Consider the following 57,671-nt stretch of genomic DNA (forward strand, 5'->3'; position numbering starts at 1 on the left):
AATGCCGTTAGAAACAAAATAGCATTGAGAATTGCTGCAGTTATTAAAAATCAAGTCAGCTATAAAAATAACTATAATATAGCTGCGTAAAATTTGTTTTTATCATAACAATCATTTCGAGCGGAGTTAAACGAAGTCGAGAAATCTGTCTCAAGATAGATCTCTCCGCTCCACTGCGTTTCGGTCGAGATGACGACGCTTTTTATCTAAATCTTCGTGAAAAACGCAGAAAAACAAACCTCCGGAAACACAAAAAAGGTTCCATAAAATGAAACCTTTTTGTAAAACTTAGTTCGACTCGATTAAACTGAGAAACTTTCGCCGCAACCGCAGGTACGACTGGCGTTAGGGTTTACAAAGTTGAAACCTTTTCCGTTTAAACCGTCGGTGAAATCTAATTCAGTGCCGGCTAGATAAAGGAATGATTTCATATCTAAAGCAATTTTGATTCCCTTATCTTCAAAAAACTGATCGCCCTTTTGCTCTTCATTATCAAAATCCAAGTTGTATGATAAACCCGAACAACCGCCACCTTTTACTGAAACGCGTAAAAAGTATTCAGATCCCATTTCCGAATCCTGCATTAAGTGAGCGATTTTTTCTTTTGCTTTATCTGTTATCGTAATCATAGTATTAAGATTTGAAATATGAGAAGTTAGATTTGAGGCATATTTGAGTACCCGAAGGGCATGGTCTTACATCTCCAATATATTGTCTCACATCTATTCTAGTGGTGCGATTTTTCTAATGCAATAGCTTCTAAGCCATTTTTAACACGGTAATCGTTAATCGCCGATTTAATTGCATCTTCAGCCAATACAGAACAGTGGATTTTAACCGGAGGTAAAGCCAGTTCTTCAACAATATCCATGTTATCGATAGCCAAAGCTTCATCAATTGTTTTTCCTTTTAACCATTCTGTAGCTAAAGAAGAAGAAGCAATAGCTGAACCGCAACCAAATGTTTTAAATTTGGCATCGGTAATTACATTGTCTTCTCCAACCTCAATCTGTAAGCGCATTACGTCGCCGCACTCAGGTGCACCAACTAATCCTGTACCCACAAATTTGCTGTCTTTATTTAAAGTACCTACGTTACGTGGGTTATTGTAATGATCGATTACTTTTTCTGAATATGCCATGATTTTATTTTTTTAATCTCCTTACGGAGCAAATTTTTAATTAGTTTTCAATTTTCAGTTATCAACTTTCAGTTCGTAATTACAAACTGCCAACTCCAAACTGGCTTAGTGTTCTGCCCACTCAATTTTGCTCAGGTCGATTCCTTCTTTAAACATTTCCCAAAGCGGAGAAAGTTCTCTTAAGTGGTTAACTGCTTTTTTTGTCACTTCGATTGCCTGATCGATTTCTGCTTCTGTAGTAAATCTTCCCAAACCATAACGGATAGAAGAATGTGCTAAATCATCAGATAAGCCTAAACTTTTTAATACATACGATGGCTCTAATGAAGCAGATGTACAGGCAGAACCTGATGAAACTGCCAAATCGCTCATTGCCATCATTAAACCTTCACCCTCAACATATTTGAAAGAGATATTGGCTACATGCGGTAAACGGTGTTGTGTATTACCATTTACATAACTCTCTTCCATTTCACTCAGGCTGGATTCTAATTTATCGCGTAAAGCAGCTAAACGGATCGATTCGCTTTCCATTTCTAAACGGCAGAGCTCGCAGGCTTTACCTAAACCAACAATACCAGGAACGTTTAAGGTACCAGAACGCATTCCACGCTCATGACCACCACCATCCATTTGTGCGGTAACTTTAACCCTTGGGTTTTTACGGCGAACGTAAAGTACACCAACACCTTTCGGTCCATACATTTTATGTGCCGAAAATGCCATTAGATCAATACCGTCAGCATTAACATCAACAGGGATTTTTCCGACCGCCTGTGTAGCATCGGTCATAAATAAAGCACCATGTTTGTGTGCAATGGCAGCAATTTCTTTAACCGGTTGGATTACACCGATTTCGTTATTGCCATACATAATCGAAACCAAAATGGTTTCAGGAGTCATGGCAGCTTCTAATTCAGCTAAATCAATTAAACCGTCTTCTTTAACGCCTAAATACGTTACACGTGCACCATTTTTCTCTAAGTGTTTGCAAGTATCTAAAACCGCTTTATGTTCAGTAACCGCGGTAATGATGTGGTTACCTTTATCTTTGTACATTTCAAATACACCTTTAATGGCCAGGTTATCGGCTTCGGTTGCACCTGATGTAAAAATAATTTCTTTTTCAGTACAGCCGATCAATTTGGCTACCTGCTCGCGTGCATAATCCACACCTTCTTCGGCCACCCATCCAAAGGCATGGTTACGGCTTGCGGCGTTTCCAAATTTTTCAGTAAAGTAAGGTAGCATTGCTTCCAGCACACGTGGATCTAACGGTGTTGTCGCATTATTATCTAAATATATCGGCTGTTTCATCTCTATTCTGTTAATTATATCACAAAGATACGAAAAAACTTATTTAACAATTATAAATAATAGCTATGAGCTTATAGATAAAAGCCGCATTTTTACATTCACATAACCTTATAATCTATGAATAAGATAGAACACATCGGCATCGCGGTAAAAGACCTTAACCGTTCTATAGCGATTTATCAGAAATTACTCAATACCGATTGTTATAAAACGGAGCAGGTTGCATCCGAATCTGTCAATACCGCTTTTTTTAAAACAGGCGAAAATAAGGTAGAGCTGCTCCAGGCTACTGCTCCTGATAGTGCTATTGCTAAATTTATCGAGAAAAAAGGAGAGGGGATTCATCATATCGCTTTTCTGGTTGATGATATCCTGGCCGAAATGGAAAGGCTTCACCAGGAAGGGTTTGTATTGCTTAGCGAGTCGCCCAAAAAAGGAGCCGATAATAAAATGGTGTGTTTCGTGCATCCAAAAGATACCAATAGTGTGCTGATCGAAATCTGCCAGGAGATTAAATGGCTGTAAGGGGATGGAAGATGGAAGAGGGTATAATGCGTTTATCTATTCCCCTCTTTTAGAGGGAGGCTGAAAGGTGGGGTGCCAATCAAAATTATTTTTTTGCAAACGAATGGTTCCATATTCCATCGTACGCTGCAGTCCTGCTAACCGCTATAGTCTCGATGAAGAATCGGGAGCTGCCGCTTTTATCAGGTTTATTTAACTTCAGACTGTGGTTCTTAGGGAAATGCAAATTACCTAAATCCAGTATTAATTAATCATTATTCTAATAACCCTGATCTTAAAATCTAATAATCAGAAAAATCCTATTCTATGTCATTAATCAATATCATCAGTAAAGATTTCGATATAGCCGAAAACATTTCCGAGAGCCAGTTGCGGGAGGTAATGGTTGATGCATTTGCCTACCTCATTGATAACGATTTCCCTAAACTGATCCAGATTTTATATAAAGCCGATGTAGATCAGTATAAATTAAAGGAGTTGCTGGAAACAGTAGGGGGCTCAAGTTCTGCAGAAGTAATCGCCGATGCATACATTGCCCGACAGAAAGCTAAAATAGAAACCTGGGCAAAATATAGTCCGAAGAAAGATTAGTTTAATCTATTTATTCCTGCGAAGGATTAAAGCGGTTATACATATCCATATCAAAAAATGAAACAGAATTGATTTTATCAGCCTTTAATACGAGATCTGTTTTCAGTTCATCGGTATTCGCTACCGAACCATCTTCTATATAACTGGCATAAACCGTTAAATACTGGGTGGTAAAAACCAGTTCTTTATCGTCGGCCTTGCGGTAACCGCTAAAGGCAGGCGTAATGCGGATATAACTTGTGGTAAATGGTTTAGGCAGTTCTTTTACCCAGCCGATATAGAATTTCCCGCTATCCATGGTAAACTGTAAAAGATGGGCATCAAAAAAAGATGAACTTAATAATAACTCAAATTCATTTCCCGAAGTAGATATGGCTCTTTTAATGGCTTTTAGTCGGTCGATAAACAGATTGGCGACTTCTGTTGCAATTACGGCAACAAATAACGACATGCTGGTGGTGCCGAAATAAGGCGCATGTATGGGAAGTAATTTGCTGAGGTGTACCATGGTTTCAGGCCAGATAGCAATCAGTATTGCCCTTAACAAAAAACATGCACCTAGTAAAAGAATGCCTGCAAAAGCTGAATTTAATAATATACGCTGGCTTTCGAGCCGGTATTGTACATACCGCAGGTACCTGAACCTGATTAGAATATAGTAGCCGCCTACAAGAGGGAACAAAAGTAGGTTAAAAGGCATCTATAAGGCTATTTCTTGTTTTTATCCTTCTCTATTTTTTTGAAAATACTCGATTCCATTAATGAGCTAACCATTTGGATAATCCTTGGCTGTGCAAAAAAATCGGGACTTTTAATATAGAGTTTTCCACTACTATTGGCGTGGATAATGCCGTCTAATTCGCCATGTTTTCTCATACCTCAAATTTACATATATTTTTTAAATATCTGAAAAACAATATTAAGTTCAAAAAAGTTTGATTTTGCAGGCGGATGTTTTCAATGCCTTTTGACTGTTGAAGGGATAAAAGCCATATAATTTAAAAAACTTTATTTAGGCTTGTAAATCAAAAATAAAATTAAGATATTTGCATCCTCTAAAATAAGAGGTAGAAAAGACTAATAGGAAATGTCATAAGCGTTGTTGCCAGCAAATTGCAAAAACGTTCTTGATGCTTTCACACAAATAACTAAAAATAATATTCAAATGAAAAAAGATTTGCACCCAACAAGCTACAGACCAGTTGTTTTCAAAGATATGTCTAACGAGTATGCTTTCTTAACAAAATCTTGCGTAGATACTAAAGAAACAATTAAATGGGAAGATGGTAATGAGTATCCTCTTTATAAATTAGAGATTTCTCACACTTCACATCCTTTCTATACTGGTAAAATGAAATTGGTTGATACTGCAGGACGTATCGATAAATTTAAAAACCGTTACGCTAAGAAATAATTTAAGCTGTAAAAAGCATTTTTTGAAGTCCCTTTGCCAAAAGCATCGGGACTTTTTTTATTTTTGCTACTTATGACAATCAATCTTTTTGATGATGCCAGCTGGACATCGCTCCGTCCGCTTACTTTTACCAGGCCAGTGGCCGATCTGCGTGTAGGTATTTTAACCATTGCCGAAAAATGGGGCAAATATTTAAATGCCGATTTTGGTTTTTGTACACAGGATTACCTTTCCATAAAATTTGCGCCAAAACCCAACGCCGATTTATTTATAAATGGTTCTGTTTGCCCGGATGAAGCTTTGCTTAATGCTGTTTCTAACCTTAAAACCGGCGAAGCACTTTATAAAAAAGAGGTTGTTATAGCTTATATTGCCGATCAGCACGATCTTGAAGCGGTTAAATCGCTAAAACCAATTCAATATCCCGGCGATTTTGTACAAATCGTTTATCCTGAAAATATCTTCGGACATAACCCTGCTGAAATCAGAAAAGATTTTAAATTGTTGACCCAGGGGCGTACTTCTGCTAATATCAGTAGCACCAACCAATTGCTCGGCGAAGATATTTTTTTAGAAGAAGGTGCTAAAGTAGAATGCAGTGTGCTCAATAGTGGTTATGGGCCGATTTACATCGGTAAAAATGCCGAAGTATGGGAAGGATCTTTAATCAGGGGATCTTTTGCACTTTGCGAAAATTCATCGGTAAAAATGGGCGCCAAAATATATTCTGGCACTACCATTGGACCAAATAGCCGTGCCGGCGGCGAAATTAATAACGCTGTAATCTGGGGAAACTCAGCTAAAGGCCACGAAGGTTATTTGGGTAATTCGGTAATGGGTGAGTGGTGCAATATCGGTGCCGATACCAACAATTCGAATTTAAAAAACAACTATGCTGAAGTAAAGCTTTACGATTACAAAAGCGAAAAAATGCGAAATACCAATCTGCAATTTTGCGGCTTAATTATGGCCGATCATGCTAAAAGTGGTATCAATACCATGTTTAACACTGGTAGCGTAGTAGGGGTTGGAGCCAATGTTTTTGGTGGCGGTTTCCCGCCACACCACATCGCCGATTTTAGTTGGGGCGGTGCTGCTGGTTTCGATACCTATAAGTTGCACAAAATGTTCGAAACAACCGAAAAGGTTTTTGCAAGAAAGGATGTAGCTTTTAATGAGGTTGAAAAAAACATCCTGACCAAAGTATTTGAATTAACCGAATCGTATAGGCGATTTTAATATAAAACCTGATCTTGAAAAGATCAACCAAGCATTAAATAATACAAAATGAGAAAAAAGATTGTTGCCGGTAACTGGAAAATGAACTTAGATTACAACGAGGGTGTTTCGTTGTTCAGCGAAATCGTAAATATGGTTAAAGATGAGCGTAAAGGCGATCAGTTGGCTATTATTTGCTCGCCATTTATTCATTTAAACAGCTTGGCAAAATTGGGGGGTAACGATGTTAAAATTGGCGCTCAAAACATCAGCGATAAAGAAAGTGGTGCTTACACGGGCGAAACTTCTGCTAAAATGGTGAAATCTGTTGGTGCAGAATATGTGATTTTGGGGCACTCGGAGCGCCGGCAGTATTTTGCAGAAAGTGATGAATTATTGGCTGTAAAAACTAAAACCGCTCTGGCACATGGATTAACTCCAATTTTCTGCATCGGCGAAACTTTGGATGAACGTAACAATGGTAGCTATTACGAAGTGTTGAAAAAACAATTAGTAGAAGGTCTTTTCGGTTTAACAGAAGAAGATTTCAGAAAAATCGTAATCGCTTACGAGCCGGTTTGGGCTATCGGAACAGGTTTAACCGCTACACCAGAGCAGGCACAGGATATTCACGCTTTCATTCGCAGTGAAATCGAAGCAAACTATGGTTTCAATGTAGCTGATGATACTACTATTTTATATGGCGGTAGTTGTAACCCGGGCAATGCGGCAAGTTTATTCTCTCAAAAAGATATTGATGGTGGCCTGATTGGTGGCGCATCGTTAAAATCACGCGATTTTACAGATATTATCAAAGCATTAAACAGCTAAATGCAATACATTAAAGCAATATTTACCTTCAAAGGTATCGAAGATTATCAGCAAGACCTGCTTATCAGTGATCTTGCTGATTTGGGCTTCGATACTTTCGAAGATAGTGAGAGCGGTTTTACGGCTTTCGTAATCAAGGATAATTTTAACGAACAGGAATTAAAAGAACTACTGGCCAATTACAGCGAAGAATTTGCAACAGATTATACTTTAGAAGATGTTGCCGACGAAAACTGGAATGCCGAATGGGAAAAAAACTTTAGTCCGCTGATTATTGATGATGTGTGTTATGTAAGGGCAACCTTTCATGAACCACAGCCATCATATCCCTATGAGATCGTGATCGATCCGAAAATGGCCTTTGGCACCGGTCACCACCAAACCACCACAATGGTGATACAGTATATTTTAGCAGCCGACCTAAAAGATAAAAATATTCTCGACATGGGCTGTGGAACCGGAATCTTAGCGATTCTGGCGGCAAAACTGGGCGCTAAAAGTTTAATGGCCATCGATTATGACGATATCTGTTACGAAAGTACGGTAGAAAATGCTGCGCTTAACCATGTAGATAATTTAAAAGCCCTTTGTGGGAGTAAAGAGGTAATTCCTGATGATGAATACGATGTTATTTTCGCCAATATCAACAGGAATATCCTTTTAGATCAGATTCACCGTTACGCCGAAGTTTTAAAAGGCGGAGGCAAAATTTTCTTCAGTGGCTTTTATTTGGATCCTGATCTGGGGATGATTACGGCCGAATGTGCTAAATATGGTATCAAATACGTTGATCATAAACAGAATGGTGATTGGGTAGCTGCACAGTTTGAGAAAAAGGTGTAAGGTTAAAAGGTAGATGGTTGAGGGGGAAAGGCAAAGAGGCTAAAGAACTTAGGTGTTTGTTCTTCGGTCTTGTGTCTCAAATCTTACATCTCATATCTAAAACAAAAAAATATGCGTATACATTTTATAGCAATCGGTGGGAGTGCCATGCATAACCTGGCCATTGCCTTACATAAAAAAGGTTACCAGATTTCAGGTTCCGACGATGTAATTTTCGAACCTGCAAAATCGCGTTTAGATAAGTATGGTTTATTGCCGGCTGAAATGGGCTGGGATGAAAACCGTATATCCAAAGATTTAGATGCCGTAATATTAGGCATGCATGCCCGGATTGATAATCCTGAATTACTGAAAGCACAGGAATTAGGTGTTAAAATCTATTCCTACCCTGAATATATTTACGAGCAGAGCAAAAATAAACTTCGTGTAGTGATTGGCGGTAGTCATGGTAAAACAACCATTACCAGTATGATTTTGCATGTGCTGAATTATTACAAACGTGATTTCGATTATCTTGTTGGTGCACAACTGGCTGGTTTTGAAACCATGGTAAAAGTTACAGAAGAAGCGCCTGTAATGATTATAGAAGGCGATGAGTATTTGTCTTCGCCGATTGATAGAAGGCCTAAATTTCATCTGTATAAAGCCAATGTCGCAGTAATCAGCGGTATTGCGTGGGATCACATCAATGTGTTTCCAACTTATGCAGATTATACCCTGCAGTTCGATAAGTTTATTGATACCATTGAAGCTAATGGGACTTTAATTTATTGTAAGGCGGATGCCGATTTAGATCAGATTGTAGAATCATCAAAAGCCAATATTACCAAAATCGGTTATACCATCCCTGAACACGAAATCAGGAACGGGATCACTTACCTGATGCCAGAACAAACTGCATTAAAGATTTTTGGCGATCATAACCTGATGAACCTGAATGCGGCAAAATTGGTATGTGCCCAGTTGAACATTTCAGAAAATGAATTTAATGTGGCCATTGCTTCTTTTACCGGGGCTGCTAAACGTTTAGAAGTCATTGCTGCCGATGAATCGACCAATGTATACAAGGATTTTGCGCATTCACCTTCAAAATTGAAGGCAACTATCGGTGCGGTTAAAGCACAGTTTACCCACCGTAAACTGGTTGCCTGTATCGAATTGCATACTTTTAGCAGTTTGAATAAAGATTTTCTGAAAGAATATGCAGGTGCAATGGATAAAGCAGATGAAGCTATTGTATTTATCGATATTAAATCCTTCGAACAGAAACGTATGGAACCTTTTTCAGAGGATGATGTGCAACAGGCTTTTGCTAATCCAAAACTGAAATTTTTTAATGATGCGGCAAAATTGAAAAGTTACCTGCTCAGCTTAAATTATAAAGATACCAACCTTTTAATGATGAGTTCTGGTAATTATGCAGGTTTTGATTTGCCTGAACTGGCCGCGGCTTTAAAAAAATAGATATGAGACGTGAGATATCAGATATGAGATACTGAACTTCTTCCAAATCTCACATCTGGTATCTCAAATCTAAAAATTATGAAAAGCATCGGAGATCGCATTAAACAAAGTAGGGTTGCCTTAGGTTTAAGTCAGGCTGATGCTGCCAAAAAATTGAATATTTCTACTCCGGCTTTCTGTAAGATTGAGACAGGACAAACTGATCTCAATATCTCCCGTTTACTCCAGATTTCCAAAATATTTAAAGTTCCGGTTGTGCAATTGATCGATGATAAAACTGTGGCGACTGATCCATCAGCAGAATTGGCTGCACTTAAAAAAGAACTGATCGAAAAAGAAGAGGAAATTAATAAGCTACGTAAAAAAGTAATTGACCTCTACGATAAGCTTGGTATGTAAAATTTGGTATATAGTGGGTTGTTCCGATTAATTATCATATATAAATAATAAAAAAGAATAAAATTCATTTTTATATAAATTATATTGAATTTTATTCGAAATAATTTTATTTTTATAGAATGGTAATCGAAAACAATTTTAGTCTGGATCAGGTTGATCTGGCTATACTCAGATTAATGCAGGATAATGCCCGGATCTCTAACGTAGATTTAGCGAAGGCATTAGACCTCGTTCCGTCAGCTGTGCTCGAAAGGGTGAAAAAACTCGAAAGAAAAAATGTAATTACAGGATATAGTGCCAAGGTAAATCCTCTTGCATTAGATTTAAAGTTGCTGGCTTTTATTTCAATGAAATCATCGCAAAGCTTCAGCTGCAATGATACAGCGAGTGAGCTGGCGAAAATTCCCGATGTGCAGGAAGTACATGTAATCGCTGGCGATGATTGTTTCCTGGTTAAGGTAAGAACAACAGATTCAGCCTCTTTAATGGCTTTGATACGCGATGAGTTTAGCAAGGTGCCTAACATTTTATCGATGAAAACAACCATTGTGCTAGAAACAGTGAAAGAACAACAACAACTGGTAATCCCTCAAAAATAAGATCATGACAAATTTAAATAAAACAGCATCTCCAATAATGGTTTACTTTGCATTTGCCATTGTATATATTGTATGGGGCTCTACCTATTTTTTTATCCAGAAAGCATTGGCCGGGTTCCCGCCATTTATTTTGGGAACAGTCCGGTTTACCATTGCAGGTATTCTGATGTTAGGTTGGTGTAAAATAAAAGGGGAAGATATTTTTAATAAAAAAACGATAAAAATTGCTGCTATAAGCGGGGTTTTAATGCTGGGGTTAGGCAATGGCATCGTAATCTGGGTAGAACAGTTTATCCCTAGTGGCCTTGTGGCGATAATGGTAGCCTCAGCCGCAATATGGTTTGTAATATTGGATAAATCGCACTGGAAAGAAAATTTGAGTAATAAATACATTGTATCGGGTTTAATTATTGGCTTTTTGGGCGTTGTACTCCTATTTGGTGATCAGATTATGCAGGCGCTTGATAAACCACAAAGTAACCTGCAGATTATAGGTATGGTATTGCTGGTTTTTGGACCTGTGGCCTGGGCCGGTGGATCGCTTTATTCGAAATATCATCCCACTACCGAGAGTTCGGTTTCGGTAAATACAGGCTGGCAGATGTTAATGGCCAGTTTGGTTTTCCTGCCTGGAGCAGTAATAAAATCGGAGTTTAAACAACTTGATTGGAGCAGTATACCGCTTGATGCATGGCTGTCTATCATCTATCTGATCCTGTTTGGTTCAATCGCTGCATTTAGCGCTTATGTATGGCTATTAAAAGTGCGCCCGGCTACACAAGTGAGTACTTATGCTTATGTAAACCCGGTTGTAGCTGTATTGTTAAGCCTGACCTTCACCAACGAGGTAATTGGCCTTACTCAGGTGATTGGGCTCGTAATTATTTTGGGAAGTGTACTGTTGATCAATTTGCCGAAATATAAAAGTGCATAAATTTTCCTTGAAAAATAATCCTGGTTTGTAATGAGGATTCGGGAGGTTCGTATTTATAATGCAAAAGAATAGTTTTTGGTATGAGTACGATATAATCGCCATTCTCGTTTGCATGATGGGAATAAAAAGGTCCGTGGAGACACGGACCTTGGCATAAAGAATAGTTTGATGTTTAACACGATACAATCGCCATTCTCCTTCACATGATGGGAATAAAAAAATCTGTGGAGGCACGGATCTTTTACAGATTGAAATCTACAGTCGAAATGATGAAAGAACTAAAATACCTTACGCATGGTCAGGTGCTTTTTACCAAAGGTTGCACCAGTGGCTTTGTGGATGGCAATCATCTGTTCGTTAAAATCGCCCACCCAGCTTAATTCGAGTTCTTTATACTGGTTTTTAGGTAGTACATACTCGCCCAGGCGAATAAATAGGACCGATTCTAAACCGTGTTTCTGATATTTCGGTTTTGTACCCATAACAATGGCCCGCATGCGGGTTACACCCACCCAGCGGCGATAAGCAAATTTTAATTTTTCAATTAAACCCAATTTTCCATTAAAACCTTTTATCATCTGGTTGGCATCGGGAATTAATACCACAAAAGATGCCGGTTCGCCATTAAAATAGGCAAACTGGATTAAATGTTCGTCCATAATCGGCTCCATACTTTTGAAGCTTTCTTCGAGCGTTTCTCTTTTAATTGGCACAAAGTTTTCAAAATTCTGCCAGCCATCGTTATAGATTTCCATCAAATCGTTAATGTATTTGCCGGCATTGGCCTTGCTAAAATATTCGAAAGTGTAACCCGGTTTGTTTCTTACCCAATTGGCAATTTTGGTAAAACGCTCGGGGAAGGGGATGGTAATATCAATATGGTTGGTTAATTGCTCGTATTGGGTAACGAAGCCATATTTGTCGAAAAATTTATGGTAGTAAGGGAAATTGTAATTCATGCCAAAGGAAGGAGGGGTGAAGCCCTCAACCAATAAGCCCCAAAAACTATCATTTTCACCGAAATTGATAGGGCCTTCCATTGCTTTCATGCCATTTTCGGTTAACCATGCTTTGGCAGTATCAAATAAGAGAAATGCTGCCTTTTCATTATCGATACATTCAAAAAAACCCATTCCGCCGGTAGGCAGGTCATAATGATAAGCCTTTTTTTCGTTAATAAAAGCTGCCACGCGACCGATAAGCTTGCCTGCATCGTCTTTTAAGACCCATCGATTGCATTTGCCGTGAGCAAAAAATGTATTTTTTTCTGGATTAAAAACGTTTTCAACTTCGCTGTCTAATGGACAGATCCAGTTTTTGTCGTTTTTATATAAAAGCTTAGGCGTATTTAGAAAATCTTTTTTTAATGATGGATTATTAACCTGTATAACTTGCATGGGCACATTTTAAAATTAAAAAGCATCCTACCAAGCGGGCGGATGCTTCTTCAAATATATGTTTTTTAAATATTAATAATCGTCGTCGTCGTCGTCGAAATTGTCGAAGTTGTCAATATCATCTAATGGAATATCAAAATCATCGTCGTCGTCATCCAGTTGCTTTTTTTTCGTTGTTTGAATGTCGTCATCTTCAAGATCATCATTTTCGTCTACCTGTTTCTTGGTAGTCGGCTTGGTTGGGAGTTTCTTTGGCGCTTTCATAACACAAAAATAAAAATTGCTTTTATAGTTTAAAAATACAAAAAAACTTTTTTTAATAACAAGCTGGAAGCAAAGAAATTAAATTATTTATTCCACATTTTTTCCAACAGTATTTTCCTCTTTTACAATGTCTTTTAACTGAGGGAGTTGGTTTAAGTTGTTCAGTCCGAAATAATCCATAAACAGTGAGCTGGTGCTGTAGAGAATAGGCCTGCCTGGTGTGTCTGCCTTTCCATCAATACTGATGAGCTCTTTTTCAAGCAGGCGCTGTACAGAATAATCTGAATTTACACCTCTTATCTGTTCAATTTCCAATTTGGTAATGGGCTGACGATAGGCAATAATGGCCAGTGTTTCCATGGCGGCCTGGCTTAATTTTTTTTTAGACCGGTGTAACTGGAGCTGGTTAACGGTTTCGTGATAGTCTTTTTTCGTAAGAAATTGATATCCATTGTTTAAATAAACCAGTTCTATGGCAAAGTCTTCGTGACTGTATTTTTCTTTAATCTGTTCGATACTTTCGAATACCTGTGTTTCGATAAATTCTTCATTAAAAATAGCGTTGAGGGCAAGTATAATTTCCTGCACGCCTATACTTTGACTGGAAGAAAATACAAGGGCTTCGATGTGCCTGGTGATATTGTGATTGGGCATATACAAAAATAGAATTTTTGGGCATAAAAAAAGCGGTCTCGCTTTTAAAAACAAGACCGCTTTCAACACACAAATGAAACCTGAATTAAGATATAGTTTTAGGTTAGGTTATTAAATCTCTATATCAATTCTATAAGAACGTCTTTGATAAACATTATCGTTTATTTCTAACACAAGTTTAAGGCTAAAGAAGGTTCGATCATTGTTCTATTTAGTGAGTGGTATTAATAATTGAGTAAACGGTAAAATTTCTATTTTAACGGTATAGAAATGGATACAGTGGTACCGCTTGTTGTGTTCTGTCTTACGTTTAAGTGTATAGGTTTTGCTCCAATCTGCCCTAAAAGATGTAACCTTTCTTTGGTTAACTGCATGCCTTTACTAATGTGGGTACCTTTTTTCTCTTTTAGGGAGTTATCAATTCCAATCCCATCGTCAATAACTTCGATATTCAAATAAAATTGATCCTGCAGTTTAATATTGATCTGAATTTCACCGCCGGTTTCTTTTGGCATAATTCCATGCCATATTGCGTTTTCTACGTAAGGTTGCAACAACATGGATGGTATAAAGGTTTCTTCCTTATCAATGTCTTCTTCAATATTAATAATGTATTGCAGTTTATCGCCGAAACGGTTTTTCTCCAATTTTAAATAAAGGTTTAAATATTCAAGTTCTTCCTCTAAAGAGATGTAGCTTTTTGTGCAAATCTCTAAGTTTTTTCTGATTAATCTGGCAAAACCTGTTAAAACCTTATTTGCCGAAGCTGTATTTTGCGTATTGATATAATGTTGAATGGAATTCATCACATTAAATACGAAATGCGGATTCATCATGGCCTGGAGGGCTTGTTGCTCCAGCATTAAAACTTTGTTTTTTAGCAGCAGTTGTTTCTGTTCTTTATCTTTTTGCTCGCGGGTAATATAAACAGCTACCTTGTAAAAAATATAGGCCACGAGCAGTATTAAAATGGACAAGAACCATAAGCTTTGCCAGAAATGCTTTTTAATGGTAAAAGAAATTTTTGCCGATTCGCCCCAATTCCCGTTTTGGCTTTTGGCACTTACTTCAAAAACGTAATCGCCAGGTTGCAGGGAAGAAAAATCTAACCGTCTTGTCCTGGTTTCTATCCAGTCTGAATTTTCGTTTAAACGGTAACGGTAGGTAATATCGCTGGTCGTAAAATCAACTGCACTAAAGGTAAATAATATGGTGTTATTGCCTGTTTCAAAGGTGAAATTGCCCTGATCTACCGGTAAGCGCTCGTTATTCTTAATAATGGAAGTTACATAAACCTTTGGCAGGTTTTTAATAATGTTCTTGTTGTTGTATTTGAAGAGGATAAGTCCTTTGTTTGTGGCAAAATAAGCCGTGCTGTCATCAATAAATAAATTGTTGATATCATCACTCAAGAGGTCTTTTCCATAATCGAAATTGACTACGCTGGGCTGATTGGGATAATCTGTAATTTTATTGACGCCTTTATTGGTCAGAACCCAAATTTCGTTGTTTTTTACAAAAATTTTAGTACAGATATTGTTGGTTAAACCATCTTTCTGGGTAATTTGAGTAGTAATGCGGTTATTTTTATAAAAAATTAATCCATAGCCATCTGTTGCCAGAACAAGTGTACCATCAGGCAGTTCTTGTATATCATTTATCCTTTTGGTAAGCAATGGATTATTTTCGTAATGTTTGATGAGCTTACCTTTTGCAAACTGCGATAAACCGTTTACGTTCGAAAACCATAAGCTGCCCTCGCGATCGTAAAAAACATGGTAGGAACGATCTTTAAAAAAATCTTCCTTTTCCCGGTATTTTGCAGCGTTAAACTCAAATTTATTTCGCTTATCGGACAAGAAAACCACACCTGATGATAGTGCAAGGGCTAAATGATCATTATTTTGGCCAAGACTAAAATGTTTGATCACAAACATGGAGTTGTTCGATTCCTTTAAGTAACTTACCTCATCCTTACCGTTGTAAATATTTTTAAAAACACCCATGCCGTAATCGGATGCAAAATAGATCGATTGATCTTTTGGATCGAATGTAATCTGTTTGATGGTTTTATACTTTTTAAAATCATCAAGGCCAACTTCATTAACCTGGTAGTTATTAATGCTTAGTATATCAATAACGGCATCGTCAGTACCCAACCACAAGCGGTTTTTACCATCTTTGGTAATGCTTTTGATGACGTTACTGCTGAGGCCCGATTCTGCATCAATAATCGATAAACGGTTATTCGCATTCGGGAGCATGTAAATCCCCTGGTTGGTGGCAAACCAAATATTCTGGTTATTGTCTTTTATCACCTGGTTAACGGCAATGTCCTGTAAATATTGAACGGTTTTGCCATTTTTATCGAGTGCAAAAGCACCATTAGCATTCGATAGCCATACTTCTTTGCTGGTAACATCGTAATAAAAATACCCCGACATATTTTTGATCAGGTTCTGCGGAATCGGGATCAGATCGTTGATGATGCCATGCCTGTATTGCTTTAATCCGCCACTGTCTAAATAAAATAACGACCGGTGCGAACTGTTTGCAGCAGTCATATAAGAAAGTGGCTGGACTTTCGATTTCACCAGCGAAAAAGTTTTTCCATTAAACTGCTGTACACTTAAATCGCTATATGCAAAAATATTTCCCTGTTCATCTTCATGAATAAAAGCATTGATAAACTTGTCGTTCTGGTTGGGGGAGATGTACTTTTTGATTGTTTTTCCATCCCAGCAAACAATCAGGTTGGCATTGGTACCGAGCCAGATCCTCCCGCTTTTATCAACCAGGAAGGAGACGATTACGGTATTAAAATTTAGTTTTTTAAGTAATTCATCGTTATCCTGGTTGTAAAACTTTCCTTCCTTTAAGTAACTCAGCTGGCCGTTTAATGCAAAGAACCATAACCGCCCGTCTTTATCTTCCCTCATCTGGAGAATCTGGGTATCCGGAAGCCCATCTTCGATCGTAAAGTTCTGAAAATTTGTTCCATCAAAACGGCTCAATCCATTGTCGGTAGCAATCCATATAAAACCTTTTTTATCCTGTAAAATGTAATAACAGTTATTGCTGGCCAAGCCGTTTTTGGTATTGTAATGGGGAAGATAAGTGGTTTGAGCAAAAAGATTCTCAGGAGTGATAAATCCGAGGGTCAAAAATAAAAAAACAATAAAAGTGCGGCTGAAGCTAAACTTCAGGATAGCTTTTTGAGCTAATGGCCTCACTTTTAGCTGCTGATTAATGATCACTGTTTGCTTTGGTAAATAATTTTATTTTTTCAAAAAAATCGCTCGCTCTTCTTCTCGAAATATTAATGCTTTCGCCATTTTTCAGGAAAACCTGTAGTCCGTTCTTAGAATTATATTCCTTTAAGTGGTTAAGATTGATGATGCTTGATTTATGGATCCTCACGAACTGATCGGTTGGCAGCAGTTCTTCAAATTCCCTTAAAACCTTAGAAACGGTAATTTTATCGTGGTTGTTTAAGTGCACGATAGAATAATTACTATCGGCTTCGATGTAAATAATATCGTCAATATCGATCATTTTAAACCCTTGTCCGTAGGGTAAAGTCAGTTTCCTGATTTCGGTCCTGGAGCTCAAACTGGAGACTAAATTATTGATCCTTTCGTCGTTTTCATTTTGAACTTTAAACAGTTTAATGTGCTGAAAAACCTTTTCTACAGCAGTTTTAAGCTCATCGATATCAATTGGTTTTAAAAGATAATCGAGCGCATTGGCCTTAATTGCTTTTAACGCATACTGGTCATAAGCTGTCGTAAATATTACGGCTGCATTATGCTTTTGCGCATCGGGAATCAATTCAAAGCCATTGCCTCCGGGCATGGCAATATCTAGAAAAATCAAGTCAATAGGGTGATGAGCCAAAATATCTTTTGCCTCGCTTACAGATCTCGCTATACCGGTAATTTCTACCTGCGGACAGTTCTGTTGCAGTAAAAAAAATAACGATGAGCGGGCAAATTCCTCATCATCAACAATAATGGCTTTTAATATGGTCATAGCTATAGGTTGGTGAATGTATTAAAATGGTCTTATAAAAAAAAATGCAAATCAAAAAAACCGGTGTTCAAATTGTCACGTATGTATCATCAAACGAATTCAAAACCACTAAACATTAGATGAGTATGAAAAACAATGAACTAGAAACAAAAAGTGAACTTCAGGATGAAAGTTTATTTGACAAAACTGTAGGCAGAAGATCTTTTCTTCAGTATGCAGGCGCAAGCGCTGCCGGTATTGCCTTGGTAGCTGCGGGTTGTAGAAAAGATCGCGGTTATGACAATCCTGTAATGGGAGGTGCTACATTAGATTTTAAAGATGATTTCGGGGTGTTAAACTATGCGTACGCTCTGGAGCAATTGGAAGCCGCATTTTATGTAAAAGTTGCTTCTGCTCCGCCTGCAAGCTTCACTGCTGCTCAAAAAGCATATTTTCAGGATATTCAGTTTCATGAGATTGCACACAGAGAGTTTTTTAAAGCAGCCTTGGGTACAGCTGCAATAGGAAGCTTAGAGGTAAATTTCGAATCAATTGATTTTACAAGCTCTGCCAGTGTTTTAGCAACTGCAATGGCTTTTGAAGATTTGGGTGTTGCGGCCTATAATGGTGCAGGACCAAGACTTAAAAACGGAACCTTTTTATTATTAGCAGGTAAAATTGTTTCAGTTGAAGCCCGTCATGCTGCCTATGTTCGTGATTTGATTTCGAACGGATCATTTGCAGATCTTAATAGTCTAGCTTCACTAGGTGCCAATAATTCAGCCGGATTAGATGCTGCTTTAACACCAGATAAAGTTTTAAACATTGCTAAGACTTATATCAAAACCAAAATTAATGTAACCAATCTTTAATTTTTAAAATCAGAAAATCATGAATATCGTAAATATATTAGAAGAAATTGAAAAAGTTGATGGTGAAATCTATGAGAGATTAAATCCAAGAAGAGCCGCAATGAAAAGCTTTTTCAACATAGGAAAGAAAATTTCATTAGCAGCTATGCCTTTAGCTTTAGGTTCAATGTTCCAGAAGGCTTATGGCCAAACTACTTTACCTTCTGGCGTTGTTGATGTATTAAACTTTGCGCTGTCGTTAGAATATTTAGAATATCACTTTTATAATCATTGTATTGTAGGTAAAACTCCCGGATCTGCAGTAATTGACGTTACTTTTAATTTTCCTAATGCTGCCAGCCAGGCCGCCATTACCACCATTCGCGACCACGAAAAAGCACACGTTGATTTGTTAGTTGGTGCTTTGGGTAGTTCTGCCCGTGCACCTATTGCCTACGCAGATACCGATTTTAGGGCAGGAGGAGCATTTGCTACTGTTTATTCTGATTATAATACCTTTTTGGCTGTAGCACAAGGTTTTGAAGATACCGGAGTTAGGGCATACAAGGGCCAGGCAGGAAATTTATTGGTTAGCCCTGGTGTACTGCAAACCGCACTTCAAATTCATTCTGTTGAGGCACGTCATGCTTCACACATCCGTCAAATGCGTACTGCTGCAGGTTCTGCCGTTTATAAACCATGGGTTAGCCTTGGTGCTTCTGGACAGGCAAATGATTCAGGGGTTGCAGCTGTTGATGCTGTTTACGCAGGTGAAGATTTAACTGTACAGGCCGGAGCAAATATTGTAGGCATTGGCGGTAATGCAGGCATTACCAAAGCAGCTGCTGTAGAAAGTTTTGATGAACCTTTAGATAAAGCTAGCGTAGTTACCATTGCCAACTTATTTTTAAGAGACGGTAAAAAACTATAACAGTACACACTATAATATTGACATTATTGATTAGGTAATGTTTAGTTTAAGGTAGGGAAGTAGAGCTTTGGTTCTGCTTCCCTTTTTTATGAAAATTTTATTAGGATCTAAGATTTGTACATCTTACATGGGCTCTGTTTACCTGATTAATAGGTAATCACCTGCTCTTCCAAGTGTTCTGGTAAATCCCTGTAATTGTATTTCTGTCCGCGCAACTGGGGCTCGAAACCAGCAGCCCTTATCGATTCCTGTATACCTTTTGCGGTAAAACGGTGTGGGGCGCCTGCTGCCGAAACTACATTTTCTTCGATCATAATTGATCCAAAGTCATTTGCACCTGCGTGTAAGCAAAGCTGTGCAGTTGTTTTTCCAACGGTTAACCAGCTGGCCTGGATATTTTTGATGTTTGGTAACATGATCCGGCTCAAGGCAATCATACGGATATATTCATCAGCGGTTACGGTATTGCTGATCCCGCGAAGTCTTTTTAACAAAGTACCATCATCCTGGAAAGGCCAGGGAATAAAAGCCAAAAATCCATTTGCATCAGCAGGTTTTTCACTTTGCACCTGGCGGATCCATACCAAATGTTCAAAACGTTCTTCGATGGTTTCGACATGGCCAAACATCATCGTAGCGGAGGTCGTGATATCCAATTGGTGGCAGGCTCGCATCACATCCAGCCACTCCTGTCCACCGCATTTACCCTTAGAGATTAAACGCCTTACACGGTCGTTTAATATTTCAGCACCAGCACCCGGTAAAGAGTCCATCCCGGCTTCTTTTAATGCTTTTAATACTTCGGTATGAGTTAACCCTTCCAGTTTGGCCACATGTGCGATTTCAGGCGGACCTAAAGCATGGAGTTTTAAATCAGGATATAATTCTTTTAATTTTTTGAACAGATCGGCATAAAAGGCGAGGCCTAAATCGGGGTGGTGGCCGCCCTGTAATAACAATTGATCTCCTCCCAGGCGGAAAGTTTCTTCAATTTTAACCTTATAGGTTTCAATGTCGGTAATATAACTTTCTTCGTGGCCTGGCCTGCGGAAGAAATTACAAAATTTACAATTTGCAATACAAACATTAGTGGTGTTTACATTGCGGTCGATCTGCCAGGTTACTTTGCCGCTGGGTACTTGAATTTTTCTGAGTTCATTGGCTACGAACATCAAGGATGCCGTATCGGCATGATGGTATAAATGTACCCCTTCTTCGAGGCTTAAAAAATCAAAATGTAATGCCCGTTGCAGTAAATCGGCTGTGTTCATAACACAAAGATAAGGAAAAGGGAGGGAAGGTTGAAGGTGGATGGTTTAAGGTTTGTAAAAAAATAACAGTGAGCGGCGAGCAACAGGCGATTGGCGAGGAATTGCCTTCATCCATTTTCCATCTCGCGCTATCCATCTTTTGCTATTTTACAATCTCTGTCATTTTACATCAAGCATTTTCCCTTAAAATAATATCTTTACCGTTCTAAAATTAGATATGGTAGATTTTAATCGTTTTACACTCGCCAATGGATTAAAGGTTTTGGTACATGAAGATGCAACAACCCCAATGGCTGTTTTAAATATTTTATATGATGTGGGAGCCCGCGATGAGGACCCGAACAAAACCGGTTTTGCACATTTATTTGAGCATTTAATGTTCGGCGGATCGGTTAATATTCCAAGTTACGATGAGCCTTTGCAAAGGGTGGGAGGCGAAAACAATGCTTTTACGAGTAATGATATAACCAATTATTACATCACCCTTCCTGCCGAAAATATCGAAACTGCATTTTGGCTGGAAAGTGACCGGATGTTAAGTTTGGCTTTTTCTGAAAAAAGTTTAGACACGCAACGAAATGTAGTAAGCGAAGAATTTAAACAACGTTACCTCAACCAGCCTTATGGTGATGTTTGGTTAAAGCTGCGTCCGCTGGCTTATAAAAAGCATTCGTACCGGTGGGCTACCATCGGAAAAGAACTTTCTCATATCGAAAATGCAACAATGGATGATGTGAAGGCGTTTTTTAAAAAGCATTATACGCCACAAAATGCCATTCTGGTTGTTGGCGGAAATGTAAAGACGGAAGATGTAAAAAAACTGGCCGAAAAGTGGTTCGAACCAATACCCGCAGGTGAAAAATATAACCGCAGTTTAGTTCAGGAAGATCCACAAACGGAAGCGAGGCAGGAAACTGTAAAGGCAAATGTACCGCTCAATGCCATTTATATAGCTTTTAAAATGCCTGGGCGTTTAAATGAAGATTATTACGCTTTCGATCTTTTATCGGATATTCTATCGCGCGGACAATCTTCCCGCTTGTATAACAGTCTGTTAAAAGAACAGCAGCTTTTTAGCGATATTAACGCCTATATTTCGAGTAGTTTAGACCCTGGTTTATTTATTGTTGAAGGTAAATTGGTGGAAGGTGTTGCCATTGAAATGGCAGAAAAGGCCATCTGGGCAGAACTGGAAAAGTTAAAGGCAGAACTGGTTTCTGCAACAGAATTGACCAAAGTAAAGAATAAAGTGGAATCGGTACTCGTTTTTTCAGAAATGAGCTTGCTGGATAAAGCGATGAACCTGGCTTATTATGAATTACTTGGTGATGCTGCTTTGTTAAACCAGGAAACTGAAGCATTTTTAAAGGTTCAGGCCGAAGATATCAAAAGGATATCAAATGAAACTTTTAATCCCAACTCATCATCAACTTTATATTATTTAACCGAAAAAAATGCTTAACAGACAACAGCCACCTGATTTTAAGCAGGTATCGACTATAAATTTTATCCAGCCCGAAAAAAGAGTGTTAGATAACGGTGTGCCCGTTTTTACTATTTACTCCGGGGAGCAGGATCTTGTGCGTATTGAATTCATTTTTGAAAATGTAAACTGGAAACTCGAAAAGCCTCTGCAGGCGATAGCAGTGAATACACTGATCAATAATGGAACAAATAAATTAACCTCAAAGGAAATAGCGGAACAGATTGATTTTTATGGTGCATTTTTTCAAACTGAATATGTGCAGGATCAATCGTTGGTTACCTTGTATACCCTAAATAAGCATTTGCATTCGGTACTTCCTATTGTTAAAGATGTTTTATCTGACAGCCAGTTTCCGCAGCACGAACTTGATATCTATATCCAAAATCAGAAGCAAAAACTGCAGGTAAACCTAAAGAAGAACGATGTTCTTTCGAGAAAAGAATTTGCCCATGCTTTATTTGGTGATACAGCTTATGGGGTGAATATAAAAGCTGAGCATTATGATGCTTTAAAACGCGAAGACCTGATTGAGTATTTTAAAGCTGCTTACGCACCAAACAACTGCACCATTGTAGTTTCAGGAAAATTTAACGATGCCGGTTTTAATCTGCTGAATGATGCTTTTGGAAAGGATTGGGAAAAAAGTAATGCGGTAAAAAACAGTTTTAATTTTAGCACTAAGGATAAAAAGAATATTTATATCGAAAAACCAGAGGCCTTACAATCTGCTATCAGGATTGGACAACTGGCGATTAACCGTAAACACGAAGATTTTTCTGGACTCCAGATTTTAAATACGGTTTTGGGTGGTTACTTTGGATCACGTTTGATGAACAACATTCGTGAAGATAAGGGCTATACTTATGGCATTGGTTCGGGTATTTCATCATTGCAACAGGCAGGTTATCTTTTCATTGCCACCGAAGTTGGTGCTGATGTTTGCCCGGCAGCCCTACAAGAGATTTATAAGGAAATAGATATTCTGAAAAATGAACTGATAGGGGACGAAGAACTTAACCTGGTACGGAACTATATGCTGGGCTCAATGCTAGGCAGTTTGGAAAATGTATTTTCGCATGCCGATAAGTTTAAGAATATTTACTTCTCCGGCCTGGATTATTCTTATTATACCAATTATATTGAAACTGTGAAAAAAATTACTGCCGCAGAATTATTGGCATTGGCCAATAAATATTTTACCACAGAAAACTTTACTGAAGTGGTTATCGGGAGGAAATAAATTTCAATTGTTCTCTAGAATGCGTCATTTCGAGCGGAGTGCAACGAAGTCGAGAAATCTACCGAGATAGATCTCTCCATTTCACTGCGTTCCAGTCGAGATGACGATCCTAACCTAAATCTACCTGTACTGACATAAATATGCCGTTTGTACAGTTGTTTTTACTTTAAATGATGAGTTTGCAGGTACTTCAAAACTATTCCCTGCTTTAATGCTTTGCCAATCCAAAGCACCTGGTAAAAGCGCTGTAAGTTCGCCTTCTATTACATGCATTATTTCTTTCTGAGCTGTTCCAAAGGTATATTCTCCCGGATTTATAACGCCAACAGTCGATTTTCCTTCAGTGGTTTCATAGCCTAACGATTTAACGTCGCCATCAAAATATTGGTTTTGAGTAATCATATCCTAATTATAATGTTTTTGCTAAGACGGCCTTTTGTTTATCAGCCTGGTAAATCTTTTTGTAAAAATCGACGTATTCACCGTATTTTTCAGGTGCATACTTCTTATTGTTCATGGTTTGTGTACGGTTATAAACAATTGTATTGTCTTTAACGCTGAATTTAGCAGTATACGATCCAAATTCGGATGTAATGCTGATATCTTTTGGTAAAAACTCTACATTATAACCCTTAGGCAGAACATAACTGATTTCATCATCATCATTATAGCCAAAAGGAACCGCAAAATAGGTTTTCCGGTTTTCTATTTTCAGCGGTACACTCTCGTGTCGGTTAATCTGGTTTACCACCAAAAACAATTTATCGCCGCCCCTGGTCAGTATTGGATTGGTTTTAAAATTGATTTCTTCTGTAAGCAGCGGCACTGTTTTATCAGGTTGCAGATACTTGTAACTGGTGAGTTCTGCCATCGGAATCGGGCTGTTTTCGATAATTTTTTTCCTGAGTTCTACAGGTTCCATCAGGGTCATTGAAAGATTTTCTTCAAATTGTGCATTGGCATAAGTAGATCTGATTTCAGAATCAGCTGTACCATCTTCGGCCAGTACAATTTTGGTTTTTCTGATCTGGTAGTTTTCCTTCGGATTGTAAACAGGTGTATGTACAATTTTACCACCTTTTTCGGTAACCATCAGAACATTACGGTCAGAATTGCTGTAGCCAATAAAACCCATTGGCGTATATTGGCTGGTACACTCTAAAAAGGTTGTATCCTTTTCAAGTGGGATACATAAAATCATATGATTGGCCTGTCCTACGCTAGAATAATTAGGGTTTAAGCTGGGCATATCATTTCCGATTACTATCAAATTTGAAGGTATACCGGCTTCGTTAAGCAAGGCTTTCATATAGTTAGACAAAGCTTTACAGTCGCCGTAATTTACCTGTGCCACTTTTTCGGCTAAAATTGGTCTAAAACCACCAATCCCCAGCTGAACACTTACATAGCGGGTATTCTGCTGCAAATGGTTGTATAATATCCTGATTTTTTCTTTAGTTGTTTTGGCATCTTTAACCAGATTCTGCACCATCAGTTTGGTGGCTTCAGGAAGTTTATTTCCCCCTTGGTTCAGGTTATATAACCACGAACCGAAATTTTGCCAGTTATCGAAATTTCCCGACGAACCATCAAACTCAAACTGGTTAGGGTCGGCTTTAACCCAGGCAGAAACATTATCGATCCCCGTACTCAGAGGCTCGCTTGAAATGGCAGCAACATTGGCACTTTTCCATTTGTACTGCACCTTTTCGCCTATAATTACCGAGTCGGTTGGTAAATTACGGCTGGTAAGGTAACGCATTTTATAGTTTTTTGCCTTTTGGATGGTATACGCCGATTTTTCTACTGATACGCCAAAACCTTTAATATCGCGCCACGATGGAAAAGAAAGCAAGCCATTATAATCCTGGCTGTAGCTATATTCTATGGTGTAAGGGTAATTTACGCTTGCAAATTTTAAGAGCTTTAACCTGTTATCCTCAAATATTGAGAAATCGGAAATCAGGCTTTGGTCTTTAATGTCGGAACTTTTGTAATCCTTAACTTTTTTGCCGCTGGCATCGTAAAGGGTAGCCTTGATGTTGTAAATACTGCTAAATTTGTCATAAACCTCGGCCATTTCGCTGTATTCATCACCGGCTTTGTTCAAAATGGTGATGGCTACCTTATAATCCATTCGTGCAGCACCCAAGCCTTTTATATCGAAAAAAGATTCTTCATTCCTGATTACCACAGCGGCATCTGTTTTTAGGTTTTCAGGGATTTTGGCTACATCGTAATCTGTTTGTGCAAATGCACTGCCCGTTGCTGCCAGTATTCCAATTGCTAAACTTAAATAGTATTTCATTAGCCTTTCTTTTTAAATACGATTTGTTCCGCCTGTTTTTCTACCACAGTTTTAAACAATTCTTTTAAATCGAAATATTCTTCCGGGGTATAAAATGATTTATTAACGTTAATGGTGCTTTTTACCATTAGGGTTTTACCTTCTGAGATGTAATTGATGGTGAAAGTTCCATTTTCTTCGGGAAGTTTGTAAATACCGCCTTTTGGAAGTTTATCAATTTCGTAATCTTCAGGAAAGTTTACGGTAATGCGGTAGCTTTCCTTAAATGGATAGGCAAAATCAACAGGGAATTTGCGCTGCTCCAGTTTGAAGAGATTTTCTTTTGTTCTTTCGAAAAGGAGGGGGGTAAAATAGACCAGGTTACCGGCTTCTTCTACATTATCTTCAATCACCACATCCATACTTTCGCTTAATAGCTCGTCGAGGTTGTCAAGATTATCTATTTTATAGGCAGAAACTTCAAGACCGGTTTTATCTTTTTTAAAAGCTTTGATAAATTCTGTTTCGTTATTGGTTTTCCGGTATTTACTGCGCAGGTTTAAAGCTGCATAACCTTTCGAATACTGATTGATTTTTCCCGATAGTTTATGCGTTTTATCCAGCACCATATTGTAAACAAAAACCTTTTCGCTTGCAATACTGGGTTCGGTAGAAAGCCATTTTCCGTTTAGGCTTTTAAAATCCATATAAAAACCCTGGTGACTCAGGTTTTCGTAATCCAACATCCCGACAGGCAAATCCTTATCGGTAGCATCAAGGAAATACAGCTGGTTCCCAATCTCGGTAACAGCAATCACATTGTTAAATGCCGATATCAATGGGTAGCCTGGGTGCATTCCATTTTCCCTTGTACTGATCAGCACAGGATAAGCTTCGATTTTTGCTTCTTTTAATAAACTCAACAAAGCCAGGTTGATATCGCCAGATGAACCTGTTTTCTTTTCGAAGAGCGTTTTGGGATTGGTGCCACTCGAATATCTTGAATAGTTTTTATCCCATTTAACATTGTTTTTAACGTGATTCAAAATGAGCTTTACTGTTGCCAGTGTATCTTTTTCCCCCTTTAAAATGCCTGGAAGCACGGATTTGGCATAACTGTTTTTATTGATATAAGCGCCAAAGTTTTCATCCTGTGCCAATTCGTTGATAATTTTAGACCAAGAGCCATTGTAATCGCGATAAATATCGTTAGGGAAGTTGGTTGCCCTCAACTCGAATTCTATTTTCGGATTGTAATCATCCATGGTGGTAACATAGGGTTCATCCTTTAATGCAGGAACATTGGCTACGCAGTATTTATCGTATACCGCATTGGAATTTAAGCCGGATATGTAAGAGGCATTCACATTTTGATGAAGCGGATGATCGATCTGGTAATAGCCACTCATATTGGTCTTATAATTAAAGTATTCAGGTATTCTTACATTATATTCAGACCATAGCGTTGGAACACTCGACTGGAATTTCCATCCGTGCAGTTGAAATATAAAATCTGATTTGATTTTGTATTTAAATTCGATGATCGATCCTTCCTTTACATTAGGAAGGGTAAATTTCTTGATCACGTAGTTTTTGTTAAACTCTTCGGTAAATTTGGCGTCCTTGTTGAGCTTACTTGTAATCATTTTGCCATCAACCATGTTATAGGTTGCAGCGTCCATGTAGTTAAGGTCTTCTTTGGCAGATCCACTGTTTTTGTAAAGTTCTACCCTGAAATTGGCCAGATCATAACCATTTTTGTTCAGGATTTTATAACGGATATGCCTTTCGAAAACATAAATAAAATTGTTTGTGGTAGGGCTGATTTCAAAATAACAATCGCCTACATCGAATAATTTAATAGCCGACGCGGAAGAGTCCGGGCCAGAAATCTTTGTTTCAAATTCTGCCGGGGCAATTTTTCCGAACTTAAATTCTCTTTTAACGTTTTGGTCTGTTTGGGCATAGAGAGTACCAACTCCAATGCAAAGCATTAAAGTCAGAAACCTGAGAGCATTTTTCTGCATGATGTAAATAGTTTGTTTGTTGGTGCAATTATAAAAACAATCTTTTAATTATTTAGAAATAATTGTAGCCCAATACCTAATTAAAAAGGGATATCAAACATCAGGCTTTTGTTATACATTTCTCACTTTAATAATGATACTTAAACATTGGTGATAATCGTTCCATTTAACGCAATTGTCAGACAAGCTCAATATTTAAGCATTTTTATCTTTATGCTTTTATTTTCGCGTTATTTCCGTATCTTTGCCTGGCAAATAATAAATCTTAATTTATTTGCTATGCAACTCGATTCCACAAAATTTATTGCCACAGGTTTAACTTACGACGACGTCCTTTTGGTGCCAGCGTATTCAGAAATTCTGCCGCGTGAAGTAAATACATCTACTTTTTTAACCAAAAAAATCAAACTTAACGTTCCGTTGATCTCTGCAGCAATGGATACCGTAACAGAAGCCGAACTTGCCATTGCCATTGCGCAGAATGGAGGTATCGGGATGTTGCACAAAAACATGACTATCGAAAGACAAGCTGCCGAGGTGCGTAAGGTAAAACGTTCAGAAAGTGGAATGATCCAGGATCCTGTTACCTTATTGGAAACTGCGGTTGTGGCCGATGCTTTCAAAATCATGAAAGAACATAAAATAGGTGGAATCCCGGTAGTGAGCAGCGACAATAAATTGGTTGGTATTATTACCAACAGGGATCTGCGTTTTCAGAAGGATATGAAAAGACCGGTTTCTGAAGTAATGACAAAAGAAAACCTCATCATTGCGCCAGAGGGCACTACATTGATACAGGCCGAAGAAATTCTTCAGAACCATAAAATTGAGAAACTTCCGGTAGTAAGCAAAGATGGCTACCTAAGCGGTTTAATTACTTTTAAGGATATTTCGAAAGTTAAAAATTATCCGGTTGCCTGTAAAGATGAGCGCGGCCGTTTACGCGTAGGTGCTGCGGTTGGGGTAACTGCCGATACCATATTAAGGGTTGATGCTTTGGTTGCCGCTGGTGTTGATGTAATTACCATCGATACTGCACACGGGCATTCGAAAGGGGTGGTTGATAAATTAAAAGAAGTTAAAGCTAAATATCCTGATTTACAGGTTATTGTTGGGAATATTGCTACCGGTGCTGCTGCTAAATTTTTGGCTGATGCAGGTGCTGATGCCGTTAAAGTGGGTATTGGTCCGGGTTCTATCTGCACTACAAGGATTATTGCCGGTGTTGGGGTTCCTCAATTATATGCAGTATATGAATGTGCCAAAGCATTAAAAGGTACCGGCGTGCCGGTTATTGCAGATGGTGGTATTAAACATACCGGCGATATTGCAAAAGCTATTGCATCTGGTGCCAGTACCGTAATGGCAGGTTCGTTATTTGCAGGGGTAGAGGAATCGCCAGGCGAAACCATTATCTACGAAGGGCGTAAATTTAAATCTTACCGTGGAATGGGGTCGATTGAGGCTATGGAGCAAGGATCTAAAGACCGTTATTTCCAGGATGTGGAAGATGATATTAAAAAACTGGTTCCGGAAGGTATTGTAGGCCGTGTGCCGTTTAAAGGTACCCTGGCAGAAGTAATGTACCAGTATATTGGTGGTTTACGTGCAAGTATGGGTTACTGTGGAGCAGCAGATATAGCGGCTTTGCAAGAAGCACAGTTTGTACAGATTACCGCTGCAGGTATGCGCGAAAGCCATCCGCACGATATTACGATCACTAAAGAAGCACCTAATTATACTAGATAGGGTTTAAGGTAAATACCTATCTTATTGATAAATAGAAAAAACGGGGCATCGGTTAAGGATAGCCTCGTTTTTTTGTTTTCAGACAGTCTAGGTTCGTATCGCCACCAACTGAAATTTATATATATGGCTTAGGTGAGCTAAGGTATCTTAACTGGTCAATTTTATTTTGAAAATGAGCGGTTTGGTGTCAATGGAAACATTAGCCCTGCTATCTCTTCAAGTCCTCGTTCGTACCTCACTGTGGTCTTTTCGTTCTATCAGGTTTATATTACCTTGGTCTGGTGCTGCTTGGCTTAGGTTGCTTAATGCAGAAAATACAAATCAATTACCTTGCCTTGTTTCGTGTCGACACGAATCGAAATTTAGTCTAAAAAACCTTGCAGGTTTTAAATCTCGCGATTGCAGTTTTTATTATACATGTATACTCTATGATATAAAACTATGCATCCCGAAAATATCGTTTCAGATAAAATTGTAAAGTAGAAAAATGCTCCAACATTCGATACGGTCTTCTTGTGAATTTTGGGAAAAAATCTCGAGACATCAATCTGTGCTTAAATGAGATCGATAATTTTAGAAAATTTAAATAGAAGATCACTTTTAACGCGTAAAATATTCATAAATTGCAGTACATCTAATACTACAAATGACAATTACGCTCTATCCTGATAACTATCATAGGCTTTTTGCACTATTCGAGACAATTTACCCTATAAGTGATCAACTTAAGGATGACATCATAAAGAACAGTGAGGTTCTTGAGGTAGCAAAGAAAACTAAGCTTTTGAATTCGGGAGACAAAAGCAATGCCATTTATTTTATCATTAGCGGCACAGCTCGGATATATTACCTTGATAAAGAAGGAAAGGAAAGTAATACATGGTTTCTTTTTGAAAACGAGTTATTGATTTCTGTCTATAGTTTTTATACAGGGAACTCATCATTTGAGTACATTGAAACTTTAGATGACTGCAAACTGATCTCACTTAAGCGCGAACGACTAGATTACCTATATAATAAATACATGGAGTTTAACTTTCTTGGAAGAAAACTTACTGAATATTACTATATGAGGAATGAATTGCAGGCGAATGAGTTAAGAATGCTTAGTGCAAAAGAACGCTATGAAAGACTTTTAGAAAGAAGCCCTGCACTTTTTCAAAGAGTTTCATTAAGCCATATAGCATCTTATCTTGGTATATCTCGAGAAACCTTAAGCCGAATAAGAAATCGCTGATTATTTTTCTTTTGTGATTTTAGTCAAAAACTCAAGGAGTTTTTCTCGTTAATTTTGCTCTATCTAAATTTAACTACAGATGAGAAAAATAAGATTACTATTTATCGTAGCTGTATTGGTAGTTACGATCACAAACCTTAAATGCACAAAAGAAGCATTTAATCTACAAAACGTTCCGAAAGAAGTACTCTCAAAAAATGCCAAAGACTATTCCGAACGTTTGGAAATAATCAGAAAAAGCTTTTACGAACAAAAATTAGATGAAAAGTTTATTCCAAAAGTCAAGCAAGATGTTACTTGGACTCCTGACTGGGATCATCCTGCCTCACAAGTTATAAACGATTCGGTTTCCTATGTGTTTTACCCACTGATTGGATTCTATGAAAAAGATCAACTTAAAGGAAAAGTAAAAACCTACGGAGCTAAATTTTATCTTATTGTTAAAAACGAGCATGATTTCTATAAGGGTGTTTACTTAAATGAACAAAAAGAAAATTCTACGAACTTAAAAGTAAAAGTTGAATTAGGAAATTTCACTGGAAAATTACTTCTTACCAATCTGAAAACGAAAGATGCGTTCTTATTAAAATATGTAGACGGTAAAGTTCAGGATAATCTTACAGGTGCTCAAAAAATTGCAAGTGCAAAACTGATGGCAACCAAGGGAACGGTTTCATATTGGGCACAACAATGTCATACTGAGATGAGATATTGTGTATATGCTTCAGATGGTTATAGCTATTGTGGTGGGGCTATTGATATTATTGTTAGTTATTATTGCCAATGGCCTTCCTCTCAATGTGGCGTTAGTTACTATATGATAGATTACGGAGAAGAAACGGTATGTGAGGACATTTGGTTTCCTGACCCTCCAGAAGAACCGTCTGATCCTGGGAATGGTGGCGGGAATGGCGGAAATGAAGGGGACCCAGGTACTCTTACTGAGACACAAATCACCGAAGCTGCCGTTTATGATGATGGCAAGCCAAAGATCGCTGACATCAAGAAATATACAAAATGTTTCAATGATGGCAAGCAAGCACAGAGCTATACAATGACTATTTATGTTGATCAACCCGTTGCAGGCCAGTCGGATTGGTTCAAGGTTGTGACTCCCGGGGTATCAACCAATAATCCGTTTGGAGTTCCCACAGGTTGAAGATGATTTTGAAAATAAAAGATACATTCTAACTAATATAAATAATAATGAATACAACTGCACAGATGCCGCAATTAGCTGGATGAATGCCGGCGGTGCTAATTTTTCAAATACTGCAATGGGGTTATTCAAAAACACACCCGGAAACTTAGGGCAAGTGCTCAGAGCAAAGAGTGGAGTAAATACCAGTCCAGGTTCAGGTATCCAAGGTAAAGGAGAATGTAATTAAATCGCGATGAAAAAGATAATTATTTTATTAATTGTAATGATTGTACTAAGCCTATTTTCAGGTATTTCAATCAATCAAAACTGGGCTTTTGTATTTCAGTTTGAATTTTTTGATTACCCTGAGATCCTTAAAGATGGACTAGAGGATAATGTACGAAACATCATTTTATGGATCATTATATTATTAGCTCATATTGGAATTGTAATGCTCCCTTTCCTTACAAAGAGCCATCATTTTAATAAATTGTTATTATGGTTTCCTTTAGTTTACCTTTTGGGTTATGTTTTTTTAAGCGCAGAATTTGTTTTTCTGCTTATACCTTTTATAATAATATGGGGAATAACATTGAGGTTATCTAAAAAACAAAATATTAAAGGAAAATGTATTTAGTAATTACTAAGTAAGTTTTAATTTGATTGTTGAAAGATCAGCATTATTGAACTAGCCATATATTCTTAGTCATATAGTAAGGTTACTAAATGGATTTGTCGAACATTGCCGAAATTGAACTAACATACAATCGTCATCCCAACACCGGGTGGTATTTTTTGATGTCGGATGTAAAGGAGGATGTAATTAAAATCGCCATGAAAAAGATTGTTATTTTATTAATCGTGGTGATCATACTAAGCCTTTTTGCAGGCATGTCGATTAATAGGAACTGGTTTTTTGTTTTTCAGTTCGAGTTTTCTGATTATCAGGATATTATACGAGCAGGTCACAGTAGCATAAGAGATAACTTACTGTGGGGAATTTTACTCTTAGCTCATTTTGGAATATTTTTGCTGCCTTTTCTCATTAATAGCGTATATTTCAAAAGGCTGCTTCTATGGTTTCCCATTATTTACCTTCTTGCATACCTATTTTTTCAACCTGAATTTATAATCTTATTAATCCCTTTCATAATCACTTGGGGTATAACGTTAAGATTAACAAAAAAAATAATAATCTCTTCTGGCAAGTCAATTTAATTATTATTTCACAGCAGGTAATTTTAAGGGCATTGGGTTGATCATCAATGTCCTTTCTGTGCTATTATGACAATGAAAAGCTACACATTTCGTTGATATATTATTAACGATTTTAGCGGCTCAACATGACTTAACCTGTGATGTTTTAGAAATCGTTACCGTCATAAAACCCAAATTAAGCCGCATTGCACTATATCAATTTAAACCTTAAGGTTTTGAAAACCTGCTAAGTCTTTAAGCAATATAAAAATCACAAAATAAAATTTGGCAGTTGGATTTTTTTAATATATTTGTCGACTAAATCTATAGGATTTATATAATAATTATGAGAACAAATCAAAAATCACGCTTTTATTGTTGTTGTTGCCATGCTAAAACAGTGATCGAATACTTTCGAACGGGACGTTAATCAACAATAAATAAACAAACTATCAACAAATCATGAACAAACTTTTATTCTTTTTCTTTTCATTTTCGCTTTCGGCAAGCATCGCTTTTGCCCAAAGTTCAATAACAGGTATTATAAAAAAATCCAGCGGCGAGCCCGTACCGCGTGCAACGATAAAAGTAAGGGGCACGAACATCACAGTAAGTGCCGATGATAATGGTGCTTTCAAAATTGATGCAAAGCAAGAACTGCCATTTTACCTTCAGGTAAGCTCGGTAGGGTACAAACCCCAGGACTTTCAGATTTTAAGGTATCAGGAAACACCTATAGAACTGGTTTTGGTAGAAAGTGCACTTTTAGATGAAATCGTAGTAACCTCACGCAGACGTTCAGAAGTTCTGCAGGATGTTCCTATTCCAATTACCGTAATTGGAGGCCGCGCAGCAGAAAATGCCGGAGCATTCAATGTTAACCGTTTAAAAGAATTGGTTCCTTCGGTGCAGTTATATGCCTCTAATGCCAGAAATACAACCCTTAATATCAGGGGTTTAGGTTCAACCTTCGGTTTAACCAATGATGGTATTGATCCTGGTGTAGGTTTTTATGTGGATGGTGTTTATCACGCCCGTCCGGCAGCAACCTCAACTGATTTTCTTGATATTGAGCAGATCGAAATTCTTCGCGGCCCGCAGGGAACCTTGTTCGGTAAAAACACTACCGCAGGTGCATTTAACATCACCACTACCAAACCAACGTTAACACCTAGTGCAAAAGTAGAATTAAGTGTAGGTAATTATAATTTTATCCAGGCTAAAACATCTGTTTCAGGAGCTTTGGCAAAAGATCTTGCTGCAAAAATTTCAATTTCGGGTACACAACGCGATGGTACCATCTGGAATACCAGGGAAGAGCGCAGATACAGCGGACAGAACAACCTTGGCTTTAAAGGTCAATTGTATTACACTCCTTCAGAGAAATTACAGGTGCTATTAAGTGGTGATGTAAGTATCCAGCACCCGGCAGGTTATCCGCTGGTAATTGCAGGTGTAACCACTACTGAAAGAAGCGCTTATCGTCAGTATGCCAGAATTATATCTGATTTAGGTTACCAACAGCCTAAGATCGATCCTTTTTCAAGAGAGATCAATACCAATACCCCTTGGCGCCACAACCAGTCAATCGGTGGTATATCGGTAAATGTTGACTATAAAATTGGTAAAGGAACGCTTACTTCAACCACTGCCTGGAGATTCTGGAATTGGGATCCTACCAACGACCGGGATTTCTCTGAGGTAGCGGCTTTAACCAAATCGCAGGGGAATTCGCGCCACGATCAATACTCGCAGGAAGTGAGATATGCTGGTAACCTAACTGATAAATTAAGTGGTGTAATCGGTGTTTATTTGTTGGGGCAAAATCTAAAAGGTTTGTCGCAAACTGAAGAAGTAGGTAAAGATCAATGGCGATTTGTGCAAACCAGTAACACCGGCAGTCAGGCATTATACTCAACCCCTGGTTTGTTAGATGGTTTTGGCATTAAAACCAACTCTACCATCAAATCGTTAAGTGCTGCTGTTTTTGCACAGGTTGACTGGGAAGTTTTAAAGAACTTGCACGTATTACCAGGCTTACGGTATACTTATGATAAAAAAGATGTTGATTATGATAGGGTAACTTATGGTGGTTTACAAACTAACGATGCAACATTATTGGCACTTAAGGCGGCTGTATATGCAAATCAACAGTTTACAACAAAGGTAGATAACAATAATTTATCAGGTAACTTCACCGTATCATTCCGCCCAAATCAAAACTTAAATGTTTATGGAACTTTTTCTACCGCTTACAAGCCGGTTGGTGTTAACGTAGGTGGTTTACCAACTACCTCAACAGGAGCGGCCGATTTATCGGTAGCAGTAGTTAAACCGGAATATGTGCAACATTATGAACTAGGTGCTAAAACAAAGCCATTTAAAGGTGCTATCGTAAACATCAGTTTATTTAACAGCGATATTAAAGATTACCAGACCAATGTTCAATCGCCACAGCTGGGTGTAAACAGGGGGTACTTGGCAAATGCCGAAAAAGTAAGGGTAAAAGGATTGGAAGTAGACGGATCTTATCAGCTGGAAAGATTTTTAACTTTAAATGCTGCTTTGGCTTATCTGGATGGCAAATACGTGAAATTTACCAATGCTCCACTTCCTTTAGAAGAAACAGGACATACCGAACTGGTGAATGGTGTTGCTACACAAGTGGCATTTAAAGATGCTTCGGGAGGTAGATTACCGGGTATTTCAAAATGGAATATTTCTGGTGGTACAGAACTGAGTACTGCTGGTAGCCTGGCCACCAGAGAAGGCAGATATTTTATTGCGGGCGATGCCAGTTACCGTTCTGAATATTCATCAAACCCTACACCATCAAGTGTACTGAATGTTAAAGGTTATGCCTTATTCAATGCAAGGTTGGGGTTCAAATCGGATAAATTCTCCCTATTTGTTTGGAGCAGAAACATTGCAAATAAAAACTATTACGAGCAATTACAGGCTGCTGCCGGTAACTCTGGTTTATATGCTGGCGTATTGGGCGATCCAAGAACGTATGGTGCAACCATCCGTTATGCTTTCTAATAGCTAAATTAACTTTTCTCTCATATATTTGGTTAAAAGGAGCGGTGTAAAATGCCGCTCCTTTTTTTATGTCAAATCTTGGTTTTCAAAACCTTTGAGTTTGAAGAAAAACACTTGAATATGTTAAGTGGTCAATATTATTTTGAAAAACAAAAGCCTGCTGCGCCGCGGACTTTCTCTACACTCAGGTTTATTTAACAAAACCGGTGGTTATTGGCAAGAAAATAATGCGATCATTTATACCTGACGAAGCCTGTAACAGCATTGTGCAGAATTAAAATTTATAGAAAGCCGATAAAATCTTAACTTCGGTAAATTTTAAAAAAAATGAATAAGCTTAATTCTGTTTGTGTATACTGTGGCTCAAACTTTAACGGCGACGTACAATTACGAAATGCGATAAAACAGTTGGCTGAAACATTGGTAAAGCAGCAGATTAAGCTGGTTTATGGTGGGGGTAGTGTAGGCGTTATGGGCGTTTTAGCCAATGATGTACTGGAGCTTGGCGGTTTGGTTACCGGCATTATCCCACAGTTCTTAATGGATAAAGAAGTTGGACATAAAGGAATTACTGAGATGATCGTGACCGAAAATATGCACCAGCGTAAACAGAAAATGGCCGATTTAAGTGACGGATTTGTGATTTTACCTGGCGGTTTTGGTACACTCGAAGAATTTTTTGAAGTGCTTACCTGGTTGCAGCTCGGTCTACATAACAAACCCATCGGTGTATTAAATGTAAATGGTTTTTACGATCCGCTGTTTGCTCAAATGGATATAATGGTGCAAAGTAAATTCTTAAAACCTGCCAACCGCGACCTGGTTTTTAACGAAGCAGATGCTGAAAACCTGATCCATAAAATGGATAATTTTTCTGCCATTCCGGATGAAGTTTGGTTTAGGGAAAGGAATTTAAGTTAATCATGCCCGCTTTATGGTTGATCTTCAAATGACTAATGCCAAGAAGAATATGAGCATAAGCGAAGAGTGTAACCATGATCTATGGACAGTTAGGCCATCAGCTACAAAACAGGAAATTTATAAAACCCGCCATGCGCAAAACGCTTGACACTAATACAAAATAACAATGCAAATTATAACATCACACGCAGAATTTGAACAATACCTTGGCAAGGAATTAGGTGTTTCTTCATGGCACACGATTACTCAGGAACAGATCAATAAATTCGCTGATGCTACTTTAGACCATCAATGGATACATGTTGACGAAGAACGCGCACAGAATGAAGGTCCTTTTAAGGCAACAATTGCACATGGTTATTTAACTTTATCGTTAATTCCCTACTTATGGAAAGAGATTGTTGATATTCAGAATTTAAAAATGGAAATCAATTATGGTATTGAAAGTTTAAGGTTTGCACAGGCTGTTACGGTAAACAGTAAAGTAAGATTAAAGGCTAAACTGGCTTCAATTATTAACCTGCGTGGCGTAACCAAAGTAAATATGGCTATAGAAATGGAAATTGAAGACCAGAAAAAACCAGCGTTTAATGGGGAAGTGGTTTTCTTATATCACTTTAACAATTAGTTATGAAGTTGTAGCGTGTAGCTGATTTTTAACGTTATTAATAAAAACAATTATGCAGATGAAAAAGATCAGCACATCGCTCATTTTAGTTTTAGCAGGTTTATTTATGCTTTCCTGTCAAAAAAACAAGAAACAAAACCTGTCTGCCGATTCATTTTTACCCATGCAGATCGGCAATTTATGGTATATGAACGATCAATCTTATACCGAGATAAAAGATACCGTTAGGATCAATAAAAAACTTTTTTATAAATTTTATTCCCTGGTTGGCGGCGATGCAGGTAGCGTGTTTTACCTGCGGATTGATGAGCAGAATAGGTTAGTGGAAAGTTATCCGGATAGCCCGGATAAAATCTATATCAGGGCAGATTTTAATGCAAAAATAGGAGATAAATTTTTTACCACCGGAGCAAAAGACGAAAACGACAATGAAGTAACTGTGGTTCAAAAATCAGACAATGAGATCACCTTTTCTTTCGACCCTGTTTATCATCCCAATCTAAAAGGGCATCCGTACGAAGTAAAATATATCAAGGGCAAAGGCTGGGCCGAAAAGTATCAAAAAATAAAAATAGACGGGGTAGTTTATAAAGGGTAGTTCAGTGCTATTCGTTTTGCTGCTAGTGTTTAACTTTCTGCGTAAATAAAACTTTGCGCTTTTTTCTGTATATGGTTCCCCGCAGATATAAGAAGATTACCGCAGAGATTTTAAAGTGATAACTCTGTGATCTCTGTGGTTTAAAAAAACAGTGTGAGGTACGCTACGGTTAAACCTTCCTGTAGACCAGAAACCGATTTGGTCAATACCGTTTTTCTAAAATTAAATTTAAATTGCCTCCATGAATATCGAATTCAATAAAAATGAGGATGTGAACAAACAGCTGGTTTACGAGCTGAAAACCAAACTCAAAAAAATCTATCTCGGTGGAGGCGAAAAAAATGCCGCGAAGCAAAAAGAAAAAGGAAAACTTTTAGCCCGCGAGCGTATTGCCTATTTAATTGATAAAGATTCTGACTTTTTGGAGGTCGGTGCCTTTGCCGCTGATGGTATGTATGCAGCGCAGGGTGGGTGTCCGTCTGCAGGAGTAGTATGTGGCATTGGCTATGTGAGCGGCAGGCAGTGTATGATTGTAGCAAACGATGCAACTGTGAAAGCTGGAGCCTGGTTTCCGATGACGGCCAAGAAAAATCTCCGTGCACAGGAAATTGCAATGGAAAACCGTTTGCCCGTAATTTACCTGGTTGACAGTGCAGGGGTATATTTGCCAATGCAGGATGAAATTTTCCCCGATAAGGAACATTTCGGACGGATGTTCCGTAACAATGCCATCATGTCGTCCGAAGGTATTGTACAAATTTCAGCCATTATGGGAGCCTGTGTTGCCGGTGGTGCTTATTTGCCGATTATGAGCGATGAGGCGATGATTGTTGATAAAACGGGTTCGGTATTTTTGGCGGGGTCGTATCTGGTAAAATCAGCTATTGGGGAAGAAGTTGATAACGAAACGCTTGGTGGGGCAACCACACACTGCGAAATATCAGGTGTTACCGATTATAAACACCCTAATGACCAGGCTTGTTTAGATAGTATCAAGAACATCATGAGTATGCTTGGTGCGCCTGAAAATGCAGGTTTCGATCGCATAGCAGCGGTTAAACCGAAAGAAAAAGAAGAAGAACTATATGGCATTTTTCCCGAAAACAGGGATAAGCCATACGAAATGATGGATGTAATTAACCGTTTGGTTGATGGATCCGAATTTGAAGAATATAAAAAAGGTTATGGTCAGAGTATTATCTGCGGTTTGGGCCGTATTGATGGCTGGGCAGTAGGTATTGTAGCGAACCAACGCAAAGTGGTAAAATCGAAAAAAGGGGAAATGCAGTTCGGTGGGGTAATTTATTCTGATAGTGCAGACAAAGCTTCGAGGTTTATCATGAACTGTAACCAAAAGAAAATCCCCTTGGTATTTTTACAGGATGTTACCGGTTTTATGGTGGGAAGCCGGTCAGAACACGGTGGTATTATAAAAGATGGTGCCAAAATGGTTAATGCGGTGGCCAACTCTGTAGTACCAAAGTTTACCATTGTATTGGGTAATTCTTACGGTGCGGGTAATTATGCCATGTGCGGCAAGGCTTACGATCCACGCTTGATTTATGCCTGGCCAACCGCAAAAATTGCCGTGATGGGTGGCTCGCAGGCGGCAAAAACATTGTTGCAGATTCAGGAAGCTTCTTTAAAAGCAAAAGGAGAGGTTATTACACCTGAAAAAGAAGCCGGATTGTTGAAAGAAATAACCGATAAATACGATAGCCAAACTACTCCATATTATGCTGCGTCACGGCTTTGGGTAGATGGGGTAATTGACCCACTCGAAACCAGGAAAGTAATTTCTATGGGGATAGAAGCAGCTAACCAATCGCCGATTACAAGGAAGTTTAATGTAGGGGTAATTCAGACCTAGTTTTTTATGCCAGGCTATATCTTTAGTGTTTTTCGTCCGGCACTGTTAATAAGTAAACTATGTTGACAATGTACGCTTGTTAACAATTATTTAAAGCATTAAATTTGCATTACGATTAATGAATTTCAAACACACAATATAATGTCACAAGAAAATGAGCACGTGCAGTGCTTAATTATAGGTTCAGGTCCTGCAGGTTATACCGCTGCAATTTATGCGGCCAGAGCCGATTTAAAACCAGTTATGTATACAGGTATGCAAGCTGGCGGTCAGTTAACGCAAACTACTGATGTAGAAAACTTCCCGGGTTACCCTCAGGGAATTATGGGACCGGAAATGATGGAAGATTTCCGTAAGCAGGCAGAACGTTTTGGTACGGATATCCGTTTTGGTTATGTAAGTTCAGTTGATTTTTCTTCAACTCCACATAAAGTAGTGGTTGATGAAATTAAAACCATTACAGCCGATACCGTTATTATTGCTACTGGGGCAACCGCTAAATGGTTGGGTTTGCCAAGTGAGCAGCAATACAATGGTTTTGGTGTTTCGGCATGTGCAGTTTGTGATGGATTCTTTTTTAAAGGACAGGATGTTGCCATAGTAGGTGCTGGTGATACCGCTGCCGAAGAAGCCACTTATTTGGCCAAACTTTGTAAAACCGTGCATTTATTGGTGCGCAGGGACGAATTCAGGGCGTCTAAAGCAATGGTAAGCCGTGTATTGGCTACCCCAAATATTGTGGTACACTATAATACCGAAACACAGGAAATTTTAGGTAACGGTAAAAACGTAACTGCTGTTAAAGTTATCAACAACAAAACCGGCGTTGAATCTGATATCGCTGTAGAAGGTTTCTTTGTGGCCATTGGTCATAAACCAAATACGGATATTTTTAAAGGCCAGTTAGATATGGACGAAACCGGTTATTTAACTACTAAGCCTGGTTCTACCTTAACCAATATCGAAGGCGTTTTTGCCTGTGGCGATGTGCAGGATATGTATTACCGTCAGGCGATTACCGCTGCAGGTTCAGGTTGTATGGCCGCGCTTGATGCTGAAAGGTATTTGGCCGCTAAAGAGCATCCCGTAGAGGCGTAAGAATATTTAAAATTATTGGAAAGAGAAACCAGCAATGGTTTCTCTTTTTTGTTCAGCCTCAAACTGAACCTTGTGTAACATTGTTTTCTGGTAGTGTAGTAGTTCCCCGAAGTAAACAACATTTACTAATACTCTTTGCAGCCTAACCAGCTCACCTGAACTTTTACCATCAATACCTTTTACTTACCGTTTTTTTTCTCTTTATCCAAAACCGTAAAAGTTTGTACCAGCCTTTCCCCGTTCTCATCAACTAAGGTTAAGGTATGTTTACCAGGCAACGGACTAACAGCCAATTGATGAAAGTTAGTGGTGGTGCTTATATATTCATTATCAATATGCCAGTATATTTTAGCACCAGGATTTCTGTGCGCTGCATTAATCACAATTTTACCTCTTGATCCATCCAGTTCTAAGGGTATATAAACTATTGCATTGTTTTTAGGGTAAATTACCTCCATTACATTATTTCCATCAGAAAGGTCACAACCGTCTTTAATAGGAGGAAGAGGCTTATAATCGCTATTTTTTATTTTGTAATAATATTCCATAGCTGGTGGTAAAATAAACCAGCTTTTGTGCTGCATGTGGGTTATACTTTCACATTGATCGGTAACCCTATAGGTACCGGTCCTGTCTAAATGGACCAATTTGTGAAAAGGACAAACGGCAGTCTTTTCTCCCGAAACAGGGACAAGCTCTTGTATTACATCGGTACAGTATTCTGATGCTTTGTAGCCGCTTTGTTTACAAATTTTAAGTTTTTTGAGTTTGGTTGTGGGAGTTTCGAACCACTTGCCATTGGGAAGTAACCTAAAAATGTCAAAGAGCACTGGTGCAGCTGCTTCTATTCCTACCAGGCCAGGCCTTCCTTCACCGTCAGCATTGCCTACCCAAACACAAACTACATAATCTGGTGTTAAGCCAATGGCCCAGGCATCACGAAAACCAAAACTTGTTCCTGTTTTCCATGCCACTCTTTGCGATGAAGAAAACTGTTCCCATAGGCCTTCGTCACCGGGTCTCATCACTTCTTCCATGGCGTTAAAAGTGGCCCAGATTGAACCATGGTCTAAAAAGGATGTACGCTGATAATCTTTTTCAGTTTTATTGTTGCTATTGAAATACCTTGCAGGTTTATAATCTTCTGGATTATACAAACCTTTATAGGTATTGAAGTGATTCAGCGTACGTACTAATCCCATGTAGGTGTTGGCCAAATCCCACATGGTTACCTCGCTACCGCCTAAAATCAGGGACAAACCATAGTGATCTGCCGGCTGGTTTAAAGTACCAATTCCCAATTTCTTAAGCTTATCATAAAAACGTTCGTATTTGTATTGCTGCAGCATTTTAACCGCAGGGATATTTAGCGAGCGGCTCAGCGCTTTATCAGCAGCAATGGCACCATCATAGCCAAGATCGTAATTTTGTGGCGAATAGCCTGCTATTTGAGTCGGAATATCCGGAACCAGGGTGTGCGGCAATATAAACCCATCATTCAGCATACTAGCATAGAGAAGGGGTTTTAGGGTACTTCCCGGACTTCTTGGCGCTTTAATCATATCCACGTGGCTTTGCAATCCGGTATTTTCCGGCTGATAGCTGTTTCCTACGTAACTGATTACCTGGCCCGTTTTGACATTGAGTACCAGGGCCGCAATATTGTTGATATCATTTGCCCTATAACGGTTGTTATACCGTTTTAATAGCGCATTAACTTTTAGCTGGATATTTTCATCCAGTGTAGAAGTAATTCTGGTAGAAGGAATTTTAAGACTGGCACGTTCTGCTTTAAAGCGGTTCAGTAGATGTGGTGCATTTTGAGGTAAGGGCATAGGCTTGCCCGGAACTGGCTCGAGCTTCGATAAATTAGCGGTAGCCTGATCGATGTATTTTAGCTGAGCAAGTTTATCCAATAAATCGTTTCTCTTTTTAATTAGCCTCGTAGCGTTTTTACCGGGGTGAACCAGCGAGGGGCTATTAGGAAGAACGGCTAATGTGGCCATCTCACCCCATGAAAGTGTTTTGGCATTACGGCCGTAATAACGCCAGCTTGCTGCTTCTAAACCTACAACATTGCTTCCAAATGGTGCATTTGCAGCGTATAAACCTATAATTTTTTCTTTTGAATATTTTATCTCTAAACGTAAAGCTAAAATCATTTCCAGTATTTTTTGCCAAACGGTGCGGTCCTGTTTGCGTGATAAACGGATTACCTGCATGCTTAAGGTACTGCCGCCACTCACTACACTTTTTGCCTTCCAGTTTTGACGCATGGCCCTGCTCATGGCCAGTATATCTACACCAAAGTGGCTATAAAACCGTTTATCTTCGAAAGCAATAATGCAGTCCTTAAATTTTACAGGAACGCTATCTGCTACAGGGAAGCGCCACTGCCCATCGCTGGCAATTGCAGCACTTAATAGATTGCCGTTGCTCGCCTCAATAACATAGGAGGTAGGCGTTTTGAAAAGCTTTGATGGTAATGAAAAAAGGAATGCCAAAAGCAGTACAAAACAGATGAGATCGGAAATAAGGAAAGCTTTTGGAATTTTGTTCATTTAATTTTTTTCTAAAATATCAAGTAATTTATAATTGATATAAAGTTTCTCTTTCCCCACTTTTGTTGATTTTAAGAAACCATTAGATTCTAATGCTGTAAGATAATTTCCCACTGTTTTAGGTGTTCCTAAATTTGCATTTGTTAGTGTTTGTCGTTTTGTATAAGGTAATTTGAATAAAATTTCAATTAAGTCTTTTGAATACACTTTAGGTAATTTTAATTTAATTTCACCAGCAGTTACATCCATTAATCTGGTAATATTTTCCAGTTGGGTTATACCTTTTTTCGCTGTAACTTCTATCATATCTAGCATAAAGATGATGTAAGGTTCCCAATTATTATTTTCGGTTACAGCTTTTAGATTTTTATAATAATCATTTTTATTCCTGATGATGTATCCGCTCAAGTAAATGGCAGGAATGTGTAAAAGCTTACTTATTTTTAAATATAATAAAAGCAAAATACGTCCGGTTCTGCCATTTCCATCAGCAAAAGGGTGTATTGCCTCAAACTGGTAGTGCATTACAGCCATTTTTATTAAAGGATCAAATTCTTTATTGGTATTTATGAATTTTTCTAAATCAGCTAATTTTTCCCTAATAATGTTTTCGCCAGTAGGTGGTGTATAAATTACTTCTCCTTTATTGTTTTTTAAAGTTGTTCCTGGGGTATTTCTAATTGCTGCCTGATTCTGTTTTATACATTGTACGATCTCTATGCATAAATTTGTACTGATAAAGGGTTTTTTCTCTAGTTTTTCTAAGCCCAGCCACAAAGCTTCTTTGTAATTTAAAACTTCCTTTGTTAAACTATTCTCAAAATTATTGTCAGCTACCAGATTTTTGTATAATTCATCATTTGTTGTAATAATATTCTCTATTTCTGAACTGGCTTTTGCTTCTTGTAAATGAATGGTGTCTAAAAAAAGCGTTGGGTTTGGTAAATTAACAAGTGCACCATTTAATTGTGCGAGCGCTCTGCTTGCAGAAATTGTTTTAAGCAATATCTTCTTAGTTTCAATATCCTTATTAGGAGGTAATAAAGGTAATTTATTGTAAGGTATTTCTCGTTTAAAGTTTTCCATAACAGAAGTAAATTTTACCTGTATAAATAATACGAGTGTAAATATAGTTAAAATTTACACTCGTAATTTGAACGAGGGTAAATTTTACACTCGTAACTTAAACGAGGGTAAAATTAAATATATTTTACCCTCGTTTTTGAGGCATTGATAATATACTTCTCTCTAGCTCTGGTCGTAGCGAGATGCTACGGACCAGTATTTGTCAATTCTATTTTACCACCTGTACCCATTTACCAGGCTCGGTTGCAGAAATATCGTTGTTGTACATTGCTTCGCATTGAACTGCCGATAAATAATATTTACCCAGGTAAGATGCATTAAGCAATACCTTATAAACCAGGCTTTCGCCTTCCCTCACATTAAAATAAGTGAAAACACGATCGTCCCTGATGTCCTGATAAGTATATGGAGATGAGGCCAAAATACTTTGGTTGTCATTTACCCTGGTATTGATAATTTCCCAACCTGAAGGAAAAATCTGGGTTAATGCCATTTGTTCGTAATACCCCATTCGGCCCGGATTTTTTATCGTTACCTCAGCATAGAAATCTGTTCCCTGTTTTAAGGTAGTAGGATCCAAAATTTTTCCGTTTAAACGTTTGTAGCTCACGCTCATATCCAAAACATCAGGACGGTTAGGCAAGAAGTTATTCTGACCAGAAATTGGCTGTCCTTCTAAAACCAGACGTACAAACAATACATTATTGCCATTATTAGTAACTGATGCAGTATTGCCTCTAAAGGTTACCGGTGTACTATTAATGTACTGATTTGAGTTTACCGGTGCAGTTTTTCCATCCAATACATATTGGTATTGCAATTTATTTGCCGATTGGTTTGAACCGCAAAACTTTGCAATGGCCAACAAACTGTAAGCCGTTGTTTGTGTACTGTACCAGGTATTTTCGCCTAGTTTAGCTGCTAAAGGTTGCAGTAAACCTGCAGCTTTTGCTTTCTGACCGAGCAGGGTTAGCGTTTCCAAAATCATGGCCTCATCGCGTACATCAGAGCCATAAGTTCCGCCTAATTGTTTATAAGCCTTAATAGATGTATCTAAACCCCTGATCATATTTTGAGCCACATCATTCTGTCCGGCAAGTTTATAAGCGGCTGCCAGGCGCCATTTTGCGGCTACAGATAGGTACTCGAAAGCTTTCAAGCGGTTCATGGCTGCCATTTCAGGTTTTTTAGCTAAGGCAAGCACATACAAACGGTAAGCTTGAGATAAATCGCCACCATAGAAATTATTGCTGTTTGGTACCCAGTTGGTTGCTTTTGATTTTTGAAAGCGTAATAGCTCATCCAAAAGTCCAACTGGTAAAGTATAACCTGCATTTTGAGCCTCTACCAGGAAATGACCGGCATAATTACTTCCCCATTCATCAGATGTGCCTTCTCCCGGCCAGTAAGATAAACCACCATCGGTAGTTTGAAAACCTTTTAGCCTGGTTATTCCAGCTTTGATATTTTTCTCTGTTGTGGCTTTTTGTTGTTCGTTCAATGGACTCAACCGATCTAAAAATAATTGAGGGAATATGCCCGAAGTGGTTTGCTCGATACAGCCATGCGGGTATTGGATAAGGTAGCCCAATCTTTTGCCAAGGTTGATTGCCGGGATAGATGAAACTTCCAGTGATCCGGAGTTCGTACCCGTCATTCCGATCGGTAAATAGTTTACTGCCCATTTAGTATGCGGCTGCACCGTTGCTGAAACCACATTGCTTACATAAGGGTTTGGATTTCTGATATCCATTTCTACATCGTAAACTGTTTTTTCAGCTCCGCTCTGCGCAATTACTTTTACTTTAGCAATTCCCACTGTATTTGGTGCTTTAACTTCAAAATAGGTCATTTGCTCGCCTGTTTGTTTATAGTAAAGCTGCTGTTTATTGGTACCCTGAACAATTAAATTACTGGCCTGAAGCTGAACAGATACATTTTTAAGGTTATTCTCTGTAGCAAACACCGTAACAGGTAAGGTGAAACTTTCACCCGGACCAATTACCCGTGGAAGAGTAGCCAATACCATTAACGGCTTTTTAACCTGAACCGATTTTTCTGCAAAACCATAAGCTGCCTCTTGTCCGGCAACTACCATTGCCCTCACTGCGCCGATATATTGAGGCAATTTAAATTTATGCGTTTTACTTTCTCCCTTGCCTATGGTAAATGGTCCCATAAATTTAACTACCGCTGTAAAGCGGTTTGCTTTTGCCGGATTGAGGTTTTTATTAATGGTTCCATCACCGCCTATACTTAAAATGCGCTCTAAATTTCCTCCCCAGGCACCCAGAACATAATCGAATAAATCCCATGTTTTAACACCCAGGCCTTCACGGGCATAAAATGCACCATGTGGATCGGGTGTTTTAAAACGGGTTAAATCCAACAGGCCTTCATCTACCAGGGCAATGGTATAAGTCATGGCTTTGCCGTTTTGTTCGCCCACCGTGATTGTATTTTCGGTTTCGGGCTTAATTTTATCAGCCATCCTAATGGTCGGCTTCAGGATGGTCTGCGGATCTTCTACCGAAAGTGGAATTGCCCCGTACATCCTGATTGGTAAATCGTTAACAGTTTGTGCATGAGGCTGTAATAAAGTAATGTTGGCGAAAACATTCGGGGCCATTTCTTTTTCAGCCTTAAACTTAAACTGTGTTTGTCCGGCTTTGGTATCCAGCCAAAATGTTTTTAGTACCCGGCTTCCGTTCTCAATGGAGATTAAGGCACGTCCGTTTTTCCCTGTTGGGATGGTTAGCGTAATGTCTTCTCCCACGGTAAATTTCTCTTTATTAGCTGTAAAAGACAGCATAGATGCTTCTGTAGGGTTATTGGCTTGCTCACGCTGCGCCCAGCCTGGCCAATCTATATAAACCGATTTTCCGGTAACATGTCCGCCATTTACATCACGTACCAAAATTAAATATCGGCCCCATTCGGGCTCGTCTACACGTAAATTCCAGCTTCCTTTTCCATTAAAGAGGTTTACCTGGTGGCTCTCTACCAGTTTGTTGTATTGGTTTTGGGTAAAGTTGGCGTACGTATACTGGTTGTCCTGTTCCCACCACCAGCGCCATTGTGTTTTATATAACTCTACCGTAACGGTTTTGGTGCCACTTAATAATTTCCCATCGGTATTCACATTTACAATTTCAATTTTGTGTTCTTTTCCGGTAACCAACATGTCGCTTAAACGATCGCCCTTTTCGGCGCGGATTCCTAAATAGCTATTATATACATGATAGGGAATGCTGAAATTATCGATACTGAAATTACCTCCCGGTTCGAAAACCTTGGTGGTGAAATTTGCCCTTAGTATACCCGGAGCAGTATTGTTCTCGTTCAGGTTGGTATTAATCTGAGCAGTACCATTTTGGTTTAAAGTGCCTTCGAAGATGGTTTTAACCTGCGATTGGAAGTTTACCGTCGGATTATCAAAACTAAAACCTTCAAAGCCTTTAAACTTGGTTTCGGTAGTATTTAAATTTACATCAACCTTTGCTTTTAAGTTTTGGGCAACTGCACCAAATAACCATTTGGCCGATAGGGTAGCGGCTGCTGTTCCGGTACCTAAATATGCCCTGTTACCAATATTGAAATCAATTTTCAAACGGTTTGGCATTACCGTTTCTATTTTTAAAGTTTTGGTAAAGGTGGCGCCACCGGCTTTAACTTTAGCCATCCAGTTACCAGTGGGCGATGTATTTTCAGTAGACGTTTTAAAGGTATAGAATCCATTTAAAGGTTTGCTATTAATTAATCTTTTGTAAAGTTGGCCTTTAGGATTATAAAATTCCATGGTTACCGGGTAATTGGCAGGAAGTTTCTTAAGCTTATCCTCTAAAACAAATGAAACAAATAAACTATCGCCTGGTCGCCAAACACCACGTTCTCCATAAATAAAACCTTTTAAGCCACTTTGAACTACATCACCACCCACATCGAACCTGCTTAAAGGCAGCGAGCTTCCATCGTCTAATTTAAGGTAGCCACGTTCTGACCCATTTTTAGCAATTAATAAAAAGGGTTGGCGCTTCAGGTCGAAGCTGGCAAGGCCGTCGCCATCTGTTTTAGTAGTGAAAATGATTTGTTTTTGGTAATCCATCAGTTCGAGGTTTACACCGCTTAATGGTTTTGCCGTCAATAAATCTGTTGCTACAACGAGCATGCTGTTATCATTGCCCCGTTTGGCTACCAAACCAATGTTTGAGGCAATTAAGTTTCTGCTGGCCCAGCGTTGGTTGGTATAAAAAGAAGGTGTACATGGATTGTCCTTATCATTCCATCTGTAGTTTGCCGGATAATAGTTGTTGTAACGTTGCCAAAAATCATCGTCTTCATCAATCTTCTCGCCATAACCTTCGTAATCACCATATTCATTTTCTTCATCACTTCCATCTGCTTTTTCTTCCCCGGTTTTACAGTTGTAAGCATTATATTCCTGTCTGAAACCGATAGTAACACGGTACATGGCGCCGGGTTCAGTACGGATCATTTTATCCAGATCAAGTGTAAAACGGTTCTTTTTATGGAGGTTTAATGCTTTATCTTCATCTAAACGTACTGTTTTCTGCAAAATTGGTTTTGCCACCCTGCGGAGTTCGTTTCCATCTTTATAACTATTGGTTTGGAAAAACTGTGGAATGTTGTTTTCATAAATTTTAATCACCGTTACATCAACAGCCTTTAAATTAATGGCTTCGAAAGGCAAAACCAGCTTTCCCGAATTGGGTAAAATACTGCCGCTGCCTGCAATGGTAACTGCAGGGAGTTTGTCTTCAAAAACGAGGTTAGCCACTTTTCCATTGGTAAGTGTTTTTGCATTGATGTTTTCGACCCCTGCATTTACACTCAAAGCATAGTTACCTTTAAGTTCTTCGGCAGCATAAACTTTAACCTGACTGGCATCTATGGTATACCTTAAATCGCTCAGGTTGCCAAGCGTAATCATGCCCGTTAAATCCTGTCCAACACCGATAGGCTCCGAAAATTGTACCAATGCATAATCTTCTTCGCCCTGAATAGCCTTCATGTCCAGAATTTCAAATTTGTTTATGGCCGGAACACGAACATCTACTGTTCCTTTTTGCTCGGCATCAATGGCATCGCCATCCCAGGCTATTTTTAAAGTTTGGTCGTTTCCGGTTTTTTTTATGCTGTCTATAGTGAATTTTGAGGTGTTTTTGGCCGGATCATGCTGCCATTTGATCTTTAATTTCTGATCAAAATCAAACGAAACCGTTTTCTCAATTTTGCTGGTTTCTTCAACATCGGCAGTAGCTATTTCGCCCGATAATTTCATATAATCAAGAGAAGTGTTGTTCTGGGAAACCAAACCATTTTGCGACAGCATGATACCTGGGGTAATTACTTTAAATTCAAAATCGAAATCTTCGAGGCCTTTTTCTGTGGCCGAAACTTCCGATAATTTAAATGTAGCTTCGTAATTTTTACCTGGTTTCAGGTTTTCATCAGGCCTAAATTCAACCGTTTGAGGATCTATCCAATAGGCTTTTCCCGAAATAGAAGGAGAGAAGTCGAAAAGTTTGCGGGAATCGGCCTTGCCCAGGTCCTGCATACCCGTTGCGGCATTGGCCAGGTGAACACGGATAAAACTCTTTTTCGAAATGGTACCGGAAGTATAAGCTTCGATATATTTTGCGTAGGCCTGATTATCCTCGTGGTTTTTCTTTCTTCTGTTGAAATAGATAAATACAATTGCTGCTATCGAAACAGCAAGCAAGCCGATAAAAATCAATTTCTTTTTAGGAGATGATTGATAGGTAGATGGTTTTTCCATGAATGAAATTCGTTAAGATAAATGGTAATGTTGCGGTTGCTGCAATTGCTATGCCGTAATTGTAATGATTAAACCGAACCCCCCGCTATTCTATCTGAAAATTAATTAAAATCGACGTTAAAAGAAATTATGTTGAAAATTAAAGCGAATGGTTTGTTCATTTGCATGGTTTTGGATAAGTTTACAGCATCAACCTCAATAAAACCAGATATGAGCAAGAAACTCTTAATTTTTTCGTGTTTGTTAATTTCTACACATTTTTGTTTTGCGCAGAAGGCCGAAGTAGAAAATGCGGTTACGCAATTGACCAAATTAATGATTACACCAGATAGTGTGGCATTGGATAAAGTGCTGCTTAATAATTTAAGCTACGGCCACTCGAGTGGGAAAATACAGACTAAACAGGAATTTATGCACTCATTACTTTCGGGAGAATCTGATTTCGTAGATATCAATTTAACCGATCAATCTGTTATCATGCAGAATAAAACAGCCTTGGTCAGGCATACCCTGAATGCTAAAACAAACGATAAAAATATTCCCGGTAATGTAAAGCTGTATATTCTTTTAATCTGGAGTAAAGAAAAAGCAGGATGGAAGCTGCTTGGCCGACAGGCGGTTAAGGTGCCTTAGGTTAGTTTGAAGTTTTCAGTTTTGGGAGCAGAAAAATGTGCTTGTATCCAATTCGTTTACCGTTTCTTAATTTATTAACCCGGAGGCTACAGGTCGAAATAGTACCCGCACTTTAAAGCTATTGAGTGGAAGCTCAGAGCTCACCGCTCTAAACGCCCAACTATTTTATCATCACCCCGGGCTTATTCACCAATGGTATTTTGATCAAATTTGAATCGATAATACTTTCGGGTAGAAAAATAAATTTTTTATCATAGATGGTGCTGCCAATGTAATAGCTTAACCAGTATTCGTTAGTTAAGCCAAAAACTTCAGGGTCAATGGCTTCCACACCAGCAAATGAATTTGCTTCCATGTCGCCAACAAAGTGTCTCAATACAGAAGTTTTTACCTGCTTTCCGTCTTTTTCACCATAACCTTTAGAGCTGATCAAAACATTTGTTATTGGTTCATTTTTTAAATTAATGAGATAAACCGTCCAGCTTCTTACTTCAGGAGTTTCGCCCATTAATACAACAGCCATTGCAATATCTTCAACTCTATTTTCTGGTAAATCTGCTTTCAAAGGGGGTAACTGTTTAAATTGTTTAATCGGTTAATTACAGGTATTAAATTTTGAATTTTTGTCAGTCATGTTCAGCTTGCCGAAATACTTACTTAAATGTCCTTCAACCGGCTCAGGATGACAATACTATTAATTGTCTATGCTCGCAATTTTATCTTGGTAATCCTAAAATCCTTTAATTCTGATCCTATTTTTTCTTTGCTACTGCTTTCTTTGCTGGTGTTGCCTTCTTCTTTGCCGGTGCTTTTTTCTTCGTTTCGAAAGCATTAGGTACCTGCTCTACAATCATTTTCTTAACTGTTTCCAAATCAATGTCGGCCAATTCTTCCGGCGTGTATTTTTGTTTGGTCGCCTCGTTGTTCCTTAATTTGAGCATTAATTTTCCAAAACGGATAAACGGTCCCCAACGGCCATTTTCGATCGAAATTTTTTCCGTCTCCCAGGTTTTAATGTACCTGTTGGCTTCTTTTTCAACTTTTTTGCTAATTAAAGTTTCTATGTTTTCCTGGGTAAGGTTATCAAAATCGTAACCTTTTGCCGGGATATTGATAAAAAGATCATTCCATTTAATAAACGGACCGAAGCGTCCTTTACCTTTTGTAACACCTAAACCTTCGTAATAAGCGATAGGGGCATCATCATCCATTTTTTGGCGGATAATTTCAACAGCTCTGTCGTAAGTAACCGATAGAGGTTCTTCATTTTTAGGAAGTGAGATAAAACTTTCGCCCCATTTCACATAGGGTCCGAAACGGCCAACCCCAATCACTACTTCCTTACCTTCAAAATCAGGCAATTGGAAAGGAAGTTTGAACAGTTCTAAGGCATCATCTAAGGTAATGGTCGCTACTGATTGGTTACGCATTAAGCTGGCGTAACGCGGTTTTTCTTCTTCGTCAAGCTCTCCGATCTGCACTAAAGGACCAAATTTGCCCACTTTGGTATAAACATTTTTGCCCGTTGAAGGATCAATACCTAATAAACGTTCGCCTGTAGCACGTTCAGCAGTTTCTAAAGTTGTTTCCACCTCACTGTGGAAAGGATTATAAAACGAATGCAGCATTTTGGTCCACTCCTGCAAACCCTGCGCAATTTCGTCGAATTCTTTTTCTACTTTGGCGGTAAAGTTAAAATCTACAATACCTTTAAAATGTTCTACCAGGAAATCGTTTACTACTTCACCAATGTCGGTTGGGAAGAGTTTTGATTTTTCGGCGCCGGTAATTTCAGATTTTATTTCTTTTTTTACCTGTCCATCAGCTAAAACGATAGCAGTATACTTACGTTGTTTACCTTCTCTGTCTTCTTTAACCACGTAACCACGGTTTTGTACTGTTGAGATGGTAGGTGCGTAAGTAGATGGGCGGCCAATGCCCAGTTCTTCCAGCTTTTTAACCAAACTGGCCTCTGTATATCTTGCCGGCGGGCGCGAATAACGCTCCGTTGCCTGCATTTCTTTTAAAAATAGTTCCTGGCCCTTGCTTAAAGGAGGTAAAATTGCACCACCTTCTTTTTCTTCATTTTCTTCATCATCGGTTGATTCGAGGTAAACTTTTAAGAAACCATCGAACTTTAATACTTCACCTTCGGCCACCAGGTATTCCTTGCGTGTTGAAGCAGTAATCTGAGCTGTTGTTTTTTCGAATTGTGCTTCGCTCATCTGCGATGCAATAGAACGTTTCCAGATCAGATCGTACAAACGTTTTTCCGAAATATCGCCATCTACGGTATGCCTGTCGAAATAGGTCGGGCGGATCGCTTCGTGCGCTTCCTGTGCGCCTGCCGATTTGGTCTTATAAACCCTTGGCTGATGGTATTTATCGCCATAAGCCGATTTTATTTCGGCTGCTGCAGCATTTATAGCCGTTTCTGATAAGTTTACAGAGTCTGTTCTCATGTAGGTAATCTTACCTGCTTCGTACAGTCTTTGTGCCACCTGCATGGTTCTTGCAACCGAAAAACCTAATTTCCTTGAAGCTTCCTGTTGTAAGGTAGAGGTGGTAAACGGAGCCGCCGGATTACGTTTTGAAGGCTTTGTTTCCAGGCTGGTAATGTTGAACCTGGCATTTACACAGTCCTGAAGAAATTTTTCAGCTTCAGCTTCATTTTCAAAACGCTGCGGCAATTCTGCTTTTACAGTTTCTTTTCCTTTACCGGTTGAAAACTGGGCTGTGATTTTGTAGGCTGCGGCGGCATTAAAGTTTAAAACTTCTCTTTCTCTGTCAACAATTAAACGTACAGCAACTGATTGTACACGGCCTGCTGATAATGATGGTTTTACTTTTTTCCATAGAACAGGGGAGAGTTCGAAGCCTACTAAGCGATCTAATACACGTCGGGCCTGTTGGGCATTTACCAGGTTATAATCTATCCCGCGTGGACTGTCAATCGCTTTTAAAATTGCTGGCTTGGTAATTTCATGAAAAACAATACGTTTTGTTTTCTCCACTTTGAGACCTAAAGTTTCAAATAAGTGCCAGGAAATGGCTTCCCCCTCGCGGTCCTCATCGGATGCTAGCCATACCATTTCGGCTTCTTTAGCCAGTTTTTTTAATTCGGCTACTACATTTTTCTTATCTGTAGGTACTTCGTAGGTTTGAGCAAAATTATTTTTGATATCAATGGCCATATCGCCTTTAACTAAATCACGAATGTGACCATAGCTCGATTTTACAAGAAAATCTTTACCTAGGTAGCCTTCTATTGTTTTAGCTTTTGCAGGTGACTCGACGATTAATAAATTTTTTGCCATGAAATACGTTTTTGTGCAAATAAAGCTATAATTAAAGTATAAATCCAAACCTGTGTGGATTTTTATACGATTTTTTTATCAAATGTTGGTAAACTATGTGGGTTTATCAGGTGAGTTTAATCTTCATCCTAAGGCCCTTTACGGTTTTCAAAATCTTACAGAACTATAGCTCAAGCAACCGGTTTCCCGAATCCTGATTGATTAGTTTTCACCTTACCTTTCAGGTCATCCATCATATTATTTACAGCTACATTACATCTGGACAACTTATTTGTAACTATATTCGTATATAAAATAAAAACAGCTATGATCAGTACAATCTTAATCTTATTAAACTTATTGGTGTCGCCACCAAAAAATGTTTACGATTTCAGCTTTAAAACCATTGATGGTAAAGAAATCAAGTTATCTAAATTTAAAGGCAAAAAGATCTTAATTGTTAACACAGCTTCTAAATGTGGGTTTACCCCTCAATATGAAGATTTGGAAAAACTTCAAAAAGAATACGGTAAAAAAGTAGTGCTGATTGGTTTTCCGTCAGGCAACTTTGGCGGACAGGAGTTTTCTACCAATGCCGAGATCAAGGAATTTTGTACAGGGAAGTATAACGTTTCGTTTTTACTTGCAGAGAAAAGCAGTGTAAAGGGCGACGATATCAGTCCATTGTTTAAATATTTAACTTCACAGACCAATACTGAAGAACAGGGCGATATTAAATGGAACTTTGAGAAATTCCTAATCAATGAAAAAGGAGAGCTTGTTCACCGTTTCCGTTCTAAAACTAAGCCTACAGACGAGGCGATTACTAAAAACTTATAAAGCTTAGTGTTTAGGGGTTAGCGTTTAAATACTAACCCTTAAACCCTAAATTGTTGCATCTAACCCTAGTTTTTCTCCAAAACTGTTTTCCAGACTAAAGCACTTAGTGCTGCGCCAATAATAGGCGCTACAATAAAGAGCCAAACCTGGCTTAGCGCCTCTCCGCCAACTAATAAGGCAGGTCCGATACTCCTGGCAGGATTTACCGATACTCCGGTTACCGGGATACCTACAATATGAATGAGTGTTAAACTTAAGCCAATTGCCAGTCCGGCAAAGCCTCCGTTAATGTTTTTAGTTGATGTTGAGCCAAAAATGACCAATAAGAAAATAAAGGTGAGCACAATTTCGGCAATAAAACCAGCATGCAAGCCGTAATGCTGCGGAGATAATGCTCCAAAACCATTTTGCCCTAATCCATTTGCCGCCAAAGAATATTCTGGTTTTCCTGAGGCAATTTGTAATAAAATAAATGCACCTGCAATGCCGCCAAGTACCTGCGCTATAATATAATAGGCGGCTTCACTAATTTTCATGCGGCCTGCTATTACCATTCCGATTGAAATGGCCGGATTAATGTGACAGCCTGAAATATGCCCTATGGCATACGCCATCGCTGTAACTGATAAGCCAAAGGCAAAAGATATACCCAGTAAGCCAACTCCGGTTGTGCCATTTGCACCAGCTATAACCGCGCTGCCACAGCCCATTAAAACCAAAACGAGCGTGCCTAAAAATTCGGCACTGAATTTAGAAAGTTTACTTGTCTCCATATAATTATTATTTAAAGGTTTAAAATTATATCTGGATGATTGTCAATCTAATATAACTAAAATTTAAATATAATATGGGTAAATATTGGCGGGATTTAACCTCAATGAATTGCAAAATTTAAGGCATAAGAAAGGGGCTTAAATCCATAAGCCCCAATAAACCAAACAAACTATTTATGAAGTATATATATAACTCCTTTTTAAATAAAATGTTTTAGTAATAATTGATTTATTTGGATTTTATGAGGCTTAATGCCCGTGTTTTAAGCTAAATGAGCCAAAACGCATAAAATAAGCAGTTTTGTAACAAAAATGCAGCTTGTTTTTGACTTTAGGATGTTAAAATAGATTTAATTGCGCTGACTGATAAAGATAAGGGTCAAATGAGTATGCTGCTGTATTGTTTTGGCTTTCGCCTACGTAATAAAGCGCTGTTTCTTCGTATCTGGAAGCTACTTTTACCAAAGTGTTGCCGGCAACGTTCTTAAAAAGCTTTTCAACCAATTCGGGGTCATTATTATCTTTTGATAAATGACTCAGTAATAAATGGCTCATATAGGCAGGCTTGTGGTTTACGAAAAGTTCCAGTGCCTGTGCATTGCTCAGGTGCCCTTGCCCTCCCATAATCCTCTTCTTTAAAAAATACGGGTAATGGCCGTTCTGTAACATATTGGTATCGTAATTGGCTTCCAGAAAGGCTGCGTGGCAGTTTTTGAAATGGGTAATCAAACGATCGCATACCGTACCTATATCGGTAAAAATGCCAACCCTGATGTCATTGCACTCTACGGTAAAACTATAGGGATCTGCCGCATCATGAAATTTTGAAAATGCCGAAATTTTTAAATTGCCGATATTGATGCATTGCAGATGGTTCAGCGTGAAAATATTGTTTTCGTCTAAAAGCAATCTGCTGTTTTTTAACGTCGGCGTACTGATATATACGGGTAATTTATATTTCTTTGCAAACACAGCCAGGCCCTTAATATGGTCGCTGTGTTCGTGCGAGATAAAAATTGCTTTAATTTTGCCAACCGAAAGCCCCAAACGGGTCATGCGTTTTTCAACTTCCCTGCAGGTGAGGCCCACATCAACTAAAACCGCTTCGTTATCGTTGCCCACATAGTAACAATTACCGTTACTTCCCGAATTTATTGATGTAAAATATAGTGCCATTTTCTGCCTGCAAGATAAGGCTTATTTCATTAAAGAAAAAGAATGCTATGCCTTTACTCCGTTATGTTCCACCAGCCGTGATAGGAGGGGAAGAAAAGCCTGGATGAGGTTAAGTTCTTCTGAAGAAAATATTTTTTCGAGTGTTTGTGCCAGCCATTCTTCCTTGATTTTACGGCTGGCAATAATGTGTTTCTCGCCTAATTTGGTTAAGCCGATAAATACTTTCCTTTTATCATCTTCGCTCGGGAAACGTTCTACACATTTTGCCTCATACAAGCCGTTTATAATCTGCGAAATGGCCTGTTTAGATACCCTTTCCAGATCGGCCAG

General features: G+C 38.5%; 49 protein-coding genes (1 of these 49 running past the window's edge). 27 read left to right on the forward strand and 22 right to left on the reverse strand.

Going from position 1 to position 57,671, the window contains the following annotated elements; all coding sequences use genetic code 11:
• Nucleotides 1-302: 302 nt before the first annotated feature.
• The 3 genes from ACFSR6_RS21330 to ACFSR6_RS21340 all read right to left on the reverse strand — a co-directional run bounded on the left by ACFSR6_RS21330 (nt 303) and on the right by ACFSR6_RS21340 (nt 2,458).
• Nucleotides 303-629, reverse strand: coding sequence for a HesB/IscA family protein (locus ACFSR6_RS21330; protein WP_379082764.1), 327 nt, complete (start codon nt 627-629; stop codon nt 303-305).
• Nucleotides 630-727: 98 nt separating this feature from the next.
• A complete protein-coding gene (gene iscU / locus ACFSR6_RS21335; protein WP_039476200.1) occupies nt 728-1,141 on the reverse strand; it encodes a Fe-S cluster assembly scaffold IscU in 414 nt (137 codons plus the stop codon).
• 105 nt (nt 1,142-1,246) lie between these two features.
• Nucleotides 1,247-2,458: an IscS subfamily cysteine desulfurase gene (locus ACFSR6_RS21340; protein ID WP_379082767.1), complete on the reverse strand. Its 1,212-nt coding sequence runs from the start codon at nt 2,456-2,458 to the stop codon at nt 1,247-1,249.
• 117 nt (nt 2,459-2,575) lie between these two features.
• Between ACFSR6_RS21340 and mce the strand changes: the two genes are divergently transcribed.
• Both mce and ACFSR6_RS21350 read left to right on the forward strand, forming a co-directional pair.
• Complete coding sequence (mce, locus tag ACFSR6_RS21345; RefSeq protein WP_379082769.1) at nt 2,576-2,983, forward strand: methylmalonyl-CoA epimerase; 408 nt, start codon at nt 2,576-2,578, stop codon at nt 2,981-2,983.
• Between the two features lie 306 nt (nt 2,984-3,289).
• Nucleotides 3,290-3,574 carry a hypothetical protein gene (locus ACFSR6_RS21350; RefSeq protein WP_379082771.1) on the forward strand — a complete coding sequence of 95 codons (285 nt, stop codon included), beginning with the start codon at nt 3,290-3,292 and terminating at the stop codon, nt 3,572-3,574.
• A gap of 10 nt (nt 3,575-3,584) precedes the next feature.
• Here the strand turns inward: ACFSR6_RS21350 and ACFSR6_RS21355 are convergent, their stop codons facing one another.
• Both ACFSR6_RS21355 and ACFSR6_RS21360 read right to left on the reverse strand, forming a co-directional pair.
• Nucleotides 3,585-4,274 (reverse strand): hypothetical protein, encoded by a 690-nt coding sequence (locus ACFSR6_RS21355; protein ID WP_379082772.1) that lies wholly within the window; start codon nt 4,272-4,274, stop codon nt 3,585-3,587.
• Nucleotides 4,275-4,282: 8 nt separating this feature from the next.
• A complete protein-coding gene (locus tag ACFSR6_RS21360; RefSeq protein ID WP_158544299.1) occupies nt 4,283-4,450 on the reverse strand; it encodes a hypothetical protein in 168 nt (55 codons plus the stop codon).
• A 289-nt stretch (nt 4,451-4,739) separates the two neighbouring features.
• Here ACFSR6_RS21360 and ACFSR6_RS21365 point away from each other — a divergent pair, with 289 nt between their 5' ends.
• From ACFSR6_RS21365 to ACFSR6_RS21400, 8 genes are all read left to right on the forward strand, one after another.
• On the forward strand, nt 4,740-4,988 hold the full coding sequence (locus ACFSR6_RS21365) for a type B 50S ribosomal protein L31 (protein ID WP_025142617.1): 249 nt from the start codon (nt 4,740-4,742) through the stop codon (nt 4,986-4,988).
• Nucleotides 4,989-5,060: 72 nt separating this feature from the next.
• Nucleotides 5,061-6,227 (forward strand): putative sugar nucleotidyl transferase, encoded by a 1,167-nt coding sequence (locus ACFSR6_RS21370; protein WP_379082774.1) that lies wholly within the window; start codon nt 5,061-5,063, stop codon nt 6,225-6,227.
• A 48-nt stretch (nt 6,228-6,275) separates the two neighbouring features.
• On the forward strand, nt 6,276-7,037 hold the full coding sequence (tpiA, locus tag ACFSR6_RS21375) for a triose-phosphate isomerase (protein WP_379082777.1): 762 nt from the start codon (nt 6,276-6,278) through the stop codon (nt 7,035-7,037).
• The gene (gene prmA, locus ACFSR6_RS21380; RefSeq protein ID WP_379082779.1) at nt 7,038-7,880 is read left to right on the forward strand and encodes a 50S ribosomal protein L11 methyltransferase; all 843 of its coding nucleotides are present in this window, start codon (nt 7,038-7,040) and stop codon (nt 7,878-7,880) included.
• A 111-nt stretch (nt 7,881-7,991) separates the two neighbouring features.
• Nucleotides 7,992-9,344, forward strand: a complete 1,353-nt coding sequence (locus ACFSR6_RS21385) for a UDP-N-acetylmuramate--L-alanine ligase (protein ID WP_379082782.1) — start codon at nt 7,992-7,994, stop codon at nt 9,342-9,344.
• A 78-nt stretch (nt 9,345-9,422) separates the two neighbouring features.
• Nucleotides 9,423-9,743, forward strand: coding sequence for a helix-turn-helix domain-containing protein (locus ACFSR6_RS21390; RefSeq protein ID WP_379082784.1), 321 nt, complete (start codon nt 9,423-9,425; stop codon nt 9,741-9,743).
• A gap of 119 nt (nt 9,744-9,862) precedes the next feature.
• Nucleotides 9,863-10,342, forward strand: coding sequence for an Lrp/AsnC family transcriptional regulator (locus tag ACFSR6_RS21395; protein ID WP_379082786.1), 480 nt, complete (start codon nt 9,863-9,865; stop codon nt 10,340-10,342).
• A gap of 4 nt (nt 10,343-10,346) precedes the next feature.
• On the forward strand, nt 10,347-11,276 hold the full coding sequence (locus ACFSR6_RS21400) for an EamA family transporter (protein ID WP_379082788.1): 930 nt from the start codon (nt 10,347-10,349) through the stop codon (nt 11,274-11,276).
• A 278-nt stretch (nt 11,277-11,554) separates the two neighbouring features.
• Here ACFSR6_RS21400 and ACFSR6_RS21405 read toward each other — a convergent pair whose 3' ends face one another.
• The 5 genes from ACFSR6_RS21405 to ACFSR6_RS21425 form a co-directional block, all read right to left on the reverse strand.
• Entirely contained in the window at nt 11,555-12,673 is a 1,119-nt protein-coding gene (locus ACFSR6_RS21405) for a GNAT family N-acetyltransferase (RefSeq protein WP_379082790.1), read from the reverse strand.
• Nucleotides 12,674-12,745: 72 nt separating this feature from the next.
• A complete protein-coding gene (locus tag ACFSR6_RS21410) occupies nt 12,746-12,937 on the reverse strand; it encodes a hypothetical protein (RefSeq protein WP_379082793.1) in 192 nt (63 codons plus the stop codon).
• 87 nt (nt 12,938-13,024) lie between these two features.
• On the reverse strand, nt 13,025-13,591 hold the full coding sequence (gene scpB / locus ACFSR6_RS21415) for an SMC-Scp complex subunit ScpB (protein ID WP_379082795.1): 567 nt from the start codon (nt 13,589-13,591) through the stop codon (nt 13,025-13,027).
• A 251-nt stretch (nt 13,592-13,842) separates the two neighbouring features.
• Nucleotides 13,843-16,848: a ligand-binding sensor domain-containing protein gene (locus ACFSR6_RS21420; protein ID WP_379082796.1), complete on the reverse strand. Its 3,006-nt coding sequence runs from the start codon at nt 16,846-16,848 to the stop codon at nt 13,843-13,845.
• A complete protein-coding gene (locus tag ACFSR6_RS21425) occupies nt 16,838-17,623 on the reverse strand; it encodes a LytR/AlgR family response regulator transcription factor (protein ID WP_379082798.1) in 786 nt (261 codons plus the stop codon). Before ACFSR6_RS21425 ends, ACFSR6_RS21420 begins: the two co-directional genes overlap by 11 nt.
• Before the next feature lie 125 nt (nt 17,624-17,748).
• Here ACFSR6_RS21425 and ACFSR6_RS21430 point away from each other — a divergent pair, with 125 nt between their 5' ends.
• Together ACFSR6_RS21430 and ACFSR6_RS21435 are read left to right on the forward strand one after the other, a co-directional pair.
• On the forward strand, nt 17,749-18,474 hold the full coding sequence (locus ACFSR6_RS21430) for a ferritin-like domain-containing protein (RefSeq protein ID WP_183759816.1): 726 nt from the start codon (nt 17,749-17,751) through the stop codon (nt 18,472-18,474).
• Nucleotides 18,475-18,493: 19 nt separating this feature from the next.
• Nucleotides 18,494-19,384: a ferritin-like domain-containing protein gene (locus ACFSR6_RS21435; protein WP_379082800.1), complete on the forward strand. Its 891-nt coding sequence runs from the start codon at nt 18,494-18,496 to the stop codon at nt 19,382-19,384.
• A gap of 146 nt (nt 19,385-19,530) precedes the next feature.
• Here ACFSR6_RS21435 and ACFSR6_RS21440 read toward each other — a convergent pair whose 3' ends face one another.
• Nucleotides 19,531-20,655: a CofH family radical SAM protein gene (locus ACFSR6_RS21440; protein WP_379082802.1), complete on the reverse strand. Its 1,125-nt coding sequence runs from the start codon at nt 20,653-20,655 to the stop codon at nt 19,531-19,533.
• A gap of 217 nt (nt 20,656-20,872) precedes the next feature.
• Between ACFSR6_RS21440 and ACFSR6_RS21445 the strand changes: the two genes are divergently transcribed.
• Both ACFSR6_RS21445 and ACFSR6_RS21450 read left to right on the forward strand, forming a co-directional pair.
• The gene (locus tag ACFSR6_RS21445; protein WP_379082804.1) at nt 20,873-22,117 is read left to right on the forward strand and encodes a M16 family metallopeptidase; all 1,245 of its coding nucleotides are present in this window, start codon (nt 20,873-20,875) and stop codon (nt 22,115-22,117) included.
• The gene (locus tag ACFSR6_RS21450) at nt 22,110-23,381 is read left to right on the forward strand and encodes a M16 family metallopeptidase (protein WP_379082806.1); all 1,272 of its coding nucleotides are present in this window, start codon (nt 22,110-22,112) and stop codon (nt 23,379-23,381) included. Before ACFSR6_RS21445 ends, ACFSR6_RS21450 begins: the two co-directional genes overlap by 8 nt.
• A 120-nt stretch (nt 23,382-23,501) precedes the next feature.
• Here the strand turns inward: ACFSR6_RS21450 and ppnP are convergent, their stop codons facing one another.
• The 3 genes from ppnP to ACFSR6_RS21465 are packed head-to-tail and all read right to left on the reverse strand — an operon-like array spanning nt 23,502 to nt 27,695.
• Nucleotides 23,502-23,783, reverse strand: a complete 282-nt coding sequence (ppnP, locus tag ACFSR6_RS21455; protein ID WP_379082808.1) for a pyrimidine/purine nucleoside phosphorylase — start codon at nt 23,781-23,783, stop codon at nt 23,502-23,504.
• Nucleotides 23,784-23,790: 7 nt separating this feature from the next.
• Nucleotides 23,791-25,689 (reverse strand): DUF3857 domain-containing protein, encoded by a 1,899-nt coding sequence (locus ACFSR6_RS21460; RefSeq protein ID WP_379082810.1) that lies wholly within the window; start codon nt 25,687-25,689, stop codon nt 23,791-23,793.
• On the reverse strand, nt 25,689-27,695 hold the full coding sequence (locus ACFSR6_RS21465; RefSeq protein WP_379082813.1) for a DUF3858 domain-containing protein: 2,007 nt from the start codon (nt 27,693-27,695) through the stop codon (nt 25,689-25,691). Before ACFSR6_RS21465 ends, ACFSR6_RS21460 begins: the two co-directional genes overlap by 1 nt.
• Before the next feature lie 279 nt (nt 27,696-27,974).
• Here ACFSR6_RS21465 and guaB point away from each other — a divergent pair, with 279 nt between their 5' ends.
• The 11 genes from guaB to trxB all read left to right on the forward strand — a co-directional run bounded on the left by guaB (nt 27,975) and on the right by trxB (nt 41,176).
• A complete protein-coding gene (guaB, locus tag ACFSR6_RS21470; RefSeq protein WP_379082816.1) occupies nt 27,975-29,444 on the forward strand; it encodes an IMP dehydrogenase in 1,470 nt (489 codons plus the stop codon).
• A gap of 646 nt (nt 29,445-30,090) precedes the next feature.
• A complete protein-coding gene (locus ACFSR6_RS21475; protein WP_379082818.1) occupies nt 30,091-30,681 on the forward strand; it encodes a Crp/Fnr family transcriptional regulator in 591 nt (196 codons plus the stop codon).
• A 79-nt stretch (nt 30,682-30,760) separates the two neighbouring features.
• Nucleotides 30,761-31,840, forward strand: a complete 1,080-nt coding sequence (locus tag ACFSR6_RS21480; RefSeq protein WP_379082820.1) for a hypothetical protein — start codon at nt 30,761-30,763, stop codon at nt 31,838-31,840.
• Entirely contained in the window at nt 31,821-32,069 is a 249-nt protein-coding gene (locus ACFSR6_RS21485) for a hypothetical protein (RefSeq protein ID WP_379082822.1), read from the forward strand. The genes ACFSR6_RS21480 and ACFSR6_RS21485 overlap by 20 nt, the downstream gene beginning before the upstream one ends.
• Nucleotides 32,070-32,075: 6 nt before the next feature.
• Nucleotides 32,076-32,459 carry a hypothetical protein gene (locus ACFSR6_RS21490; RefSeq protein ID WP_379082825.1) on the forward strand — a complete coding sequence of 128 codons (384 nt, stop codon included), beginning with the start codon at nt 32,076-32,078 and terminating at the stop codon, nt 32,457-32,459.
• Nucleotides 32,460-33,481: 1,022 nt separating this feature from the next.
• Nucleotides 33,482-36,061: a TonB-dependent receptor gene (locus ACFSR6_RS21495; RefSeq protein WP_379082827.1), complete on the forward strand. Its 2,580-nt coding sequence runs from the start codon at nt 33,482-33,484 to the stop codon at nt 36,059-36,061.
• Nucleotides 36,062-36,388: 327 nt separating this feature from the next.
• Entirely contained in the window at nt 36,389-36,982 is a 594-nt protein-coding gene (locus tag ACFSR6_RS21500; RefSeq protein WP_379082830.1) for an LOG family protein, read from the forward strand.
• Nucleotides 36,983-37,148: 166 nt separating this feature from the next.
• Nucleotides 37,149-37,610: a MaoC family dehydratase gene (locus tag ACFSR6_RS21505; protein WP_183759827.1), complete on the forward strand. Its 462-nt coding sequence runs from the start codon at nt 37,149-37,151 to the stop codon at nt 37,608-37,610.
• Between the two features lie 58 nt (nt 37,611-37,668).
• On the forward strand, nt 37,669-38,208 hold the full coding sequence (locus ACFSR6_RS21510) for a hypothetical protein (protein WP_379082832.1): 540 nt from the start codon (nt 37,669-37,671) through the stop codon (nt 38,206-38,208).
• A 241-nt stretch (nt 38,209-38,449) separates the two neighbouring features.
• Nucleotides 38,450-40,078, forward strand: coding sequence for an acyl-CoA carboxylase subunit beta (locus tag ACFSR6_RS21515; protein ID WP_379082835.1), 1,629 nt, complete (start codon nt 38,450-38,452; stop codon nt 40,076-40,078).
• A 141-nt stretch (nt 40,079-40,219) separates the two neighbouring features.
• Nucleotides 40,220-41,176, forward strand: coding sequence for a thioredoxin-disulfide reductase (gene trxB / locus ACFSR6_RS21520; protein WP_379082838.1), 957 nt, complete (start codon nt 40,220-40,222; stop codon nt 41,174-41,176).
• Between the two features lie 179 nt (nt 41,177-41,355).
• Here the strand turns inward: trxB and pbpC are convergent, their stop codons facing one another.
• The 3 genes from pbpC to ACFSR6_RS21535 form a co-directional block, all read right to left on the reverse strand.
• On the reverse strand, nt 41,356-43,737 hold the full coding sequence (gene pbpC, locus ACFSR6_RS21525; RefSeq protein ID WP_379082840.1) for a penicillin-binding protein 1C: 2,382 nt from the start codon (nt 43,735-43,737) through the stop codon (nt 41,356-41,358).
• On the reverse strand, nt 43,738-44,823 hold the full coding sequence (locus tag ACFSR6_RS21530; RefSeq protein WP_379082842.1) for a Fic family protein: 1,086 nt from the start codon (nt 44,821-44,823) through the stop codon (nt 43,738-43,740). It abuts the gene before it with no gap.
• 208 nt (nt 44,824-45,031) lie between these two features.
• The gene (locus ACFSR6_RS21535) at nt 45,032-50,623 is read right to left on the reverse strand and encodes an alpha-2-macroglobulin family protein (RefSeq protein WP_379082845.1); all 5,592 of its coding nucleotides are present in this window, start codon (nt 50,621-50,623) and stop codon (nt 45,032-45,034) included.
• Between the two features lie 210 nt (nt 50,624-50,833).
• Between ACFSR6_RS21535 and ACFSR6_RS21540 the strand changes: the two genes are divergently transcribed.
• Nucleotides 50,834-51,256: a nuclear transport factor 2 family protein gene (locus ACFSR6_RS21540; RefSeq protein ID WP_379082848.1), complete on the forward strand. Its 423-nt coding sequence runs from the start codon at nt 50,834-50,836 to the stop codon at nt 51,254-51,256.
• Between the two features lie 160 nt (nt 51,257-51,416).
• Here ACFSR6_RS21540 and ACFSR6_RS21545 read toward each other — a convergent pair whose 3' ends face one another.
• Nucleotides 51,417-51,821, reverse strand: coding sequence for a hypothetical protein (locus tag ACFSR6_RS21545; RefSeq protein WP_379082851.1), 405 nt, complete (start codon nt 51,819-51,821; stop codon nt 51,417-51,419).
• 187 nt (nt 51,822-52,008) lie between these two features.
• Nucleotides 52,009-54,573, reverse strand: a complete 2,565-nt coding sequence (gene topA, locus ACFSR6_RS21550) for a type I DNA topoisomerase (protein ID WP_379082853.1) — start codon at nt 54,571-54,573, stop codon at nt 52,009-52,011.
• A gap of 306 nt (nt 54,574-54,879) precedes the next feature.
• Here topA and ACFSR6_RS21555 point away from each other — a divergent pair, with 306 nt between their 5' ends.
• Nucleotides 54,880-55,392, forward strand: coding sequence for a glutathione peroxidase (locus ACFSR6_RS21555; protein WP_379082856.1), 513 nt, complete (start codon nt 54,880-54,882; stop codon nt 55,390-55,392).
• A 65-nt stretch (nt 55,393-55,457) separates the two neighbouring features.
• On the opposite strand, the gene aqpZ is transcribed toward ACFSR6_RS21555, so the two are convergent.
• The 3 genes from aqpZ to ACFSR6_RS21570 all read right to left on the reverse strand — a co-directional run.
• On the reverse strand, nt 55,458-56,165 hold the full coding sequence (aqpZ, locus tag ACFSR6_RS21560) for an aquaporin Z (protein WP_379082858.1): 708 nt from the start codon (nt 56,163-56,165) through the stop codon (nt 55,458-55,460).
• 339 nt (nt 56,166-56,504) lie between these two features.
• Nucleotides 56,505-57,341, reverse strand: coding sequence for an MBL fold metallo-hydrolase (locus ACFSR6_RS21565; RefSeq protein WP_379082860.1), 837 nt, complete (start codon nt 57,339-57,341; stop codon nt 56,505-56,507).
• 45 nt (nt 57,342-57,386) lie between these two features.
• On the reverse strand, nt 57,387-57,671 hold the 3' portion of the coding sequence (locus tag ACFSR6_RS21570) for a MarR family winged helix-turn-helix transcriptional regulator (RefSeq protein ID WP_379082862.1). It continues 159 nt past the right edge of the window; 285 of the gene's 444 nt are visible here — the last part of the coding sequence; its start codon lies off the right edge, out of view — the gene reads right to left on this strand; the stop codon is at nt 57,387-57,389.

Source organism: Pedobacter vanadiisoli, assembly GCF_042684385.1.
Classification (GTDB): Bacteria; Bacteroidota; Bacteroidia; order Sphingobacteriales; family Sphingobacteriaceae; genus Pedobacter; species Pedobacter vanadiisoli.

Coding starts and splice junctions, on each gene's coding strand:
- ACFSR6_RS21400 (WP_379082788.1), top strand. CDS start 10,347: ATGACAAATTTAAATAAAACAGCATCTCCAATAATGGTTTACTTTGCA.
- ACFSR6_RS21355 (WP_379082772.1), bottom strand. CDS start 4,274: ATGCCTTTTAACCTACTTTTGTTCCCTCTTGTAGGCGGCTACTATATT.
- ACFSR6_RS21340 (WP_379082767.1), bottom strand. CDS start 2,458: ATGAAACAGCCGATATATTTAGATAATAATGCGACAACACCGTTAGAT.
- ACFSR6_RS21385 (WP_379082782.1), top strand. CDS start 7,992: ATGCGTATACATTTTATAGCAATCGGTGGGAGTGCCATGCATAACCTG.
- ACFSR6_RS21460 (WP_379082810.1), bottom strand. CDS start 25,689: ATGAAATACTATTTAAGTTTAGCAATTGGAATACTGGCAGCAACGGGC.
- ACFSR6_RS21395 (WP_379082786.1), top strand. CDS start 9,863: ATGGTAATCGAAAACAATTTTAGTCTGGATCAGGTTGATCTGGCTATA.
- ACFSR6_RS21535 (WP_379082845.1), bottom strand. CDS start 50,623: ATGGAAAAACCATCTACCTATCAATCATCTCCTAAAAAGAAATTGATT.
- ppnP (WP_379082808.1), bottom strand. CDS start 23,783: ATGATTACTCAAAACCAATATTTTGATGGCGACGTTAAATCGTTAGGC.
- ACFSR6_RS21405 (WP_379082790.1), bottom strand. CDS start 12,673: ATGCAAGTTATACAGGTTAATAATCCATCATTAAAAAAAGATTTTCTA.
- ACFSR6_RS21540 (WP_379082848.1), top strand. CDS start 50,834: ATGAGCAAGAAACTCTTAATTTTTTCGTGTTTGTTAATTTCTACACAT.
- trxB (WP_379082838.1), top strand. CDS start 40,220: ATGTCACAAGAAAATGAGCACGTGCAGTGCTTAATTATAGGTTCAGGT.
- ACFSR6_RS21500 (WP_379082830.1), top strand. CDS start 36,389: ATGAATAAGCTTAATTCTGTTTGTGTATACTGTGGCTCAAACTTTAAC.
- ACFSR6_RS21555 (WP_379082856.1), top strand. CDS start 54,880: ATGATCAGTACAATCTTAATCTTATTAAACTTATTGGTGTCGCCACCA.
- guaB (WP_379082816.1), top strand. CDS start 27,975: ATGCAACTCGATTCCACAAAATTTATTGCCACAGGTTTAACTTACGAC.
- ACFSR6_RS21475 (WP_379082818.1), top strand. CDS start 30,091: ATGACAATTACGCTCTATCCTGATAACTATCATAGGCTTTTTGCACTA.
- mce (WP_379082769.1), top strand. CDS start 2,576: ATGAATAAGATAGAACACATCGGCATCGCGGTAAAAGACCTTAACCGT.
- ACFSR6_RS21365 (WP_025142617.1), top strand. CDS start 4,740: ATGAAAAAAGATTTGCACCCAACAAGCTACAGACCAGTTGTTTTCAAA.
- ACFSR6_RS21480 (WP_379082820.1), top strand. CDS start 30,761: ATGAGAAAAATAAGATTACTATTTATCGTAGCTGTATTGGTAGTTACG.
- ACFSR6_RS21435 (WP_379082800.1), top strand. CDS start 18,494: ATGAATATCGTAAATATATTAGAAGAAATTGAAAAAGTTGATGGTGAA.
- iscU (WP_039476200.1), bottom strand. CDS start 1,141: ATGGCATATTCAGAAAAAGTAATCGATCATTACAATAACCCACGTAAC.
- ACFSR6_RS21505 (WP_183759827.1), top strand. CDS start 37,149: ATGCAAATTATAACATCACACGCAGAATTTGAACAATACCTTGGCAAG.
- ACFSR6_RS21510 (WP_379082832.1), top strand. CDS start 37,669: ATGAAAAAGATCAGCACATCGCTCATTTTAGTTTTAGCAGGTTTATTT.
- ACFSR6_RS21445 (WP_379082804.1), top strand. CDS start 20,873: ATGGTAGATTTTAATCGTTTTACACTCGCCAATGGATTAAAGGTTTTG.
- pbpC (WP_379082840.1), bottom strand. CDS start 43,737: ATGAACAAAATTCCAAAAGCTTTCCTTATTTCCGATCTCATCTGTTTT.
- ACFSR6_RS21390 (WP_379082784.1), top strand. CDS start 9,423: ATGAAAAGCATCGGAGATCGCATTAAACAAAGTAGGGTTGCCTTAGGT.
- ACFSR6_RS21370 (WP_379082774.1), top strand. CDS start 5,061: ATGACAATCAATCTTTTTGATGATGCCAGCTGGACATCGCTCCGTCCG.
- prmA (WP_379082779.1), top strand. CDS start 7,038: ATGCAATACATTAAAGCAATATTTACCTTCAAAGGTATCGAAGATTAT.
- aqpZ (WP_379082858.1), bottom strand. CDS start 56,165: ATGGAGACAAGTAAACTTTCTAAATTCAGTGCCGAATTTTTAGGCACG.
- ACFSR6_RS21495 (WP_379082827.1), top strand. CDS start 33,482: ATGAACAAACTTTTATTCTTTTTCTTTTCATTTTCGCTTTCGGCAAGC.
- ACFSR6_RS21530 (WP_379082842.1), bottom strand. CDS start 44,823: ATGGAAAACTTTAAACGAGAAATACCTTACAATAAATTACCTTTATTA.
- ACFSR6_RS21430 (WP_183759816.1), top strand. CDS start 17,749: ATGAAAAACAATGAACTAGAAACAAAAAGTGAACTTCAGGATGAAAGT.
- ACFSR6_RS21350 (WP_379082771.1), top strand. CDS start 3,290: ATGTCATTAATCAATATCATCAGTAAAGATTTCGATATAGCCGAAAAC.
- ACFSR6_RS21490 (WP_379082825.1), top strand. CDS start 32,076: ATGAAAAAGATAATTATTTTATTAATTGTAATGATTGTACTAAGCCTA.
- scpB (WP_379082795.1), bottom strand. CDS start 13,591: ATGCCCAATCACAATATCACCAGGCACATCGAAGCCCTTGTATTTTCT.
- ACFSR6_RS21565 (WP_379082860.1), bottom strand. CDS start 57,341: ATGGCACTATATTTTACATCAATAAATTCGGGAAGTAACGGTAATTGT.
- ACFSR6_RS21410 (WP_379082793.1), bottom strand. CDS start 12,937: ATGAAAGCGCCAAAGAAACTCCCAACCAAGCCGACTACCAAGAAACAG.
- ACFSR6_RS21515 (WP_379082835.1), top strand. CDS start 38,450: ATGAATATCGAATTCAATAAAAATGAGGATGTGAACAAACAGCTGGTT.
- ACFSR6_RS21465 (WP_379082813.1), bottom strand. CDS start 27,695: ATGCAGAAAAATGCTCTCAGGTTTCTGACTTTAATGCTTTGCATTGGA.
- ACFSR6_RS21440 (WP_379082802.1), bottom strand. CDS start 20,655: ATGAACACAGCCGATTTACTGCAACGGGCATTACATTTTGATTTTTTA.
- ACFSR6_RS21450 (WP_379082806.1), top strand. CDS start 22,110: ATGCTTAACAGACAACAGCCACCTGATTTTAAGCAGGTATCGACTATA.
- ACFSR6_RS21330 (WP_379082764.1), bottom strand. CDS start 629: ATGATTACGATAACAGATAAAGCAAAAGAAAAAATCGCTCACTTAATG.
- tpiA (WP_379082777.1), top strand. CDS start 6,276: ATGAGAAAAAAGATTGTTGCCGGTAACTGGAAAATGAACTTAGATTAC.
- ACFSR6_RS21425 (WP_379082798.1), bottom strand. CDS start 17,623: ATGACCATATTAAAAGCCATTATTGTTGATGATGAGGAATTTGCCCGC.
- topA (WP_379082853.1), bottom strand. CDS start 54,573: ATGGCAAAAAATTTATTAATCGTCGAGTCACCTGCAAAAGCTAAAACA.
- ACFSR6_RS21360 (WP_158544299.1), bottom strand. CDS start 4,450: ATGAGAAAACATGGCGAATTAGACGGCATTATCCACGCCAATAGTAGT.